Annotated in this window: 52 protein-coding genes and 1 tRNA gene (2 of these 53 cut by a window edge); 24 read left to right on the forward strand and 29 right to left on the reverse strand. The window is 69.2% G+C overall.

Annotation, left to right across the window (positions count from 1 at the left end):
• The 3 genes in view from ACIOVG_RS14795 to ACIOVG_RS14805 are tightly spaced (each overlapping or abutting the next) and all read right to left on the reverse strand, a layout consistent with a single transcriptional unit that may run on beyond the window.
• A protein-coding gene (locus ACIOVG_RS14795; RefSeq protein WP_400874965.1) for a type II secretion system F family protein crosses the window boundary here: on the reverse strand, nt 1–513 show its 5' portion. 426 nt of this gene lie to the left of the window's left edge; the window shows 513 of its 939 coding nt (coding positions 1–513); it begins with the start codon at nt 511–513; its stop codon lies off the left edge, out of view.
• Nucleotides 510–1,367, reverse strand: a complete 858-nt coding sequence (locus ACIOVG_RS14800) for a type II secretion system F family protein (RefSeq protein WP_400874968.1) — start codon at nt 1,365–1,367, stop codon at nt 510–512. The genes ACIOVG_RS14795 and ACIOVG_RS14800 overlap by 4 nt, the downstream gene beginning before the upstream one ends.
• Complete coding sequence (locus tag ACIOVG_RS14805; RefSeq protein WP_400874971.1) at nt 1,364–2,557, reverse strand: CpaF family protein; 1,194 nt, start codon at nt 2,555–2,557, stop codon at nt 1,364–1,366. The genes ACIOVG_RS14800 and ACIOVG_RS14805 overlap by 4 nt, the downstream gene beginning before the upstream one ends.
• 135 nt (nt 2,558–2,692) lie before the next feature.
• Between ACIOVG_RS14805 and ACIOVG_RS14810 the strand changes: the two genes are divergently transcribed.
• Nucleotides 2,693–2,774: transfer RNA gene (locus ACIOVG_RS14810), tRNA-Leu, on the forward strand.
• A 65-nt stretch (nt 2,775–2,839) separates the two neighbouring features.
• Complete coding sequence (locus ACIOVG_RS14815) at nt 2,840–3,613, forward strand: DedA family protein (protein ID WP_400874974.1); 774 nt, start codon at nt 2,840–2,842, stop codon at nt 3,611–3,613.
• 36 nt (nt 3,614–3,649) lie between these two features.
• Here ACIOVG_RS14815 and ACIOVG_RS14820 read toward each other — a convergent pair whose 3' ends face one another.
• On the reverse strand, nt 3,650–4,459 hold the full coding sequence (locus ACIOVG_RS14820) for a Ku protein (protein ID WP_400874976.1): 810 nt from the start codon (nt 4,457–4,459) through the stop codon (nt 3,650–3,652).
• Nucleotides 4,460–4,531: 72 nt separating this feature from the next.
• On the opposite strand from ACIOVG_RS14820, the gene ligD reads away from it, so the two are divergent.
• On the forward strand, nt 4,532–6,484 hold the full coding sequence (gene ligD, locus ACIOVG_RS14825; RefSeq protein WP_400874978.1) for a non-homologous end-joining DNA ligase: 1,953 nt from the start codon (nt 4,532–4,534) through the stop codon (nt 6,482–6,484).
• A 6-nt stretch (nt 6,485–6,490) separates the two neighbouring features.
• Here the strand turns inward: ligD and ACIOVG_RS14830 are convergent, their stop codons facing one another.
• Nucleotides 6,491–7,411: a cation diffusion facilitator family transporter gene (locus ACIOVG_RS14830; RefSeq protein ID WP_400874981.1), complete on the reverse strand. Its 921-nt coding sequence runs from the start codon at nt 7,409–7,411 to the stop codon at nt 6,491–6,493.
• Between the two features lie 148 nt (nt 7,412–7,559).
• Between ACIOVG_RS14830 and ACIOVG_RS14835 the strand changes: the two genes are divergently transcribed.
• On the forward strand, nt 7,560–7,760 hold the full coding sequence (locus ACIOVG_RS14835; protein ID WP_400874984.1) for a hypothetical protein: 201 nt from the start codon (nt 7,560–7,562) through the stop codon (nt 7,758–7,760).
• Here the strand turns inward: ACIOVG_RS14835 and ACIOVG_RS14840 are convergent.
• Genes ACIOVG_RS14840 through murI form a run of 4 tightly spaced genes read right to left on the reverse strand, consistent with a single transcriptional unit; the run spans nt 7,741 to nt 10,573 of the window.
• Entirely contained in the window at nt 7,741–8,313 is a 573-nt protein-coding gene (locus ACIOVG_RS14840) for a dihydrofolate reductase family protein (RefSeq protein ID WP_400874987.1), read from the reverse strand. The two genes, ACIOVG_RS14835 and ACIOVG_RS14840, sit on opposite strands and share 20 nt — an antisense overlap.
• A gap of 60 nt (nt 8,314–8,373) precedes the next feature.
• Nucleotides 8,374–8,967, reverse strand: coding sequence for an RdgB/HAM1 family non-canonical purine NTP pyrophosphatase (rdgB, locus tag ACIOVG_RS14845; RefSeq protein WP_400876409.1), 594 nt, complete (start codon nt 8,965–8,967; stop codon nt 8,374–8,376).
• Complete coding sequence (gene rph / locus ACIOVG_RS14850; protein ID WP_400874990.1) at nt 8,967–9,704, reverse strand: ribonuclease PH; 738 nt, start codon at nt 9,702–9,704, stop codon at nt 8,967–8,969. Before rph ends, rdgB begins: the two co-directional genes overlap by 1 nt.
• 32 nt (nt 9,705–9,736) lie before the next feature.
• Nucleotides 9,737–10,573, reverse strand: a complete 837-nt coding sequence (gene murI, locus ACIOVG_RS14855) for a glutamate racemase (protein ID WP_400874993.1) — start codon at nt 10,571–10,573, stop codon at nt 9,737–9,739.
• A 63-nt stretch (nt 10,574–10,636) separates the two neighbouring features.
• On the opposite strand from murI, the gene ACIOVG_RS14860 reads away from it, so the two are divergent.
• The gene (locus tag ACIOVG_RS14860; RefSeq protein WP_400874996.1) at nt 10,637–11,962 is read left to right on the forward strand and encodes a nicotinate phosphoribosyltransferase; all 1,326 of its coding nucleotides are present in this window, start codon (nt 10,637–10,639) and stop codon (nt 11,960–11,962) included.
• A gap of 48 nt (nt 11,963–12,010) precedes the next feature.
• On the opposite strand, the gene ACIOVG_RS14865 is transcribed toward ACIOVG_RS14860, so the two are convergent.
• The 3 genes from ACIOVG_RS14865 to ACIOVG_RS14875 are packed head-to-tail and all read right to left on the reverse strand — an operon-like array spanning nt 12,011 to nt 15,697.
• Nucleotides 12,011–12,277 carry a DUF3039 domain-containing protein gene (locus ACIOVG_RS14865; protein ID WP_045253497.1) on the reverse strand — a complete coding sequence of 89 codons (267 nt, stop codon included), beginning with the start codon at nt 12,275–12,277 and terminating at the stop codon, nt 12,011–12,013.
• 40 nt (nt 12,278–12,317) lie between these two features.
• Nucleotides 12,318–13,883, reverse strand: a complete 1,566-nt coding sequence (locus ACIOVG_RS14870; RefSeq protein WP_400874999.1) for a hypothetical protein — start codon at nt 13,881–13,883, stop codon at nt 12,318–12,320.
• On the reverse strand, nt 13,859–15,697 hold the full coding sequence (locus tag ACIOVG_RS14875; RefSeq protein ID WP_400875002.1) for an ABC transporter ATP-binding protein: 1,839 nt from the start codon (nt 15,695–15,697) through the stop codon (nt 13,859–13,861). The genes ACIOVG_RS14870 and ACIOVG_RS14875 overlap by 25 nt, the downstream gene beginning before the upstream one ends.
• A 250-nt stretch (nt 15,698–15,947) precedes the next feature.
• On the opposite strand from ACIOVG_RS14875, the gene ACIOVG_RS14880 reads away from it, so the two are divergent.
• The 4 genes from ACIOVG_RS14880 (at nt 15,948) to ACIOVG_RS14895 (ending at nt 19,625) form a co-directional block, all read left to right on the forward strand.
• Nucleotides 15,948–16,640, forward strand: a complete 693-nt coding sequence (locus tag ACIOVG_RS14880) for an NTP transferase domain-containing protein (protein ID WP_400875005.1) — start codon at nt 15,948–15,950, stop codon at nt 16,638–16,640.
• Nucleotides 16,641–16,720: 80 nt separating this feature from the next.
• Entirely contained in the window at nt 16,721–17,725 is a 1,005-nt protein-coding gene (locus ACIOVG_RS14885; protein ID WP_400875008.1) for a hypothetical protein, read from the forward strand.
• Nucleotides 17,726–17,814: 89 nt separating this feature from the next.
• The gene (locus ACIOVG_RS14890) at nt 17,815–19,404 is read left to right on the forward strand and encodes an acyl-CoA carboxylase subunit beta (RefSeq protein ID WP_400875011.1); all 1,590 of its coding nucleotides are present in this window, start codon (nt 17,815–17,817) and stop codon (nt 19,402–19,404) included.
• The gene (locus ACIOVG_RS14895; protein ID WP_400875014.1) at nt 19,401–19,625 is read left to right on the forward strand and encodes an acyl-CoA carboxylase subunit epsilon; all 225 of its coding nucleotides are present in this window, start codon (nt 19,401–19,403) and stop codon (nt 19,623–19,625) included. Before ACIOVG_RS14890 ends, ACIOVG_RS14895 begins: the two co-directional genes overlap by 4 nt.
• 7 nt (nt 19,626–19,632) lie before the next feature.
• Here ACIOVG_RS14895 and ACIOVG_RS14900 read toward each other — a convergent pair whose 3' ends face one another.
• From ACIOVG_RS14900 to ACIOVG_RS14925, 6 genes are all read right to left on the reverse strand, one after another.
• Nucleotides 19,633–22,653: a glycoside hydrolase family 38 C-terminal domain-containing protein gene (locus ACIOVG_RS14900; RefSeq protein ID WP_400875017.1), complete on the reverse strand. Its 3,021-nt coding sequence runs from the start codon at nt 22,651–22,653 to the stop codon at nt 19,633–19,635.
• Nucleotides 22,654–22,764: 111 nt separating this feature from the next.
• Nucleotides 22,765–23,964: an ROK family protein gene (locus ACIOVG_RS14905; protein ID WP_400875020.1), complete on the reverse strand. Its 1,200-nt coding sequence runs from the start codon at nt 23,962–23,964 to the stop codon at nt 22,765–22,767.
• A 307-nt stretch (nt 23,965–24,271) separates the two neighbouring features.
• Complete coding sequence (locus ACIOVG_RS14910; RefSeq protein ID WP_400875023.1) at nt 24,272–25,282, reverse strand: hypothetical protein; 1,011 nt, start codon at nt 25,280–25,282, stop codon at nt 24,272–24,274.
• On the reverse strand, nt 25,279–26,508 hold the full coding sequence (locus ACIOVG_RS14915) for a sensor histidine kinase (protein ID WP_400875026.1): 1,230 nt from the start codon (nt 26,506–26,508) through the stop codon (nt 25,279–25,281). The genes ACIOVG_RS14910 and ACIOVG_RS14915 overlap by 4 nt, the downstream gene beginning before the upstream one ends.
• A complete protein-coding gene (locus tag ACIOVG_RS14920; RefSeq protein WP_400875029.1) occupies nt 26,498–27,157 on the reverse strand; it encodes a response regulator in 660 nt (219 codons plus the stop codon). The genes ACIOVG_RS14915 and ACIOVG_RS14920 overlap by 11 nt, the downstream gene beginning before the upstream one ends.
• A gap of 53 nt (nt 27,158–27,210) precedes the next feature.
• A complete protein-coding gene (locus ACIOVG_RS14925; RefSeq protein ID WP_400875032.1) occupies nt 27,211–28,446 on the reverse strand; it encodes a class I SAM-dependent RNA methyltransferase in 1,236 nt (411 codons plus the stop codon).
• A gap of 23 nt (nt 28,447–28,469) precedes the next feature.
• Between ACIOVG_RS14925 and ACIOVG_RS14930 the strand changes: the two genes are divergently transcribed.
• Nucleotides 28,470–29,126: a Maf family protein gene (locus ACIOVG_RS14930; RefSeq protein ID WP_400876412.1), complete on the forward strand. Its 657-nt coding sequence runs from the start codon at nt 28,470–28,472 to the stop codon at nt 29,124–29,126.
• Nucleotides 29,127–29,211: 85 nt separating this feature from the next.
• Complete coding sequence (locus tag ACIOVG_RS14935; RefSeq protein WP_400875035.1) at nt 29,212–30,978, forward strand: acetyl/propionyl/methylcrotonyl-CoA carboxylase subunit alpha; 1,767 nt, start codon at nt 29,212–29,214, stop codon at nt 30,976–30,978.
• 140 nt (nt 30,979–31,118) lie between these two features.
• On the opposite strand, the gene ACIOVG_RS14940 is transcribed toward ACIOVG_RS14935, so the two are convergent.
• Complete coding sequence (locus ACIOVG_RS14940) at nt 31,119–32,567, reverse strand: NAD(P)H-quinone dehydrogenase (RefSeq protein WP_400875038.1); 1,449 nt, start codon at nt 32,565–32,567, stop codon at nt 31,119–31,121.
• A gap of 48 nt (nt 32,568–32,615) precedes the next feature.
• On the opposite strand from ACIOVG_RS14940, the gene ACIOVG_RS14945 reads away from it, so the two are divergent.
• Genes ACIOVG_RS14945 through ACIOVG_RS14955 form a run of 3 tightly spaced genes read left to right on the forward strand, consistent with a single transcriptional unit; the run spans nt 32,616 to nt 35,435 of the window.
• Nucleotides 32,616–33,449: a purine-nucleoside phosphorylase gene (locus ACIOVG_RS14945; protein WP_400875041.1), complete on the forward strand. Its 834-nt coding sequence runs from the start codon at nt 32,616–32,618 to the stop codon at nt 33,447–33,449.
• Nucleotides 33,446–35,116, forward strand: a complete 1,671-nt coding sequence (locus ACIOVG_RS14950; protein ID WP_400875044.1) for a phospho-sugar mutase — start codon at nt 33,446–33,448, stop codon at nt 35,114–35,116. The genes ACIOVG_RS14945 and ACIOVG_RS14950 overlap by 4 nt, the downstream gene beginning before the upstream one ends.
• 55 nt (nt 35,117–35,171) lie before the next feature.
• A complete protein-coding gene (locus ACIOVG_RS14955; RefSeq protein WP_400875047.1) occupies nt 35,172–35,435 on the forward strand; it encodes an HPr family phosphocarrier protein in 264 nt (87 codons plus the stop codon).
• Between the two features lie 6 nt (nt 35,436–35,441).
• Here ACIOVG_RS14955 and ACIOVG_RS14960 read toward each other — a convergent pair whose 3' ends face one another.
• A complete protein-coding gene (locus ACIOVG_RS14960) occupies nt 35,442–37,364 on the reverse strand; it encodes a BglG family transcription antiterminator (protein WP_400875050.1) in 1,923 nt (640 codons plus the stop codon).
• Nucleotides 37,365–37,531: 167 nt separating this feature from the next.
• Between ACIOVG_RS14960 and ACIOVG_RS14965 the strand changes: the two genes are divergently transcribed.
• The 10 genes from ACIOVG_RS14965 (at nt 37,532) to ACIOVG_RS15010 (ending at nt 47,162) form a co-directional block, all read left to right on the forward strand.
• On the forward strand, nt 37,532–37,849 hold the full coding sequence (locus tag ACIOVG_RS14965) for a PTS sugar transporter subunit IIB (RefSeq protein WP_400875053.1): 318 nt from the start codon (nt 37,532–37,534) through the stop codon (nt 37,847–37,849).
• Nucleotides 37,846–38,133, forward strand: coding sequence for an HPr family phosphocarrier protein (locus tag ACIOVG_RS14970; RefSeq protein ID WP_400875056.1), 288 nt, complete (start codon nt 37,846–37,848; stop codon nt 38,131–38,133). The genes ACIOVG_RS14965 and ACIOVG_RS14970 overlap by 4 nt, the downstream gene beginning before the upstream one ends.
• On the forward strand, nt 38,130–39,815 hold the full coding sequence (gene ptsP, locus ACIOVG_RS14975) for a phosphoenolpyruvate--protein phosphotransferase (RefSeq protein ID WP_400875059.1): 1,686 nt from the start codon (nt 38,130–38,132) through the stop codon (nt 39,813–39,815). Before ACIOVG_RS14970 ends, ptsP begins: the two co-directional genes overlap by 4 nt.
• A complete protein-coding gene (locus ACIOVG_RS14980) occupies nt 39,812–41,440 on the forward strand; it encodes a PTS mannitol transporter subunit IICB (RefSeq protein WP_400875062.1) in 1,629 nt (542 codons plus the stop codon). The genes ptsP and ACIOVG_RS14980 overlap by 4 nt, the downstream gene beginning before the upstream one ends.
• 66 nt (nt 41,441–41,506) lie before the next feature.
• Nucleotides 41,507–41,938, forward strand: coding sequence for a PTS sugar transporter subunit IIA (locus tag ACIOVG_RS14985; RefSeq protein WP_400875065.1), 432 nt, complete (start codon nt 41,507–41,509; stop codon nt 41,936–41,938).
• Nucleotides 41,938–43,095, forward strand: coding sequence for a mannitol-1-phosphate 5-dehydrogenase (locus ACIOVG_RS14990; RefSeq protein ID WP_400875067.1), 1,158 nt, complete (start codon nt 41,938–41,940; stop codon nt 43,093–43,095). The genes ACIOVG_RS14985 and ACIOVG_RS14990 overlap by 1 nt, the downstream gene beginning before the upstream one ends.
• A gap of 106 nt (nt 43,096–43,201) precedes the next feature.
• Entirely contained in the window at nt 43,202–44,494 is a 1,293-nt protein-coding gene (locus ACIOVG_RS14995) for a flavin-containing monooxygenase (RefSeq protein WP_400875070.1), read from the forward strand.
• On the forward strand, nt 44,491–45,444 hold the full coding sequence (locus ACIOVG_RS15000; RefSeq protein ID WP_400875073.1) for a bile acid:sodium symporter family protein: 954 nt from the start codon (nt 44,491–44,493) through the stop codon (nt 45,442–45,444). The genes ACIOVG_RS14995 and ACIOVG_RS15000 overlap by 4 nt, the downstream gene beginning before the upstream one ends.
• Entirely contained in the window at nt 45,441–46,400 is a 960-nt protein-coding gene (locus ACIOVG_RS15005) for an NAD-dependent epimerase/dehydratase family protein (RefSeq protein ID WP_400875076.1), read from the forward strand. Before ACIOVG_RS15000 ends, ACIOVG_RS15005 begins: the two co-directional genes overlap by 4 nt.
• Nucleotides 46,401–46,409: 9 nt before the next feature.
• On the forward strand, nt 46,410–47,162 hold the full coding sequence (locus ACIOVG_RS15010) for an alpha/beta hydrolase (protein WP_400875078.1): 753 nt from the start codon (nt 46,410–46,412) through the stop codon (nt 47,160–47,162).
• A 42-nt stretch (nt 47,163–47,204) separates the two neighbouring features.
• Here ACIOVG_RS15010 and ACIOVG_RS15015 read toward each other — a convergent pair whose 3' ends face one another.
• From ACIOVG_RS15015 to ACIOVG_RS15055, 9 genes are all read right to left on the reverse strand, one after another.
• On the reverse strand, nt 47,205–48,065 hold the full coding sequence (locus tag ACIOVG_RS15015; RefSeq protein ID WP_400875080.1) for a carbohydrate kinase family protein: 861 nt from the start codon (nt 48,063–48,065) through the stop codon (nt 47,205–47,207).
• Between the two features lie 28 nt (nt 48,066–48,093).
• Nucleotides 48,094–49,209, reverse strand: coding sequence for a polysaccharide deacetylase family protein (locus ACIOVG_RS15020; protein ID WP_400875083.1), 1,116 nt, complete (start codon nt 49,207–49,209; stop codon nt 48,094–48,096).
• Nucleotides 49,210–49,215: 6 nt separating this feature from the next.
• Nucleotides 49,216–50,331 (reverse strand): adenosine deaminase, encoded by a 1,116-nt coding sequence (locus ACIOVG_RS15025; RefSeq protein WP_400875086.1) that lies wholly within the window; start codon nt 50,329–50,331, stop codon nt 49,216–49,218.
• Nucleotides 50,332–50,372: 41 nt separating this feature from the next.
• Entirely contained in the window at nt 50,373–51,683 is a 1,311-nt protein-coding gene (locus ACIOVG_RS15030) for a thymidine phosphorylase (protein WP_400875089.1), read from the reverse strand.
• Nucleotides 51,684–51,737: 54 nt separating this feature from the next.
• A complete protein-coding gene (locus tag ACIOVG_RS15035; RefSeq protein WP_050722786.1) occupies nt 51,738–52,136 on the reverse strand; it encodes a cytidine deaminase in 399 nt (132 codons plus the stop codon).
• A gap of 28 nt (nt 52,137–52,164) precedes the next feature.
• Complete coding sequence (locus ACIOVG_RS15040) at nt 52,165–53,448, reverse strand: ABC transporter permease (RefSeq protein ID WP_400876415.1); 1,284 nt, start codon at nt 53,446–53,448, stop codon at nt 52,165–52,167.
• Nucleotides 53,448–54,767: an ABC transporter permease gene (locus tag ACIOVG_RS15045; RefSeq protein WP_400875092.1), complete on the reverse strand. Its 1,320-nt coding sequence runs from the start codon at nt 54,765–54,767 to the stop codon at nt 53,448–53,450. The genes ACIOVG_RS15040 and ACIOVG_RS15045 overlap by 1 nt, the downstream gene beginning before the upstream one ends.
• Entirely contained in the window at nt 54,764–56,278 is a 1,515-nt protein-coding gene (locus tag ACIOVG_RS15050) for an ABC transporter ATP-binding protein (RefSeq protein ID WP_400875095.1), read from the reverse strand. Before ACIOVG_RS15050 ends, ACIOVG_RS15045 begins: the two co-directional genes overlap by 4 nt.
• Nucleotides 56,279–56,387: 109 nt before the next feature.
• A protein-coding gene (locus tag ACIOVG_RS15055) for a BMP family protein (RefSeq protein WP_400875098.1) crosses the window boundary here: on the reverse strand, nt 56,388–56,680 show its 3' end. The gene runs 820 nt beyond the window's last position; only the last 293 of its 1,113 coding nucleotides appear in the window; its start codon lies off the right edge, out of view; it ends in the stop codon at nt 56,388–56,390.

Here is a 56,680-nt window from a genome sequence, read left to right on the forward strand (position 1 = left end):
CAGCTCCTCCGTCAGCCGAGCACGACGTGAGGCGACGTGTGCCGAGAGCTGCATGTCGTACGCGACGCCGGCGAGCGCTCCGGCCAGCAGAGGCATCACCGCGATCGGGGCGGTCATCCGGTCGGCGAGCACGAGGACGATCAGCACGATCGCTCCCAGTGCGATCCCCGCCAGCATCCAGCCGAGCTGTCTGCCGCGGAAAGCGGACGGGTCGATCGGCGAGCCCGCCTGCGCGAGCCGCTGTCGGAGCGCATCGCCACCGCCGACCAGACGCTCGAACGCGCCCTGTGCCCGTTGCCAGAGCGTGCGACCACCGACCGGCAGCACGCCCGCGGTCGGGAGGATGCCACGCGGCAGGTCCTCGTCAGCGACCACATCGCGGACGTAGGGGGCGATGCGCACCGCGAGCGACGGCGCCCGCCACCGTGGCAGCGCCGACAGCAGAGCCAACACACCCCCACCGAACGCTCCGCCGAGCAGCACCGCGTTCGCGACTGCCGTGACGCCGTTCATCCGAACCACCGCCGCGGCTCGGGCAGTCGGCCGATGCGGATCATGATGCGGAACGCCACCACCGACACGACGGCCCCGATGCAGATGACGAGCACCCCCTCCGGCGTGCCGTACGCAGAGGCACCTTCCGGGCGCATCACGAGCAGCCCCAGGATGACCCACGGCGCCACCGCCCCCAGCACGGCGGCACCCCGGATCCACGACTGACGCGCCTCCACCTCACCGCGTAGCGCGGCATCGGCGCGCACCGATGCCGACAGCGCCCGCAGCACCGTGGTGAGTTCCGTCCCACCGACCTGGCGTGCCATCCGCAGGGTCTCCACGATGCGGTCGCCGATCGGATCGGCGAGAGCGACCTTGAGTCGATCGAGACTCGCCTCGAATCGGCCCGTCGCCTGCAGATCGCGAGCGAACACAGCGAAAGCGGGCCTCAGCAGCACGGGCGCGGAGGTGCCGAGCCCCGCCACCGCGTCCGGCAGCGACAACCCCACCCTGATCGAGGCGACGAGCAGATCGCACACGTCGGGCCAGAGCTGTCGCCGGAGCCGCCGCAGACGGACCCGCCGCGCTCGCAGGTACAGCACCGGCGCTGCGGCCCCGGCGACGCCCGCGAGCAGCGCGAGGACCGGGAGGGCCGTGAGCAACCACACCACCGAGGCGGCGACCGATGCCCCAGCGACGATCGCGCTCACGACGGCGCGCCGCCCGAGTGCGGCGAGCCCGGCCTCCTCCTGCAGACGCGTGAGGCGACCGCTCCGCGGGGCTGTGTCCACGCGCTCCCGCGGCGGCCACATCCAGGGCGAGATGCCCAGGAGCACGCCGGCGGCGAGAAGAGCACCGAGCAGCAGCGTCACGACATGACCCCGGAACGCCGCAGCGCCGCAGAGCGCCGTTCGATGGCGACCGCGGCCTGCGCAGCCGGATAGACCGATCGGGTGACGATGCGCCCGTCTCTGACTTCACCGGTCGGCGCGATCACCTCCTGCACACGGCGGTGCCCAGCCGCATCCCGCTCGCAGTGCACCACGAGTCCGACCGCCGCGGCGAGCGTGGGCGCGACGAACGCGCGATCGATGTTGCGTCCCGCCAACAGGGGCAGGATCGTCAGCTTCTCGAGCGCCTCTGCCGCCGAGTTCGCGTGCACCGTCCCCGCTCCCGGCACGCCTGTGTTGAGCGCGAGGATCAGGTCGAGGGCTTCCGCATCTCGCACCTCGCCGACCACCAGCCGGTCCGGCCGCATGCGCAGAGCCTCCTTCACCAGTCGGCGCAGTGTGATCTCGCCTGTGCCCTCCAGGCTCGCCTGCCGCCCCTGCAAGGCGACCACATCCGGACCGGTGACAGCGAGCTCGAACGTCTCCTCGACCGTGATGATGCGCTGGCGGTCGGCGCACGAGTCCAGGAGCGCACCGAGCAGCGTGGTCTTGCCGGCATGCGTGGCGCCGGACACGATCACGCTCACCCCGTCACGCATCGCCGTCCGCAGCAGCGTCGCCAGCGACCGCGGCATCGATCCTTGCGCGGTGAGCGCGTCCAGCGAGCGGTACTTCGGCAGGAACTTCCTGATGTTCACGGCCCAGGAGCCCCGCACGACGTCGGCGATCGCGACGTGCAGGCGCGATCCGTCCGGAAGCGAGGCATCGACGAACGGCTGACTGATGTCGACGCGGCGGCCGGTCGACTGCAGCATCCGCTCCACGAGGTCGCGCATCGTCGCTTCCGTCAGGCGCAGCTCGATCCGCTCCGCGACCCCACCGCGGGCGACGTGCACGTGCGCGGGGCCGTTCAGCCAGATCTCCTCGATCTCGGGATCGTCGAGCAGCGGCTGCAGTGCGCCGAAGCCGCTCACCGACGCGAGCACATCCCGCACGCAGGACGCCTCGTCGTCGATCAGCGGTTCGCCGCGCGAGAGCGCCAGATCGTTGTGGCGACGCACCTCCGCGACCGCGACGCGACGCACAGCCTCAGGATCGACCGAAGGATCGCTGCTCTCCGCGCGCAACCGCAGTCGGACGCGCTCGGCGACGATGACGGAGGGCTGATTCACCCGTGCATCCTCGCAAGAATCCCGCCCCCGGCTCCGAAGTTATCCACATGCGGCAGATGACGCGCGCGACGGCGCGCAACTGCGGGCTGATCCCCAGAATGTCGTTTCCTCCGATCAGTAGACTGATTCCACCGCGCGGGAGTGGTGAAATTGGCAGACACGCAGGATTTAGGTTCCTGTGCCCTAGGGCGTGTGGGTTCAAGTCCCACCTTCCGCACTGATCGATCGCACCGTACGCGCTCGACCTCTTGACCGCCGCACACATCTCACGACGGGAAACCCATGCACCACGCCGCTCTCATCCCCTGGCTCGACCCCGCGATGATCATCGGCAACGCCGGCCCCTGGGCTCTGCTCGTGGTGTGCTTCATCGTGTTCGCCGAGACGGGGCTGCTGGTCGGATTCCTGCTGCCGGGCGACACACTGCTCGTGATCGCCGGGCTGCTGTCGCACCCGATCGCCGGATCGGAGCACGGCGTCTTCGGCATCAACGTGTGGTTCGTGGCGCTGTTGATCGGTCTCTCGGCCTTCATCGGTGGAGAAGTCGGCTACGTCATCGGCCACAAGGGCGGTCCCGCCGTCTTCGAGCGCAAGGAATCCGGGCTGTTCAGCAAGAAGAACGTCGAGCGCACGAACGCGTTCTTCGAGCGCTTCGGCGGCATCACGGTCATCCTGGCCCGCTTCGTGCCGATCGTGCGCACCTTCGCCCCCGTCGCCGCGGGCGTCGGCCACATGCCGTGGCGCCGGTACACGCTCTACAACCTCATCGGAGCGATCCTCTGGGGCTTCGGTCTGACGATGTTCGGCTATGCCATCGGGTTCATCCCCCCGGTCGCCCACTTCGTCGAGAGCTACATCGACCTGATCCTGCTCGCCGCTGTCGGCGGCACGGCGCTGGTCACCCTGTGGCACTACCTGTCCGAGCGCCACAAGGCCAAGAAGGCCGCTGCCGCCGGTGAAGATGTCGTCACCGACGCCACCGAGGCAGAGGAGCTCGTGCTCGACGCCGAGGTGTTCGACCGCGCTCCCGACCTCGACGGCGACGGCAAGCACTGATCGCCGCCGGGTCCTCGTCGCGACGAGGCCCGGGGATCAGCCGGCGTTCTGCGCCCGCTGCTCCTTCGACTTCGCCACGCTCGCGCGCAGTGCTTCCATGAGGTCGATGACCTCGCCGCTCTGGGCGTCCGAGTCCTTCTCGCCGAAGGTGTCGGAGACGTCGAACGTGTCGCCCGCCTCGATCTTGGCGTCGATGAGTGTGCGCAGCTCCTTCTGGTACTCGTCGACGAACTCCTCCGCGTCGAAGTCCGACGAGTAGCTCTCCACGAGGGATGCCGACAGCTCCAGTTCCTTCTTCGAGATGCGCACGTCCTCATCCAATGCCGGGAACTCCGCCTCGCGCACCTCGTCGGCCCACAGCAGCGTCTGCAGCACCAGCACCTTGCCGCGCACCCGCAGCGCGGCAAGCCGGGTCTTCTGCCGCAGCGTGAACCGCACGATCGCGGTGCGGTCGGTCTGCTCGAGCGTCTTGCGCAGCAACACGTACGCCTTGGGCGACTTCGAGTCGGGCTCGAGGTAGTACGGCTTGTCGAGCGTGAGCAGATCGACCTGATCCGACGGCACGAACTCGACCACGTCGATCTCACGGCTCTTCTCCGCGGGCAGAGCCGCCAGATCGTCCTTGGTGAGCACGACGGTCTGGCCCTCGTCGACATAGGCCTTGTCGATGTCCGCGAAGGCGACGGTCTCTCCGCACACCTCGCACGTGCGCTGGTACCGGATGCGTCCGCCGTCCTTCTCGTGCACCTGATGCAGCGACACGTCGTGGTCCTCGGTGGCGGAGTACACCTTCACCGGCACGTTGACGAGCCCGAATGTCAGCGCGCCCTTCCAGATCGTCCTCATGTGACAAGTAGACACCAGCCGCGCCCACGGCGGCTAGCCCCGGCCGACGCTCCGCGCCGCTAGCCTGGCGTCATGGCGACCGACGGGCAGATCGTGCAGATCGACGGCCGTCGCCTGCGCATCACCAACCTCGACAAGGTCGTCTACCCCGAGACGGGTACCACCAAGGGCGAGATCATCGCCTACTACTCGACGATCGCCCCGCAGCTCCTGCCCCTGCTCGCCGGGCGCCCCGTCACACGCAAGCGCTGGGTGGAGGGTGTGGGCACGACGGATGCCCCCGCCGACGCGTTCTTCACGAAACAGCTCGAGCGCGGAGCTCCCGAGTGGATTCCGCGCCAGGAGATCCAGCACTCCGACGGCGCCAAGGAGTACCCGCTCGTGCAGGATGTGCCGACGCTCGTGTGGCTCGCTCAGGTCGCCGCGATCGAGCTGCATGTGCCGCAGTGGAGATTCACCGCCGAGGGGCTGCCGGGCCGGCCCGACCGCCTCGTGCTCGACCTCGATCCCGGGCCAGGCGTCGATCTGGCGCAGTGCGCGGCGGTCGCCCGCATCGCCCGCGGCATCCTCACCGGAATGGGCCTGGACCCGCTGCCGGTGACGAGCGGATCCAAGGGCATCCACCTCTACGCGGCACTGCCCGGTGAGCAGACCAGCGACGAGATCTCCGCCGTCGTGAAGGAGCTCGCCCGGCTCATCGAGAACGAGCACCCCGACCTGGCGACCGCGACGATGTCGAAGGCGGTGCGGGGCGGCCGCGTGTTTTTGGACTGGAGTCAGAACAACGGCAAGAAGACCACCATCTCACCGTACTCGCTGCGGGGCCGCGCACGACCCTGGGTCGCTGCTCCCCGCACGTGGGAAGAGCTCGACGACCCCGATCTCGCCCAGCTCGACCTCGACGCCGTGCTCGCGCGCGCCGAGGCCGGCATCGATCCGCTGGTCAGCCTGCGCGGCACGGCTCTCCCCGCGGCGCCCGTCGCGCCCCGTCATCCACACCGCCACCCCCGAGCATCAGCGGCGCCAGCAGCGGCAGCGGCGTCCGATGCGCAGAAGCCCACACTGTCGCCGATGCTCGCCGAGAACGGCACCCCGGCTCTCGCCCGGAGCCTGAGCACCCCGTCGTGGGTGGAGGTGAAGTGGGATGGCATCCGCGCCGTCGGCACCTGGTCGAACGGGCGGATGCTGCTGCATGCCCGCAGCGGCATCGACATCACGGCGCGGTATCCCGAGCTCACCGCGGACGGCGCACCGTTCCTGCCCGCTTCGGATGCGGTCGTCGACGGGGAGATCGTCGCGTTCGACGGTCACGGTCGGCCGAGCTTCTCGTCGCTGCAGAACCGGATGCACCTGACGCGTCCGCGGGAGATCGAGCGTGAGGTCGTGCGCACACCGATCGTGTACCTGCTCTTCGATCTGCTCCGCCTCGACGGTCACGACCTCACCGACATGCCGCTCCGAGAGCGGCGCACGCTGCTGCACGACCTGGCCGAAGGCCTCGAAGCCCCGGTGCAGGTCCCTCCGGTCTTCGATGACGTCGACGACGCTCTCGCCGCGAGCAGGGAGTTCGGACTCGAAGGCGTCGTGGCCAAGGATCCGTCCTCGCGGTACCGTCCGGGGCAGCGCTCCCCATCGTGGCTCAAGCTGAAGCACACGCTCATGCAGGAAGCGGTGATCGTCGGGATCCGCCCCGGCAAGGGCGACCGCGAGAGCACTCTCGGTTCGCTCCTCCTGGCGGTCCCCGATACGGCGGGCGGAGCACTGCGCTACGTCGGACGCGTGGGCACCGGATTCACCGAGCGCGCGCTTCGCGACCTGCTGATGCGCCTGGAGCCGCTGCGGGTCGACTCGGCTCCGCTGGACGGGGTCCCGGCGCTCGACGCCTCGGATGCGCTCTGGGTGCGGCCGGAACTGGTCGGCGAGGTGGAGTTCGCGAACTGGACACCCGATGGCGTGCTGCGTCACGCGCGCTGGCGAGGCCTTCGCCCCGACAAGCTTCCGGGAGACGTGGTGCGCGAATCCTGAGAGCGGTCAGGCGTGATGCGGTTCGCAGTCCGACTGCTCGGCCGGCTCGATCTGGAACGTGGAGTGCTCCACGTCGAAGTGCTCGGCGAGGCACGACTGCAGGTCGGAGAGCAGCTTCGCCGAACGCCCGTCCGCCAGATACGCCGGATCGACGCTGACGTGCGCGCTGAACACGGGCGCGCCGCGCGTGAGCTGCCACACGTGCACGTCATGCACACCGGTGACGCCTTCGTAGTCCAGCAGGTGCTGTCGGATGTCGCTCACCGCCGTGCCCTTCGGCGCGGACTCCGAGAGCACCGAGAACACCTCGCGGAGCAGCGAGATGGCCCGCGGGATGATCATCAACGCGATGAACATCGAGGCGATGGCATCCGCCGGCATCCATCCGGTCGCGACGATCACGATGGCCGCCACGATCACAGCGGCCGAGCCGATCAGGTCGCCCATGACCTCCAGATACGCGCCGCGTACGTTGATGCTGGTGCGCTGTGCGCGGCTCAGCAGCCACATCGAGACACCGTTCGCGAGGAGCCCGACCACAGCGACCGCGAGCATCAGCGGACCGGCGACCTCGACGTCGCTCGGGTTCACCAGACGACCGATCGCTTCCACGCCGACCCACCCGGCGAGGAGGATCAGGATCACGGCGTTGATCAGCGCCCCGAACACCTCGGCGCGCTGGTATCCGAACGTGCGGCGGTCGTCGGCCGGACGCGCCGCGACCGCCGCCGCGATGAGCGCGATGACGAGAGCGGAGGCGTCGGTGAACATGTGCGCGGCATCGGCCAGCAGCGCGAGCGAGCCGGTCAGGATCGCGCCGACGACCTGTACGACCATGATGGTCGCGGTCAGGCAGAGCGAGATCGTCAGCAGGCGGCGATGGCCTGCCGAACGGATGCCGCCGGCAGCGGGAGCGTGATCGTGCATTTCTTCAGGCTAGACCGGGAATCCCTGTCGAGAGGCTGATTTCCGCTAGTCGGGAAGGGTAACGAGAACCAGTCTCAGCAGTAGGGCGAGCCGCTTTGCCGCGCGGTCCGAAGTTGACCTCGCGCCGTCGAGAGGACAGGGTGAGCGGATGAGCAACTTCAGCGATGACCTCAAGAGCTGGGCCGCCCGACATGCCTCCGCGTCCGCGGACGAGCAGGTGCTGCACGCCTATGCAGCGGAGAACCCCGCGCCCGAGGGCCAGGAGTGGTTCATCTCCGGGCAGACGACGAAGGGCGATGAGCCGACGTATCAGTTCGACCTTCGGCCGGTCACGGACGCGAGTAGCTGAGCACGGCGCAGCCGTTGTCGAAGGAGCGGACCTCCTCCAGCGCGAACAGCGTCGGCGCGAAGCCGTGGCGGGTCATCGGGATGCCGGAGCCGGCGATGACCGGGTACTTCTTCACGATCAGACGATCGATCTCGTCGAGCAGCACGCCGGCGAGACCCGCACCTCCGGCGAGATAGATGCCGAGGCCGCTCTCCGCCTTGAGCTCCCGCACGCGGCGCACCGGATCCGTGCGGACGATCTCGACATTCGGCTCGCCGGGATCGGCCAGGGTCGTGCTGCACACGAGGGTGCGCAGCTGTGCGTACGGATCCGTGATGCCGAACCGCAGTGCCGGCTCGTAGGTGCGACGTCCCATGATCACCGTGTCGAACCGCGTGACGGGGGCGTCCGCTCCTCCGCGCGCCGCCCGCACGTGCGTGGGCTGGACGTCGGCGAGCTCGGTGCCGAGCGTCTCCTCGAACGCCGGCGTGAGCGGGTAGAAGTCGACTTCATCCTCGGGCCCGGCGATGAAGCCGTCGAGCGTGACTCCGATGTAATAGGTGAGCTCTCGCATGCCACACACGATAACCACTACGCATGAAGTACGTCAAGCGTAGTGGTTAGGGTTCGAACCTCAGAGTGTGGCAAGCAGCGGCAGGAGCGCCGCGAAAGCCCGGGCGCGATGCGACTGCGCCTGCTTCTCCTCTGCGGTGAAGTCTCCGACCGTGCGCTCGTCGCCCGCGTCCTGGCCGTCCGGGATGAAGATCGGGTCGTAACCGAAACCGCCGCCCCCGGACGCCGTGTGCGCGAGGCGTCCCGGCCAGTCACCGACGACGACGTGCTCCTGCCCCTCGGGCGTGACGAGAGCGATCGTCGAGGTGAAGTGCGCCGTGCGATGGGGATCGTCGATGTCGCGCAGCTGGTCGAGCAGCAGCGCGAGGTTCGCCGCCGCGTCCTTGCGTTGTCCCGCCCAGTACGCCGAGAAGACCCCGGGAGAACCGCCGAGGACGTCGACGCAGATCCCGGAGTCGTCGGCCAGCGCCGCCAGGCCCGTGTGGGCGGATGCGGCACGCGCCTTCAGGAGTGCGTTGTCCGCGAAGGTGACACCGTCCTCGACCGGCTCAGGGCCGTCATAGGCGACGACCTCCAGGTCAGGACGCGCCTGCGCCACGATCTGCTGGAACTCCGCGACCTTGTGCGGATTGTGCGTCGCGAGGACGACCTTCATCACTCGCCCGCCAGCGCCGCCGTCTGCAGGTCCTTCAGCGTCGCGCAGCCGGCGACGCCGAGGTCGAGCAGGGCATCCAGCTCGCGCTTGTCGAACGGCGCACCCTCCGCCGTCCCTTGCACCTCGACGAACAGGCCACGGCCCGTCACGACGACGTTCATGTCGGTCTCCGCGCGCACGTCCTCGACGTATGCGAGATCGAGCATGGGCTCACCGTCGATGATGCCGACCGAGACCGCGGCGACCGAGTCGAGCAGCGGAGTGGAGTTCTTGCCGATGAACTTCTTGGCCCGACCCCACTCGATGGCGTCGGCGAGCGCGACGTACGCGCCGGTGATCGCCGCGGTGCGGGTGCCTCCGTCGGCCTGCAGCACGTCGCAGTCGATGACGATGGTGTTCTCGCCCAGGGCCTTGGTGTCGACGACCGCACGCAGGGCGCGACCGATCAGGCGCGAGATCTCATGCGTACGGCCGCCGATGCGTCCTTTGACGCTCTCACGGTCGTTACGGCTGTTCGTGGCCCGCGGGAGCATGGCGTACTCCGCGGTCACCCATCCCTTACCCTTGCCCGTCAGCCAGCGCGGAACGCCGTTGGTGAAGGATGCCGTGCACAGCACCTTCGTGCCGCCGAAGCTGATCAGAGCCGATCCCTCGGCCTGTGCGCTCCATCCGCGCTCGATGGTGATCTCGCGGAGCTGGTCGGTGGAACGGCCGTCGGCGCGGACGATATCGGTCATGGGCTTCTTTCGGGTAGAGGTGTCGGGCCGCGTCAGTACGGCTCGGAGAGGGATTCGGGAAGGGTGATGACGCCGGTCTGCACGAGCTGCACGTCGCGGACCTCGCGGCCCATCAGACGATTGGCGAGTGCGGTGAACTCCGTGGCGGAGTCGCCCGTCGCCTCGTATACGTACGTCGCGGTCGCGTCTGGCGGGGCGAGGAGATCGCCGCGGACCAGTTGGCGGTACACGTCGCCCGCCGTCTCGTCGTCGCTGGAGACGAGGGTCACGCCCTCGCCCATCACGTAGCTGATGGCGCCGCGCAGGAACGGATAGTGCGTGCAGCCGAGCACGAGTGTGTCGACCCCCGCATCGCGCAACGGAGCCAGATACTCCTCGGCGACCGCGAGCACCTCTGGCGTCCCGGTGATGCCCGCTTCGACGAACTCGACGAAGCGCGGGCAGGCGGCGGTGAAGACCTCGAGTCGCTCGTTCACCTCGAGCATGTCCTGGTAGGCGCGCGAGCCGATCGTGCCGATCGTGCCGATGACGCCCACCCGCCCGTTGCGGGTCGTCGAGACCGCGCGCCGCACGGCCGGGCCGATGACCTCCACCACGGGGATGTCGTAGCGCTCTCTGGCATCGCGCAGCATCGCCGACGACGCCGTGTTGCAGGCGATCACGAGCATCTTGACGCCCTGATCGACCAGGGTGTCCAGCACTTCGAGCGAGTAGCGGCGCACATCGGCGATCGGCTTCGGCCCGTACGGAGAATGCGCCGTGTCGCCGATGTAGACGAACGATTCGCGGGGCAGCTGGGCGCGAATGGCACGTGCCACCGTGAGCCCGCCGACACCGGAGTCGAAGATCCCGATCGGCGCGTCGTTCATGACTCCCCAGCCTACCCGCGTCGAAGCCGCCTCGCGCATCACCGCGCTCACTAAGCTGAGCGCATGACCTCGTCGACGGCGCTGCTCACCGACCGCTATGAGCTGACGATGCTCGCTGCCTCGCTGCGCGACGGGACGGCCTCACGCCCCAGCGTGTTCGAGCTGTTCTCCCGACGGCTGTCCGGAGGACGCCGATTCGGAGTGGTCGCCGGAACCGGGCGTCTGCTCAGCCTCGTGCGGGACTTCCGCTTCGGCGACGACGAGCTGCGCTTCCTCCGCGACAACCGGATCGTCGACGCTCCCGCGGTGAAGTACCTCGAGGAGTACCGGTTCACGGGCTCGATCCGTGGCTACCGCGAGGGCGAGCTGTACTTCCCCGGCTCCCCCATCCTCACGGTCGAGGGCACCTTCGCCGACGCCGTGGTCCTCGAGACGCTCGCGCTGAGCGTGCTCAACCACGACTCGGCCGTGGCCACCGCGGCGTCGCGAATGAGCATCGCCGCGGGCGAGCGTCCGCTCGCCGAGATGGGTTCGCGCCGCGCCGCCGAGCACTCCGCCGTCGCGGCCGCCCGCGCCGCCTATATCGCCGGGTTCGGCGCCACCAGCAACCTCGAGGCCGGGCGGCGCTGGGGCATCCCGACGATGGGCACGGCCGCGCACTCCTGGACGCTGCTGCACGACACCGAGGAGCAGGCGTTCCGCGCGCAGGTCGACAGCCTCGGCGCCGGAACGACCCTGCTCGTGGACACCTACGACATCCGTACCGGCGTCGAGACCGCGATCCGCGTGGCGGGAACCGGGCTCGGCGGCGTGCGCATCGACTCGGGCGACCTGCCGATCGTGGCGGCCGAGGTGCGCGCCCAGCTCGACGAGCTCGGGGCGACCGAGACGCGCATCACCGTGACCAGCGACCTCGACGAGTACGCCATCGCCGCCCTCGCGGCCTCCCCCGTGGACGCGTACGGCGTCGGCACCTCCGTCGTCACCGGTTCCGGCTATCCGACCGCGAGCATGGTCTACAAGCTCGTCGCGCGTCAGGACTCCGACGGCTCCTGGGTCGGCGTCGCGAAGGCGTCAGCCGACAAGGCATCGCACGGCGGGCGCAAGGCGGCGTTCCGCACGATCGAGGACGGCGTAGCGGTGAGCGAGACGGTGCTGGTCGCCGACGGATTCGAGAACCTCGATTCGCCTGCCGGGCGCACGGACGGTCGCCCCCTGCAGGTCACCTTCGCGGAGGGCGGCGACATCGACACGGCTCACGAGGGCCAGGAGGGTACGTCGTCGGCACGCGCCCATCACCTGCGGGTGCGCGAGGAACTGCCGGTACGGGCACTCGCGCTCAGCAAGTCGGACCCCGCGATCCCCACGGTGTACGTCGACGTCGCCTGAGAGGTCGTCGAGGCGCACCACTGCGACGGCGCGTGACGGGCGACCCCGTCAGCGCACCATCGACTCGTAGATCTCCTTGCACGTCGGGCAGATGGGGAACTTCTCGGGATCGCGCCCGGGAGTCCACTTCTTCCCGCAGAGTGCACGCACCGGCTTGCCGGTGATCGCGGACTCGAGGATCTTGTCCTTCTTCACGTAATGCGAGAAGCGCTCATGGTCGCCCGGTTCGAGGTTCTCCTCGCGGAGGAGCTCTTCCAGTTCGCGATCAAGCGTTGCCACGCCGCCCTGATCGGGGCTGTCCAGCGGAGTACTCATCCCGTGAGTCTAGCCGCGTCAGGGTCGGTGTGGGCGGCCGTCATGCGGTCTCGACGAACTCCATGAGACGTTCGCCGCTGCGCTCGAAGATCCGACCGCCGATCGTGGCTCCGATCGCGAGCACGATGACACCGCTCGCGATGCCCACCCAGAACGCCACCGGCGCGTAGGTCACATCGTCGGCGATCGTCGCGACGAACAGCCAGATCGTCGGAGCGCTGAACAGGATGGCGCCGAGGAACGCCGCCGCCGGCCCGTAGGCACCGCGCGACGTCGGTCGCTGCGGCTGCTGGAACGGGCTGTCACCCGGGCGGGACACGGCGTAGGGGGCGACGACCGAGACGATGCTCGAGATGCCGAGAGCCGAGAACAGCAGGCTCGCCGCGAGCCCGATCAACGGCAGGAGCAGTCGCACATCGCCGATCAACACCAGAGACAGCGGAATGGCGACGGCGAGCACCGGGACAGCGACGAGGACCACCGGCACGAGCCGTCCGAGCCGGTCCGGGATCCCCCGCACCCCGCTGGCGACGTGCGTCCACAGCGCCGTCGAGTCGTAGGCGACATCGTTGTGCGGCAGCCACCCGAAGAACAGCGCCATCACGGGCACGGGGATCAGCGCCGCGATCTCGAGCGGGACTCCGGCCACCAGGAGCGGGAACACCGTCAGCACTCCCGCGACGGGCACGACGATGATGTTCATGATGTAGCGACGGTCGCGCAGCCAGTAGACGAGGCTGCGCGCGGCGATCGCGCCGAACGCGTTGGACGGCAGCAGGCCGAACCAGCCGAGACCGCTGCGTTCGCGTGCGGCGGCCGGTCGTTCGGTCGTCGTGAGGAGTCGCCGGACCAACCAGGCCCAGACCCCCCACAGCGCGACGACGGTGACCACGGCGATGACTCCGCTGATCCACGCCACCGCGGTGTCGCCGGCCGCGATAGCGAACAGGAATCCGGGGGACGCACCGAGCGGCGTGAATCCGAACACCGTGGTGAGGGTCTCGAGAGAGCCGGGCACATGCCCGTCCCACCGCATCGAGGCGAAGAAGACCGCGACGGGGAACGCGATGATGATCAGGGCGAGCGCGAACAGCGCCGTGAGCTCCCGGGAACGCCGCTCCGGGAGGAACAGAGCGTTGATGGCCATGCCGATCCGGGCGGTCAGGACGGTGCTGAGCAGGCCGACGACCGTCATGAGCACGGCGAGCGGCCACGGCGCGCCGAGCGTGATCGCCACGGCGCAGACGCTCGCGTACACCGCCAGCAGCGCCAGGCTCGGCACACTCACGAAGGCGGCCACGGTGAGCACCCACGGCATCTTGCGCTCGTCGACGCCGAACACCGCGAATCTCCGCGGGTCGAGCTGATCGACGGCCCCCACCAGGATCGGGCCCACGAGGAAACCGAGGATGATCGCCACACCACCGAGCACGGTCACCGTGCGTGCGACGGGGGCAGGAGCGCCGGACAACGAGTGCACGGCGATGCAGACCGCGAGGGTCACGGCGATGAGGCCGACCAGAGTGACGAGCGTGCGTCCTCGACGGTCCCCGCGCAGCGATCCGATCAGGAGCGCGAGTCTCAGTCGGAGAACATGTGCAACCACTCGAGACCCTCCACTTCTCCGATACCACCCGAGAGCTCGACGAATCGGGCCTCGAGAGTCTGACCGGCGCGGACCTCGTCGATGGTCCCCTCGGCGAGGACCTCACCTCCGACGATGATGGCGACCCGCGAGCACACCCGCTCGACCAGATCCATGCCGTGGCTGGACAGGATCACCGTGCCACCGTGCGAGACGTAGGCACGAAGGATGTCGAGGATCACGGCGGAGGACACGGGATCGACGGACTCGAACGGCTCGTCGAGCACGAGGACGCGCGGCGAGTGGATCATCGCACCCGCGAGCATGAGCTTCTTGGTCATGCCTGCCGAGTAGTCGGAGACCACGCGGCTGAGCGCCTCCTGCAGATCGAACGCCCGCGCCAGGTCGGCCGTGCGCTTCTCGATCACGCTCGGGGCGAGACCGCGCAGCAGGCCGTAGTAGTAGAGGAGTTGACGACCGGTGAGTCGGTCGAAGGTGCGCAGGCGATCGGGCAGCACCCCCATGACGCGCTTCGCGGCCAGGGGCTGCGACGCCTGGTCGATGCCGCAGATCGCCACGGTGCCCGCATCCGCGCGCAGAAGCCCGGCCACGATCGACAGCGTCGTGGTCTTGCCCGCGCCGTTCGGGCCGACGATTCCGTAGAACGACCCCGCAGGAACGGTCAGGTCGATACCGTCCACAGCGTGGTTGTCGCCGAAGTGCTTCACGAGTCCGCGGATGCTGATCGCGGCGGTGTCGGAGGCCTCATGCACCTCGGCGACCACACGCGCGGTGGCGCTCGCTCCGGTGTCTGTGATCTCACGCTGCTGATCCGCTGCGCTGTCCACCGCGGTGTCGCCCTCATCGGCGGCGGCGTCGTCATCGGCGGCGGCGTGGACGTCCTGGATGATCGAATCGACGACCGGGACCTCACCGGCAGGGTCAGCGACCTCGGTGGCGGGCGCCGCCTCCTCCTCCGCGACCACGACAGCGGATACCGTTTCGGCGGCAGGTGCCGGTGCCGGTGCCTCGATGTTCACCGTCTCGACCGACGCGTCCGGCAGCTGCACGGGGGCGATCACGGTCTCGGCATCTTCGGCAGCGTTCGCCGCCGCCTTGGACGCTGCGGACTTCGCGGCTGCAGCCTTCGCGGCCGCCGTCTTCGCCGCCGCCGTGCGCGCAGCGGCGGTACGGGCAGCCGACTTCGTCTCGGCCGTCTTCGCCGCCGCTGCCTTGGCCGCCGCGGTCTTCGCTGCGGTCGACTTCGCTGCGGTGGCCTTGGCCGGAGTGGTCCTGGCTGCCGCGGTCTTCGCGGCAGTGGTCTTGGCCGCGGTGGTCTTGGCCGCGGTGGTCTTGGCCGGTGTCTTCGCCGCTGTCGGCTTCGCGGTCGCGGCCTTGGCACGCGAAGACGCGGGCGTGGTCGCTCCGCCACGGGCGGCGGTGTTCCGTGCTGCCGCTGCGCGCGCCGCGGCCGTGGTCTTCTTGGCGGGCGTCGTCGTCGGCTCGGGCTCCCCGGCCGTCGCATCCTTCGACGTCACGGGCTCGATCACGACCTCCGCGTTCGCGGCGGCCTTGTCCGCGGCCGACTTCGCCGCCGTACGCGCCGCTGTGGCGGTGGCGGGCCGCTTCGTGGTGGTCGGCCGTTTCGCGGTGGTCGTCTTCTTGGCCGCGGCCGTCTTCGCCGCCGGCTTCCCCGTCGTGGGGGCACGCTTCACGGACGGCTTCTTGGCTGCAGCGGCGCCCGCTCCCGCGGTCGTCCGCTTCGCAGTCGCCTTCGCGGGAGGGGTCTCGGGGTCGTCCACCTGGTCGGTGCGGTCGTCAGGGGAGGAAGTCACTGTTCTACGGTATCAATGAGCTGTGGCGAGCCTGTGGTTCCGCGCAACATTCAGAGGAATCAGCGGCGACTCCTCCCGAAAACAGGGCGTTCGTGCGATTCTGTGTGTTGAGTGTGTACTCGGTCACGAAATGGCAACGGGGCCTCTCTGCCCCGTGGCTTCCCAGGCTGAATCGCTACCATGAAACTCGGCACGAAGAAGTGTCTGATCGGTGAACCGATCCTTAACACACCTTCTTTTAGGAGCTCTCGTGACTCTTCAGACCGTCATCCTCGCAGCCGGCATGGGCTCGCGCCTCGGTCGCGCGCTGCCGAAGCCGCTCACCGAGCTGAGCGACGGGCGCACGATCATGCGTCAGCAGCACGACAACATCCTGGCCGCATTCGGCTCCGATGCCCGCATCACCACGGTCGTCGGCTACCGCGCCGAGACGATCATCGATGCCTTCCCGACCGCGAACTACGTGCACAACGAGCGCTACGACGAGACCAACACGTCGAAGAGCCTGCTGCGTGCCCTCGGCGCGACCGGCAAGGGCGGCGTGCTCTGGATGAACGGCGACGTGGTGTTCGACCCGATGATCCTCGGCCGCGCTGCGGCCTTCATCGAGCGCGACCAGTCGTTCGTCACGGTCAACACCTCCAAGGTGAGCGATGAAGAGGTGAAGTACACGGTCACGGCCGAAGGCTTCATCAACGAGCTGTCGAAGACCGTCAAGGGCGGACTCGGCGAGGCCGTGGGCATCAACTACATCGCGGCCGCGCACAAGAAGGCGTTCATGCGTCAGCTGCAGCGCGTCGAGGACCAGGACTACTTCGAGCGCGGACTCGAGCTCGCGATCGCCGAAGACGGCCTGCTCCTCGAGCCGATGGACGTCTCCGACCTGTACGCGGTCGAGGTCGACTTCGCCGAAGATCTGGAGCGCGCGAACCTCTTCGTCTGATCCACGTGCTTCCGGGAGCCGCACCCTTTCGAGGGTGCGGCTCCCTGCGTTTTCGCGGTCTGACTTCATAGGATCAGGACATGGGCCCCAAGGTGCACAAGATCCACTCCCTCCCGGATGACTCCCCGTGGGACAAGGGGGTGCCACCGGTGGGTTCCCCCGAGCATCCGCTGATGGTGCGCGGCCTCGACCGTGTGCTGTCGATCCAACGTCCGCTCGTGCTCGCGCACATCCGCAGCATCCGTCTGCGCAACCCGCAGGCGAGCCCGGCGGAGATCGTGCGCATCCTCGAGCGCCGCTACCTCGCGGCCGTGACCGCCGGAGGCGCAGCCGTCGGTGCCACCGCCGTCGTCCCGGGCATCGGCACGGGCATCACGCTGGCGCTCTCCGGCGTCGAGACCGTGGGATTCGTGGAGTCCACGGCTCTCTTCGCGCAGTCCGTCGCGGAGGTGCACGGCATCGCGATCGCCAACCCCGATCGGGCTCGGGCGCTCGTGATGACGCTGATGCTCGGCAAGGAAGGGGTCGACCTGGTCGGCCAGCTCGCCGGCCAGGTGGCCGGCCACGGCGGCAGCCGATCCACCTACTGGGGCGAGATCGTCACCAAGTCGCTCCCCCGCGCGGCGGTCGGTCCGCTCGTCGACCAGCTCAAGAGCATGTTCGTCAAGCAGTTCGCCGCCCGTGGTGGCGCGTCGTTCCTCGGCAAGGCGCTCCCGTTCGGAGTGGGCGCGGCAGTCGGCGGTGCCGGCAACCACATCCTCGGACGCCGAGTGCTGACGACCTCTCATCGCGCATTCGGCGCAGCCCCCATCGATCTCCCTCTCGAGCTGGAACCCGTGCCCGGCGCCGAGAAGGTCGAGATGCGGATGCTCCGCGGCGCGCGCTTCGCCGGCAGCGCCGTGGCCGGTGCGGCGGGCACGGCAGCGCGAGGGATCGGATGGGCCGGCCACAAAGTGGGAGAACTGGCCACGCGACGCGGCCGCGGCGCCGGTGCCGAGCTCACCGAACGCACTGACGAGCTGCACGGCGATCACGAGCTCCCCTCCGGGATCGGCGCGGACACCGCGATCGACGGCCCGCGCTGATCCGCCTCGTGCGGGTCACCAAAGGATCGGGCGACCCGTTGTGCCGAGCATCCAACAGACCACGCCGAAGCGGCGCTAGGGTGGAATCCGTGACGGACAAGCCCGACCTCTTTACCACCGCCGGCAAGATCGCGGATCTGCGCGCTCGCTACACCGAGGCCGTCGTCGACGCCGAGGAGAAGGCGAAGGCGAAGCAGCACGCCAAGGGCAAGATGACCGCCCGCGAGCGCATCGAACTGCTCGTCGACCCCGGCAGCTTCGTCGAGTTCGACGAGTATGTGCGCCACCGCACCACCGCGTTCGGCATGGATCGCTCCCGCCCCTACGGCGACTCGGTCGTCACCGGTGTCGGCACGATCCACGGACGCACGGTCGCCGTGTACTCGCAGGACTTCTCGACGTTCGGCGGCTCGCTCGGCGAGGTCGCCGGAGAGAAGATCATCAAGATCATGGAGTTCGCCCTCGACGGCGGCATGCCCTGCATCGGCATCCTCGACTCGGGCGGCGCGCGCATCCAGGAAGGCGTCGTCGCGCTCGGCAAGTACGGCGAGATCTTCCGCCTGAACACCCGGGCATCCGGCGTGATCCCGCAGATCTCGATCATCATGGGTCCCGCAGCCGGAGGAGCGGTGTACTCCCCCGCCCTCACGGACTTCGTCATCATGGTCGACAAGACGAGCCAGATGTTCGTGACAGGTCCCGACGTCATCAAGACCGTCACGGGTGAGGACGTCGGCATGGAGGAGCTCGGCGGCGCCTACACGCACAACACGCGCTCCGGTGTCGCCCACTACCTCGCCGAGGACGAGGACGACGCGATCGACTACGCGCGCACCCTCCTCGGGTTCCTGCCCGACAACAACATGGCGGAGCTGCCCTCGTACGAGAGCGCGTTCGAGTTCGAGACGACGGATGCCGATCGCACCCTCAACACGATCGTCCCCGACTCGGCGAACCAGCCCTACGACATCCACACCGTCATCGAGCACGTCGTCGACGACGGCGACTTCCTCGAGGTGCAGCCGCTGTTCGCTCCGAACATCGTGATCGGCTTCGGTCGCGTCGAGGGCCGCTCTGTGGGCATCATCGCCAACCAGCCGTCACAGATGGCGGGTACCCTGAACATCGAGGCCGGTGAGAAGGCCAGCCGCTTCGTGCGGTTCTGCGACGCCTTCTCGATCCCCATCGTCACGCTCGTCGACGTCCCCGGCTATCTGCCGGGCACCGACCAGGAGTGGACCGGCGTCATCCGTCGTGGCGCGAAGCTGCTGTACGCCTACGCCGAGGCCACCGTGCCGCTCGTGACGGTCATCCTGCGCAAGGCCTACGGCGGCGCCTACATCGTGATGGGCTCCAAGCAGCTCGGAGCCGACGTCAACCTCGCCTGGCCCACCGCCGAGATCGCAGTGATGGGCGGCCAGGGTGCGGTCAACATCCTCTACCGCGGTGAGATCAAGAAGGCGGAGGAGGCCGGCGAGGACGTCGCTGCCGTCCGCACCCGCCTGGCGAACGAGTACACGTACAACGTGGCCTCTCCGTTCCTCGCCGCCGAACGCGGAGAGCTGGACGGGATCATCGAGCCGGCCAACACCCGCGTCTCCATCGCCAAGGCGCTGCGTGCACTCCGCGGCAAGCGCTCGTCGCTGCCCCCGAAGAAGCACGGGAACATCCCGCTGTGAGCGCTCCCCTCGACGAGCAGCCCCCGGCGCTCCAGATCACGCGTGGCAGCGCCACCGAAGAGGAGCTCGCCGCCCTCATCGCGGTCGTCACCGATGCGTACTCGCATGAGACGGAGGACGCGGTGGCCGAGGAGCCGCATGTCTCGGCCTGGACGCGGACGCAGCGGTCGCTGCGCACGCCGCTGCGCCGCGACATCCCATGGGGACGCTTCTCCGGCTGAGGATGCCTCAGAGCCGCGGCGCGGTGAACCGCAGGGTCACGAGCTGGAACGCACGCAGGTCCAGCCGGATCCCGCCCGGCGTCGACTCCCGCACCGCGGTGGTGGCGATCTCCCGCTCGATCAGGTCGGTCTCGATGACCTGATCGAACGAGAACGCGGGCGTCACCGTCACCGATGCCCGGCCTCCGTGCGCTTCGTAGAGCCGCACGATCACATCGCCGCTACGGTCCTCCGCGAGCTTCACGGCTTCGATGACGACAGCGTCCGACGACACCTCGATCAGCGGAGCGACCGGCCCCGCTCCCCTGACCGCACGCAGCGGCAGGTTGAGGCGATACCCCTCCTGCACCGCATCCGCGATCGAGGAGCCGGGGCGCACGCTCACCCGGAACGTGTGCTCGCCCTGGTCCGCCTCAGGGTCCGGGTACAGCGGCGCCCGCAGCAGAGAGAGTCGCACCGTGGTCGCCGTGCCGCCACCGGCACGGGGCACGCGCGTGATGTCGTGCCCGTACGTCGAATCGTTCGCGATCGCCACTCCGAACCCCGGTTCTCCCACGTGCACCCACCGATGCGCCACGGTCTCGAACCGCGCCACATCCCAGGAAGTGTTGACATGCGTGGGACGGTGCACATGGCCGAACTGGATCTCGGACGTCGCCCTGTCCGTGTGCACGTCGAGCGGGAAGGCCAGCTTGAGGAGCTTCTGGCGCTCGTGCCAGTCGACGGTCGTGTCGATGTCGAGGGCATGGCCCTCGGCGGTCAGCGTCAGAGCCTGCGTGATCCGCGAACCCCCCAGCTCGCGGACCACGCAGACGATCGCCGCCGACGCGTGCGGGACGATGTCGATCGAGACCACGTCCGTCACGTCGACGACGTGACGCCGGTAGTGCTCGTCGATGTCCCAGGCATCCCACTGCGTCGGCGTATCGCGATGCAGCTGCAAGAGGTTCCCCCGCTCTCCGGCCGCGATCGCCTGCCTCCCGGTCGCGCGGACGACGAGTGACGTCACCAGGCCCGCGTCGTCGATCGAGACCGTGAGGTGCTCGTTCTCCAACACGAAGCCGTCCGTCGTCCGCGTGACCCCCGCAGAGGCCCCAGACCTCTGCGCGGCGGCGATCCCCATCGCCACCGCTCCCTCCCTTGCGTAGGGCCCCGCGTTGGCGACGAGCTCGGAGTCGCCCGAACCGGCCACGATCGCCAAGGACCCTGCGATGATGCGCTCCGTCGAGGCGAGCACCTCGGCGTAGCGACGTTCCGCTTCCCGGTGGACCCAGCCGATCGAGCTGCCGGGGAGGATGTCATGGAACTGCTGCAGCAGCACGGTCTCCCAGGCCTCCTGCAGTTCCTCGTACGGGTACGCAGCACCCCGCAGCGCTGCCGCCGTCGCCCACAGTTCGGCCTCTCGGAGCGCGTGCTCGCTGCGCCGGTTGCCGTGCTTGGTGCGCGCCTGCGAGGTGTAGGTGCCACGGTGGAACTCGAGGTACATCTCGCCGGTCCATACCGGCGGCTCGCCGTACTCGGCCTCCGCCGTCTCGAAGAAGCGGCGCGGCGAGGAGTGCGTGACCGTCGGCGAGCCCTCCAGAGAGCGCAGGCGCGCTGCCGCCGCCAGCATCTCCCGGTTGGGACCGCCGCCGCCGTCCCCGTAGCCGAACGGCACCAGCGAGGTGTTCGCCGCGCCCTTCTCGGCGTACTGACGCTCCGCCCTAGCCAGTTCCGCACCGGTGAGCTGCGCGTTGTAGGTGTCGACCGGCGGGAAGTGCGTGAAGATCCGCGTGCCGTCCATCCCCTCCCAGTGGAAGGTGTGATGCGGCATCACGTTCGTCTCGTTCCACGACATCTTCTGCGTCAGCATCCACCGGGACCCGGCTGCTCTGGCGATCTGCGGGAGCGCCGCCGAGTATCCGAACGAGTCCGGCAGCCACACGTCGAGCGGCTCGACGCCGAACTCCTCGAGGAAGAAGAGCTTGCCCCGCAGGAACTGGCGTGCGAGTGCCTCCCCTCCTGGCATGTTCGTGTCGGATTCCACCCACATCCCCCCTGCCGGGTGGAAGCGACCGGCCGCGACCGCGGCGCGGATCCGTTCGAACAGCTCCGGCTGGAAGCGCTTCATCCACGCGTACTGCTGCGCCGAGGAGGCGGCGAAGGAGAACTCGGCGTCCTCCTGCTGCAGCGAGAGGACGTTGGAGAAGGTGCGGGCGACCTTGCGCTGGGTCTCGCGGACCGGCCACAACCACGCGGAGTCGATGTGCGCATGGCCGACGGCGTGGACCGAGTGGGCGGAGCCGGATGCCGGTCGCGCCAGCACGTCGGCCAGCGCGGCCCGCGCGGCCTGCGCCGTTCCGGCGATGTCCTCGGGATCGGCCACGTCGATCATGCGCTCGAGCGCGCGGAGGATCTCCGCATGGCGGGGGGACGACGGCGACAGCTCGCCCAGCAGACTCCGCAGCACTGCGACGTCCTGCACGAGTTCCCAGACCGTCAGATCCCTGACCACCACGTCCGCACGCCGGAAGACGTAGAGCGGCTCGTCGCCCGCGGTCTCCCATTCGCCCAGGGGCGTCGGCTGGAAGTCGCGGAACCCGTCTGCCACGTCGGGATTGGCTGCCGCTTCGAGATAGAGGTCGATCGGATCACCCGGAGCCCCGTCCAACGGCACATGCGCGTTGCGAGGCTCGACGGCCTTGACGATGGTGCCGTCCGGTCGATAGACGGTGCCCTCGGACTGGAACCCCGGCTCCGCGACGCCGAAACCCAGATCGAAGACGAGCTCGGCCCGCTGTCCGGGAGCCACCTCCGGGACGATTCCACGCACGCGCACCCACAGAGTGCTCCAGGCCCGCCCCCAGCGTGTGCCGACGACGAACGGCGCATACTCCTGAGCCACTGCGTCGTGGAAGGGCACGGGCTCTCCCGGCGCTGCCCAGGCCGCGAGGTCCAGCGGGATCGAACGGGCCTGCACCGCGGGCTGCAGTCGCTCGAGCTCGAAGCGGCGGATGCGCGCCAGGACGAGTTCGGAGTTGTCGTGCATCACACGCTTCCGGTCGGCGGGAGGGGATGAGAAATAATACATCGATTGGACTTATCGATGTCAAGGCTTTTCTTCCCTCGGCCCCGCCCCTCACGAAGCGGCACCGTGCGATCAGACCTCCAGGAGCAGATCCGAGGTGCGCGGAGACAGCACGGAATCCAGGACGACGCACGCGGCCCCGATCGCACCGACGTCGTCTCCGACGACGCTCCCGTCGACGGGCAGCGTGTGCACGGCCCGCGTCGCGCTGAGTCGCTCGAGGCGCGGGGGGATCTCCTGCAGGTACACCGGCGCGAGCCGCGACCAGAACGGCCCGCCCAGCACGACCCTGTCCACGTCGAGCATGTTGGTAAGCGCCGCGACGAGCACGGTCATGTGCGCCGCGGCCTGTCGCAGCACCCGCTGGGCGGCCACATCGCCCGATGCGGCCCGCTCGCACAGCTGCGTGAAGCGTGCGTCGACGGCCTCGGCGTCGTTGACCTCGCGATCGTCGGGGAAGACACCCGCGCCTTCGGCCTGCTCCACGATCGCCTGCGGAGTGCACATCACCTCGACGCAGCCCCGATAGCCGCACGCGCACACCGGGCCATCGGGATCCACGATGATGTGTCCGACCTCGCCGAGGTTCCGAGAGCTCCCCCGCACGACTTCACCGTCGCGCGCCAGAGCGGCACCGATCCCCGTACCGAGATAGATCAGCACGAACGAGTCATCCGGCGGTCCGTGCCTTGTCCACAGCTCGCCCACCGCGGCGGCCGTCGTGTCCTTCTCCAACGTGACATCGAAACCCGTGGCCTCGGCGAGCACCGCTCGCAGCGGCACACGATGCCATCCGGGGAGCTTGGGAGGATCGATCACGGTCCCGCGCTCCGCATCCAGGGGCCCTGGCGCTGCGACGCCGACGCCCGCGATCAGACTCCGGTCGACACCGGACGCGTCGATGAGCGATCCGATCGTCGCCGCCATGGCGTCGACGATGTGCCGCGGATCGGCCGCAGGTGTGCGCGTCGTGATGCGCCGCACCACGGCACCGGTGAGATCGAGCAACACGAACGTCATCACCGCGGGATCGAGGTGCACGCCGACCGAGTACCGGCTCTCCGCGATCATGCGCAACGTGACGCGAGGCTTGCCCGGACCGTTGATCGTGCGACCGGCCTCGGCGATGAGACCGTCGGCGAGGAGACGACGGGTGATGTTCGTGACCGTCTGCGCGGACAGCCGAGTGGCCTCCACGAGCTCGGTCCTGCTCAGCCCGGTACCGGACTGACGTATCGCTTCCAGGATCACCGACTGGTTGAAGTCGCCCATCCGTGGAAGGTTCGTCCCGCGACGCATTCCCATCGTCCAATCTTCCCTCATCGCGACCCGAAACGTGTCCCCCAAAATACCTACAGACAACCTTTGATCGACCGAGGAGACTAATGGAGACGCTTCGCGTTCGGCTGTTCTCTCTATCCCAGGGTAGATAGACGTAGAACGGCCACCAGCGGTCGGTTTTCGGGTAACTGGCCGCATGGCGAGGGGTGGGCGGCTTCGCCGCCCCTCGCCCACTCTCTGTCCTCGACTTCGACCACCTCCCTCGGCCGAAGCCGAGGGGGCGTGCGCCGTACGACGTTCAGCCGGCGGCGGCCTCTCGCGAGATCTCATGCCACAGGTCGACCTCGTCGTCGTCCCGCGACGATCCGGAGCTCGCACGCCCCACGACCGTCACCGCGATCCGCTCGTCGTTGGAGGAGCGGATGATCAACCGCCCCGCCTTCGCCGTGCGCAGGACCACCGCGAGTTCGTCCCTGATCTCCGCACGACGGTCCTCGTCGATGCCCTCGAGACCGCCCTCGTCGAAGACCGTCACGATCACACCTCGTCGCCGGGCATCCTCGATCGCATCACGCACCGCGTCGTTGAGCAGATCCGCACCGCGCAGCTCGTCGCGCAACCGGCCTTCGGCGAGACGCGCCTCGAGCCGTTCTTCGACGGTGAGACTGCCTCGCGAGGCCACGACGCGGCTGAGCACCGGACCGGCCACGGCGAGCGCGAACTGCGTGCGCAGCCTTCTCTCGCGCTGACGCACCAGCTGCGTCGCGTGCCAGGCCGAGACTGCCTGCTGGATCTCCGCGAGCCGAGCGGTGTCGCGGATCGCTTTGTCCCAGAAGAGGACGAGCAGCTGAGCGACCACCACCCACATGATCGAGCCGACCAGCCCGAGATTCAGCGCCACGCCGAAGCCCAGGTACCCCGCGGAAGTGGCCACGAGCACGGCGACCGTCAACCATCCGATCAGGAATCGGCGCCGCACGACGCAGACGATGCCGAACAGACCGAGCCCTCCGATGTACCAGGTCGCGAACGGCGCGGTGCGCGACGTGTCGTCCAGGGACAGGGTCACCAGCGGCGGCACCAGGACGCACGCCAGCAGCGACAGCAAGGCCGCCCACAGCGGCATCCGCACCGACGATGCCGAGTCCCACAGGATCGCGATGAGCACGACGACCAGATACGCGGCGATCGCCAGCACCATCAGCACCGGCGCCGTCGGCTGCACCGTCCACCAGATCGAGCGCGCGACGAAGTACATGGCGAACCCGACGGCAAGTGAGGTGGCGACGCTGCGCACCGTGCGGTTCATGAGCGCTCCCAGCCGAGAGTGACGGTCGTGCCCTGCGGGCCGGAGACGATGTCAGCCGTGCCGGCGACGCCGGCCATGCGTGCGACGATCGAGGCGCTGATGCCCAGACGATCGGGGCCGATCGTGTCGATGTCGAAACCAGGACCGGTGTCGGAGATCGCCACGATGATCCCCTCGTCGCCGCGTCCCGTCGCGATGATGTGGAGCCCGCGCCCCTGCGCATGCGCCACCGCGTTGCCGATGGCCTGTCGAGCTGCCAGGACGAGAGCGCGCGCCACCCGTCCGGGGATGAGCCCGATGCCTCCGCGCTCCTCCACGATCGCATCTGCGCCGAGCTCCGACAACGCCCGGCGCAGCTCGATCACGATCTGCGAGATGCCGACGGGCTCGTCGCTGCCCTCCTGCGCCACGGCTGCCTCGGTGTTGGCCAGGCGGGTCAGCGCCTCGCGTGCCATCGCGACCGCGAGCTCACGGGCGCGCTCGCTCTCCGCCCTCTCCGCGGCGATGAGTGCGGCCAGGACGCTGTCGTGCATCAGCGCGGACATCGCCACACGCTCCTCTTCGGCTGCCGCGGCAGCCGCAGCCGAGGCGTACGACGCGACAGCACGCCCTCGCGCATCATCGACGCCGGCCGCGACGGAGCGGAACATCCATCCGAGCGCGACGATCACGATGCCCAGGATCAGTGTGAACGAGACGTCGAAGGCGGTCGTGATCCAGAAGTCGCGGGAGAAGCTCCCCTGCACGAGTCGCACGTATCCGTAGATGAACGGCAGCCCGGCCGCCCACGCGATCTGGAGGCGGATCGGGAAGGCGAGCATGGCCGCGACGACGCAGACATTGACCAGGAAGAAGATCCACGGCTGATCGCCCGCTCCACCCGGCGGGACGACGATCGGCCAGGCGACGAGCGCGAGCACGTAGGAGACCGCGAAGGATCCGGCGGCGATGGAGACCCACCGGCCGAGGATGCAGGCGACGAGCATCGCCGCCAGCGGGATGAAGACGACCAGGAGCACGATGATCTGCGGCACATCGCCCCGGGAGAACGAGCCGACCGCGGCGACGAAAGCCTGCGCGCCGAGCGTCGCGGACCCGATCGCGACCACGGTCGCCAGGATCCGCTCCATCCGCTTCCCGGTGAAGCGCTCGAACTCGGTCTCCGCGGTGCCGGGAGAAGGGATCTTGCTCCAGGCCTCGCGGATGTCGAGGGCGTCAGTGGCCACTCGGATCTCCGTCTGTCTCGACGATCCCGTCCTCCATCGCGCGGCGCAGCAGGTCGACCTTGGTCGGGGCGGGCCGCCCCACGTCGACGTACTTGACGCGGATACGGGTGATGTTCTCCTTGGCGGTGGAATAGGCGACGCCGAGACGCTCGGCCACCGCCTTGAGCGGGAGCCCGGTGGCGTAGAGGCGCAGGACCTCGCGCTCGCGCGTGGAGAGCTGGGCGTCGCCGAAGTCACGGTCGCCGTCGACGGCGCTCGCCCACTCGACGTTGTTCAGCGCTTCGCCCTGAGCCACGGTCCGGATCGCATCGAGCACGTCGTCGAGTGCCGACGACTTGCTGACGACCCCGGCGGCTCCGGCGGAGAGGGCTTCGCGGACAGCGGCCGGACGGTCGGCCACGCTGTGGATCACGACGCTCGCGCCGTCCGCGACAAGCGAGGTGACGTTCTCGATGACCGTACTGCCGTCGCCGAGAGTGAGGTCGAGCACCACGACCTCCGCAGGCGGCGCCCCCGAGCTCTTGCGCCAATCCAGATACGAGCTGACGGAGCTCCCGGAGAAGACGACGGTCTGCGAGTCGCGCGCGAACGCGGCCTCAAGGCCGAGGCGAACGGACTCGTGATCATCGATGAGGGCGACCGTACTCATCCACCCAGCCTAGTGAGTCGACGATGCCGGGCGAGGATCCCCGCCGCTGCGCGTCACCGGGTGAGCAGGGCGACGACCTCGAAGTGATGCGAATGCGGGAACAGGTCGAAGGAGCGCAGCGTCGTCACGTTCCAGCCCAGACCACGGAAGGTGCCCAGATCGCGCGCCAGGGCGACCGGATCGCACGCGACGTACGCGATCGCCTCGGGCTCGAGCGCGTGCACGCCCTCGACCACAGCTCGCCCCGCACCGGCACGGGGCGGATCGAGGACCACGGCTCCTGCTCCCGTGCGGGCGGCTGCCCCCTGGAGGAAGCGATCCACGCGAGCGGTCACCGCTGTGGCCTTTAACGGAGCGAGGTTCGCCGCCGCATGCTGGGTCGCGCGCTTGCTGGACTCGACCGTGACGATGTCGGTCGCGCCGAGATCCGCCAGAGTCGCCGCGAACAGGCCGACCCCGCCGTAGAGGTCGTAGTGGGTGCGGTCGGGATCGACGTGTCCGTCGAGAACGCCGTAGACCGCGCCGTCGAGGACGGAGGCCGCGCGCGGGTGCACCTGCCAGAAGCCGTTGACGTCGACCTCGAATCGACGGTCGCCGACCTGCTCGTGCACGACCTCGGGTTCGGGCCGACGCCCACCGCGATGCACGGGACGGGCGCCGTCCTCATGGCGGATGACGCGCACCTCGCCGTCGGCCGGCTCCACAAGATCGATGCGACCCGCAGCCCCACCGCGCAGTGCGAGCGCCGCCTCCGCCACCGCGGGACGGGCGAGCGGATGCGAGCGGACGGGGATCACGCGATGACTCCTGGCCGCGAACGGACCGACCCGACCGGCATCGTCGACGTGCAGCGTGACGCGCGTGCGCCACCCCAGACCATCGCCGGATTCGACGGCCTCGACCTCGGGAGCCTCCAGGCCTCCTCCGGCGAAGCGGTCGAACGCCTCCGAGAGCACCTGACGCTTGAGCGTGCGCTGATGGGCCAGTTCGATGTGGCCGAGATCCGCACCACCGGGACGCTCCGCAGGGTCCCGCGAGATGTCGGCCTCCGGCCAGATGTGCGCACGTCGGTGCGGAGAGGCATCGAGGATCTCGATGGCCTCGGCGCGCCAGAAGCTCCGGTTGTCCGCCCCGTCGTCCTGCGGGTCGATCAGTCGAGCACGGACGCGCTCGCCCGGGATGGCGTCGGAGACGAACACGACACGTCCCTCATGGCGGGCGACGAAGGTCCCGCCGTGCGCGATCCCGGTGATGTCGAGCTCGAGCACGTCGGCAGAGGAGGAAGTCATCCTTCGAGGATACGGTGGTGCACATGCGCGTCTGCCTCGCCTCCACCTCCCCCGCCCGTCTGATGCTGCTGCGACAGGCGGGGATCGACCCCCTGACCATCTCGCCCGACGTCGATGAGGACGCCGTCGCGGCGGCCGCCACCGAGGCCGCGGGAGCGGAACTGCCACCGGCCGAGCTGGTGCTGCTGCTCGCACGGGCCAAGGCGAAGGACGTGGCACTCCGCATCACAACGGAGGACCCGGCGTTCGACGGCATCGTCATCGGCGGCGACTCGATGTTCGCGCTGAACGGCCGCGTCTACGGCAAACCGCACACGGCGGCGGAGGCCACGCGGCGCTGGCACGAGATGCGCGGCGCGACCGGCATCCTGCACTCCGGCCACTCCGTGTTCCGCATCGCTCCCGGAGCCGCCCCGGTCGAGGTCACGGCGACAGCGGAGGCGGCGGTGACCTTCGCCGACGACATCACCGACGCGGAGATCGCCGCCTATGTCGCCTCCGGCGAGCCGCTGTACGTGGCGGGGGCCTTCACGGTCGACAGTCTCGGCGGTGCGTTCATCACCCGCGTCGACGGCGATCCGTCCACGGTGGTGGGGATGTCGCTCTCGACCATCCGCCGCATGGCCGCGGAGCTCGGAGTGACCTGGACCGATCTCTGGAACATCCCGCAGACCGACTGACTCGTAGACTCTGCGCGACGTTTCGGCGTCTTTCTTGTGGAGAGTCGTCAATTGGTTCGTTGCGCTTCTCGCTAGGCTGGCAACCATGCCTGCTATCGCCAAGGTGCTCATCGCCAACCGCGGCGAGATCGCCGTACGCATCATCCGTGCCGCTCGTGACTCCGGGATCGCTTCGGTCGCCGTCTACGCCGATCAGGATCGCGACGCGCTGCACACGCGGCTCGCCGACGAGGCCTATTCCCTCGGCGGAGCCACCAGCGCCGAGACCTACCTCCAGATCGAGAAGATCCTCTCCGTCGCCCGTCGTGCCGGAGCCGACGCCGTGCACCCGGGGTACGGCTTCCTCGCCGAGAACGCCGAGTTCGCTCGCGCGATCATCGGTGCGGGGATGACCTGGATCGGACCGTCCCCCGAGGCCATCGAGGCCCTGGGCGACAAGGTGACCGCGCGTCACGTCGCCGAGAAGGTCGGCGCCCCTCTCGCCCCCGGAACCCCCGGCCCCGTCTCCGGTGCCGACGAGGTCGTGGCGTTCGCCGAGGAGTTCGGTCTGCCGATCGCGATCAAGGCCGCCTACGGCGGCGGCGGCCGCGGCCTCAAGGTCGCGCGCGAGCTCGACGAGGTCGCCGAGCTGTTCGAGTCCGCCACCCGTGAGGCCGTCGCGGCGTTCGGCCGTGGCGAGTGCTTCGTGGAGAAGTACCTCGACAAGCCGCGCCACGTCGAGACGCAGTGCCTTGCCGATGCCGCCGGCAACGTCGTGGTGATCTCGACGCGCGACTGCTCGCTGCAGCGCCGTCACCAGAAGCTGGTCGAGGAGGCGCCCGCGCCCTTCCTCACCGAGGAGCAGAACAGCCTGCTCTACTCGGCGTCCAAGGCCATCCTCAAGGAGGTCGGCTACGTCGGTGCCGGCACGTGCGAGTTCCTGATCGGCGCCGACGGCACCGTGTCGTTCCTCGAGGTGAACACGCGCCTGCAGGTCGAGCACCCGGTCTCGGAAGAGGTCACCGGCATCGACCTGGTGCGCGAGCAGTTCCGCATCGCCGCCGGAGGCACGATCGACTACGCCGACCCGGAGCCGCAGGGACACTCCATCGAGTTCCGCATCAACGGCGAGGACCCCGGCCGCGGGTTCCTCCCCCAGCCCGGTCCCGTGAACGTCTTCAAGACCTTCGGAGGTCCCGGCATCCGCCTCGACTCCGGTGTCACCGCCGGCGACGCGGTCTCCGGCGCGTTCGACTCGCTGCTGGCGAAGATCATCGTCACGGGCAAGAACCGCGAAGAAGCGCTGGAGCGGTCCCGCCGCGCACTCGACGAGTTCGAGGTCGCCGGCCTGCCCACCGTCCTCCCCTTCCACCGCAAGGTCGTCCGCGACCCCGCATTCACGGCGGAAGACGGCACTTTCGGCATCTTCACCCGTTGGATCGAGACCGAGTTCGACAACGACATCCCCGCGTGGGACGGCGAGCTCGAGCCGACACCCGCCTCGGACGGACGCCACACGGTCGTCGTCGAGGTCGCGGGCAAGCGGCTCGAGGTCAGCCTTCCCGACCGCGTCGCGGTCGCCGCCGGCACCGCGGGGCGCCCGGCTGTCGTACCGCCGTCGCGTCGCAGCCACGCGACCACCGTGAACGCCGGCGCCTCGGGCGATGCCGTGAAGTCTCCGATGCAGGCGACCGTCGTCAAGATCGCCGTCGAGGACGGACAGCAGGTCGTCAAGGGCGACCTGGTCGTGGTGCTCGAGGCGATGAAGATGGAACAGCCGCTGCAGGCGCACAAGGACGGCGTCGTCGGCAACATCAACGCGGCGGCCGGCACCACGGTCTCGGCGGGGCACCAGCTGCTCACGATCAGCTGACCCTTCGACAGGCTCAGGGACCCGAACGGCCCAGACCCTTCGACACGCTCAGGGACCCAGACCCTTCGACAGGCTCAGGGACCCGGCGACAGAAAAGGCGCCCCACCTCGGTGGGGCGCCTTTTCTGTCGGTGGTGCGTCTCAGGAGATGTACCCCAGGTGCATCGCACGGCTCGCGTCGGTGATGCTGCTCGACAGCGACGGGTACGCCGCGAAGACGCGCGAGACCTGATCGACCGTCAGCCGTCGCTCGACGGCGACGGCGATCGGGTAGATGAGCTCGGACGCCTTGGGGGCGACGATCACGCCTCCGATGACGGTGCCGGATCCCTTGCGGGCGATGATCTTGACGAAACCGTCCTTGATGCCCATCATCTTCGCCCGAGGATTGGCAGCCAGGGGCAGCTTGTAGACGAGCCCGTCCGCGACGCCGTCCTCGACGTCCTTCTCGGAGTAGCCGACGGTCGCGATCTCGGGGGCCGTGAAGATGTTCGAGGTGATCTTGATCAGCTCGAGCGGGATCACGATGTCGCCGAGCGCGTGGAACACCGCGGTACGTCCCTGCATGGACGCGACGGATGCCAGGGGGAAGAAGTTCGTGCAGTCGCCGACCGCGTACACGTTGGGAACGGAGGTCCGCGCCACCTTGTTCACCCTGACGTGCCCCGACTCGTCGAGCTCGACGCCGGCATCCTCCAGACCGATCCCGGCGGTGTTCGGGATCGAGCCGACCGCCATCAGGCAATGGCTTCCCTCGACGGTCCGTCCATCCGAGAGCGTCACGACGACGCCGTCCTTGTCGGCCTTGACCTTGTCGGCGCGGGACTTCGAGAGCACCTGCATCCCGCCGCGCTTGAAGACCTTCTCGAGCACGCTCGCCGCGTCCTTGTCCTCGCCGGGGAGCACCTGCTCGCGGCTGGAGATCAATGTCACCTTCGCGCCGAGGTTCATGTACGCGGAGGCGAACTCGGCTCCGGTGACACCGGAACCGACCACGATGAGATGCTCGGGGAGCGCCTTCATGTCGTAAAGCTGCGTCCAGGTGAGGATGCGCTTTCCGTCGGGCTTGGCGGAATCGAGCTCGCGGGGCGACGCCCCCACGGCCACGATGATCGTGTCGGCCTCGATGCGGTCGAAGTCGGTTCCGCCCTGCCCCGTCGACACGACGATCGCCGTCGGGCCCTCGAGCCGGCCGTGGCCGGAGAGGATCCGCACACCGGCCTCGAGAAGCGTGGCACGCATGTCCTCGGACTGCTGACCGGCGAGCGCGACCAGGCGCTTGTTCACCGCGGCGAGGTTGATGGCGATCTCGGGCTTGAGCGGCTTGCCGTCCTCACCCTTGGCGTAGAAGTTCACACCGAGGTCGCTCGCCTCAGAGATCGCGACGGCCGCATCCGCCGTGGCGATCAGACTCTTGGACGGCACGACGTCGGTCAGGACGGCGGATCCTCCGACGCCGACGCGCTCGACCAGCGTCACCTCGGCTCCGAGCTGAGCGGCAGCCAGGGCCGCCTCGTAACCGCCGGGACCGCCGCCGAGGACGGCGACGCGCTGAGTGCGCTCGAAAGTGGTGGAAGACATGGAAACCATTCTCGCGCAATCCTGGCACCGGAGCCTGCCACTTCCTAGAGTGGATCCATGCCCGAGACACACAGCAACCCCCTCGATGACCCGTCCGCGAACCCGTTCGAGGTCGCCGCAACCGCCGCCGCCGACATCGCGCGGCTGACCGGCGTCGAGAAGCACGACATCGCCCTCACGCTCGGAAGCGGCTGGGGCAAGGCCGCGGACATCATCGGCGAGACGGTCGCCACGATCCCGGCGACCGAGGTCACCGGATTCTCCAAGCCCGCCCTCGAAGGTCACGTGGGCACCCTCCGCAGCATCCGCACGCCCGACGGGAAGAACGTGCTCGTCATCGGTGCGCGCACCCACTACTACGAGGACCATGGCGTGCGCCGCGTCGTCCACAGCGTCCGCACCGCCGCCGCGACCGGCGCCAAGATCATGGTGCTGACCAACGGCGCCGGGGGCATCCGCGAGACCTGGACGCCCGGTCAGCCGGTGCTGATCAGCGACCACATCAACCTCACGGCCGACTCCCCGCTCGAGGGCGCCACCTTCATCGACCTGACCGACCTGTACTCCTCGCGTCTGCGTGATATCGCCCGCAGCGTCGATCCCTCCCTCGACGAGGGCGTATACACGCAGTTCCGCGGCCCGCACTACGAGACTCCGGCCGAGGTGCAGATGGCGAAGATCATCGGCGGACACATCGTCGGGATGTCGACCGCCCTCGAGGCCATCGCCGCCCGCGAGGCCGGCATGGAGGTGCTGGGCTTCTCGCTCATCACCAACCTCGCCGCGGGCATCCAGAAGACGCCGCTGAGCCACGCCGAGGTGATCGAGGCCGGCCGTGACGCCGAACCGGTGATCTCCGCCCTGCTGGCCCGCGTGGTCGAGGCGCTGTGAGCGAGGAGCGGCTCGCGCAGGCGCGGGCGTGGCTGCGGCAGGACCCCGACCACGAGACCCGCGACGAGCTCGCCGGCCTCATCACCCGCGCCGCCGGCGGCGATGAGGCGGCGGGCGCCGACCTCGACGACCGTTTCAGGGCGCGGCTCGCCTTCGGCACCGCTGGTCTGCGTGGAGAGCTCGGCGCCGGCAGCAACCGCATGAACCGGGTGCTCGTCGCGCAGGCCGCGGCCGGCTTCGCCGCCTACCTCCGCGAGCGCTCCGGCGGAGCGACGCCGACGGTCGTGATCGGCTACGACGGTCGACGCAACTCGCGGGTCTTCGCGACGGACTCGGCCGAGATCTTCGCCGGCGCGGGGCTCCGGGCGATCCTGCTGCCCCGGCTCCTGCCGACCCCGGTACTGGCCTTCGCGGTGCGACACCTCGGCGCCGACGCGGGCGTGATGGTGACCGCGAGCCACAACCCTCCCAACGACAACGGCTACAAGGTCTACCTCGGCGGCGCAGACGACGGGTCGCAGATCGTGGCGCCGGCCGATGCCGAGATCGCCGCGCAGATCCAGCGGGTCGCCGACACGCTGCGGGTGCCTGCGCTCCCCCGCTCCACCGAGTACGAGATCGCGCCGGAGTCCGTGGTCGACGCGTACGTCGCAGCGACCGCGGCCGTGGCGCCGGCTCCGGCGGGTGCGGACGGCCTGCGCTGGGTCTACACGGCCATGCACGGCGTCGGCTGGGAGACGCTGTCGCGCATCCTGACCGCGGCCGGGTATCCGCAGCCGGCGGTCGTCGACCAGCAGCTGCGGCCCGATGCCCGGTTCCGCACGGTCGCGTTCCCCAATCCGGAAGAGCCGGGTGCGATGGATCTCTCCTTCGCACGGGCACGGCGGGCGAAGGCCGACTTCATCCTCGCCAACGACCCGGACGCGGACCGTCTGGCGGTCGCCGTCCCCGATGAGTCCGCGGCCGACGGCTGGCGGCGCCTGACAGGCAACGAGGTGGGGCTGCTGCTCGGCGCCCGGGCCGCGCGGGCGGCGGAAGGCACGCCGGGTGCGTCCCTCGCCTGCTCCCTGGTCTCCTCCCCCGGCCTCGGCGCGGTCGCCGCACACCACGGACTGGACTTCCACGAGACCCTGACGGGCTTCAAGTGGATCTCGCGTGCACCCGGCATCGTCTTCGGCTTCGAAGAAGCCCTGGGCTACCTGGTCAATCCCGAGACCGTGCGCGACAAGGACGGCATCTCCGCGGCCGTCGCGATCCTCGGTCTCGCCGCCGAGGCCCGGGGCCGCGGGCTCGGGCTCGCCGACCTGCTCACCGAGCTCGGGGACACGTACGGCCACTTCGCGAGCGGCCAGGTCTCGGTACGCGTCGAGGATCTCTCGATCATCGGCACCGTGATGCTCTCGTTGCGGTCGCTGCCGCCCACGCACATCGGCTCGCACGCGATCGCCTCGACGGAGGACCTCCTGCAGGCGGCACCCGGTCAGCCGGCCGGCGACGTGCTGCGCTACCGCATGGCCGACGGGTCACGCGTGATCGTGCGCCCGAGCGGAACCGAGCCGAAGCTCAAGGTGTACATCGACGCGAAGGCGGACTCCGCGGAGAACGCCCGCGAGGTCGTCGCCGCACTCGAAGCGGGCGTCCGCGTCCTTCTCGACGAGCGCTCCTGACGCCCGGGCCGTGGTCCGCTGGCACTCGCGAGCGGACCACGGCTAGCATCGGAGCATGCTGAGCCGTCACGTCACCATCACCGCGCACAACGGCGTGCACGCACGACCGGTCGCCGAACTGGTGCGTGTCGTGCAGGCTTACGGTGACGCAGTGACCCTTCGCACCGCGGACGGCGTGGTCGTCGACCTGAGCAGCGTGCTGGCCGTGATGGATCTGGCGCTGGCACCCGGAGATGCCGTCACGCTCGAGACGCGGGAGTCCGCGGATGCCGCCGCCATGCTCGACACGCTGAGCGAGGTCCTCGCTCCACGAGGGTGACGGCGATCAACCGTCGATCACCGCGACCAGCTCGTCCAGGAAGGTCTCGAAGCTTCCGGCTCTGCGCACGATCCGCTGCACGCTCTCGCGCTCGCTGAAGACCTCGACGAGCTGCTCGAACACGGTCTGGAACGCCGCGCGGTCGCTCTCGCTGAACGCGGCGAGCGCGACGACCTGCACGCGGCCGTCGCCCCAGGCGGCAGAGCCGTCGGCGACGCCGATCGCGATGGCGGTCCTGGTCGCCGTCATCTGCAGCGCATGAGGGACGGCGAGCGAGTCGGTGAACGCGGTCGATGACATCTGCTCCCGCGCGATCGTGTTCTCGATATAGTCCTCGCCGATCAGACCGGTGCGCACCAGCAGTCCGCCCAGGCGCCGGATGATCGCCTCCTCCCCCTCATCGGGAAGCGGTGACACGTACGCGTCGGCGTGGAAGTAGCGCGCCAGCTCGCCGCGCAGGCGGGTCAGGCGGCGTCCTCGCCGCACTCGCCCCGCCGCCGCCTGGATGCGGTCGACGTCGGAGTCCGTCAGGAAGGGCTGGATGCGCACGAAACGGTCGCCGGATGCCCCCGGCTCGATCGTGCTGAGCACGAGGTCGGTGTCGAAGGAGGCCCAGTCGGGGTCGACGTTGGTGATCACGCTGGTGACCTCGATCGCCGACCCGAGCGAGCGGTCGACGCTGGAACGCAGCAGCTCGTGCAGCTCGTAGTACCCGGGGCAGACGATGGTCGCGGTGAGGATCGACTCCGCCTTGCGGCTGCGCTCGAGACGCCCACCCACGTGCATCGCGATGTAGGCGATCTCGTCGTCATGGATGGGGGCGCCCAACCGGTCGTGCAGTCCGCTGGCGATGGAGACGGCGACCTCGAAGATCATCGGATACGACGTCTTGAGCGACCGGGTGAGCGGGTTGCGGGTGAGCGCGCTCTCCTCGGCCCTGCGCAGCAGGTTCTGCACGTGCAGCGCGAGGCGGAGTTGGAAGGTCTCGTCGACCAGATCGACCTGGTAGTCGTCGGCCGCGCGCTGCACCTCGGCGCGGACGGCGGCCTCGATCTCCGGGTCCACCCCGCTGCGGGCGACATCACCCGCGGCGTCCTCTCCCGGAGCCACGATGCGGGTGAGCACCAGCGAGGCGAGATGATCGCTGTCGCCGTCGCCGAGAGCCACGGCGAAGTGCTCGCCGGCCAGACGCGCGATCACGGCGCCGACCTGAGGGATCTCGGCGCGGGCACCGGACGGCGCGGATTCCAGTGCGTGCCCCGCGGCAACGCGCTCGGCGGCGATGGCGATGTGCAACAGCACATCCGAGATGGCGAGCTCGTTCACGTAGTAGCCGAGTTCGCCGAGTTCCCGCACCAGCGCGGACTTGAACGGTGCGACGGCGTGCGCGGCGACCGCGTTGCCGGCGAGCGCACGCCGGAAGGTCTCGGGGTGGAACGAGGCCGCATCCATCTCGTCGTGCGCCAGACGGCTGAGGAGTCGGCGCTGCGCGGTCTCGTTGCCGCGGAGCCGCACGATCTCGCGGTCCCGCTCGAGCGTGAGATCCGTGCCGTCGATGAGCGCGCGCACCCGGGCGAGGTCCGCTTCGAGCGTCGCCTCGCTCACATGCAGGTGGTCGGCCATCTCGAACACGTCGATGCCGGCCGGCGTGTCGAGCAGCGTGCGCACGAGCCCGTGCAGCCGATCACGAGGAGCCGACTCTCCGGTCTGACGCGCGCGGAGGGCGGCGCGGGCACCGGGGCCGGCGCGGTACCCGGCGGAACCGGACTCGACGGCATCCCCGTCGGCCGTCCGCGCGTTCAAGGCAGCCACGTAGGAGCGCACGCTGCGCGGCGTGACGCCGAGCAGATCGGCGAGGCTGCCGGCCGTCGCCCAGGACCGCTGACGGAGGAGAGTCGAGAGCAGCTGGTCCTGGCGCTGACGCGACATGATCCCTCCGACTCCTCCACGTGCTGACTGCACTGTCCTGACGTCTCTCCATGATGTCAGTTCGCCGAGGGACATGCGCGGAAAGCGATGTTCCGCGGGGGCGGAAAGGAACGTGTTGGTGACACACCTCGCCTCTTTCACAGACTGTTCTCAGGAAGGTGGCATCGATGAGGATCCTCGTAGTGTGCGGCGCCGGCGCGTCTAGCACGTTCGTCGCTCAGCGGCTCCGTCGCGCGGCTGCGGAGGTCGGCCTCGACTGGGACGCCTCCGCAGGCATGGAGAGCTCCGTCATCGACGGCGCGCACGACCTCGTGCTCGTCGGTCCGCACCTCGCGGATCGGCTCTCGGCCATCGAGGATGCGGCGGGCTGCCCGGTCGCCCTCCTTCCGCAGGATGTCTTCGCGGACCGCACCGGTGAGCGCACGCTCGCCATCGCCCGCGCGCTCGTCCCCGATGTCAGCAGCACCCCGAAAGGAACATCATGACCACCTCTCGCACCGTTCGCATCGGCTCATCGCACGGGCTGCACGCCCGCCCGGCGAAGCTGTTCGCGCAGGCGGCGAAGGATGCCGGCGTGCCCGTCACGATCGCCAAGGATTCCGGCAAACCCGTCAACGCGTCCAGCATCCTGGGTGTCATCGCCCTCGCGATCGAGTACGGCGACTACGTCACCCTCACCGTCGACGGCGAGGGAACCGACGCCGAGAACGTGATCGACACCCTCACCGAGCTGCTCACCACCGACCACGACCAGGACGCCGCCGGATGAGCACTCTGCGTGGAGTAGGGATCGGTCTCGGCGTCGCCCAGGGAACCGTCGTCCGCATGACCGAGGCGCTGCCGGCACCGGACCAGACGCCGAGCACGCGCGGGGCCGAGGCAGAGCGGACCAGGGTGCGGGATGCCGTGGCCGTGGTCGCCAAGGAACTGAACGAGCGCGGCGCCGCTGCCGGTGGCTCGGCGCAGGACGTGCTCGAGGCCCAGGCCATGATCGCCGAGGACCCGACCCTGCAGGACGAGGTCGACACCCGCCTCGACGCCGGCGCCACGGCGGAATGGGCGGTGCACGACGCGTTCGCCGGATTCCGCGCGACGCTGGAGGCGGTCGGCGGCTACCTCGGCGAGCGCGCGGCCGACCTCGACGACATCGCCCAGCGCGTGCTGGCGCACCTCTGCGGCGTGGATGCTCCCGGCATCCCGAATCCCGGGCACCCCTTCGTGCTGGTCGCCCGCGATCTGGCTCCCGCCGACACCGCGCTGCTCGACCTCGACCAGGTGCTCGCGCTCATCACGACGGACGGCGGCCCGACCTCGCACACCGCGATCCTCGCCCGAGAGAAGGGCATCGTCGCGATCGTCGGCGCGGTCGACGCCACGGCGCTGACCAACGGCCAGACCGTCATCGTCGATGCCGCTGCCGGGCTCGTCACCGCCGATCCCTCCCAGGAGGAGAAGGATCGCGCCGCACAGCGCGCCGCGGAACGGCGATCAGCGGATGCGGCCCCCCTGACCCCCGGCGCCCTCGCCGACGGCACGCCGATCGCGCTGCTGGCGAATCTGGGGAAACCTGCAGACGCATCCGATGCCGTCGAACGTGGGGCCGAGGGCGTCGGGCTGTTCCGCACCGAGTTCCTGTTCCTCTCCGCCACGCAGGCGCCGACGATCGCACAGCAGCGCGAGTCGTACCGCGAGCTGCTGGCGGCGTTCCCCGGCAAGAAGGTCGTCGTGCGGATGCTCGACGCCGGGGCGGACAAGCCACTCGCGTTCCTCAACGACGCACACGAGGAGAACCCCGCGCTGGGCCTCCGCGGGCTCCGCGCTCTTCGTGCCAGCGAGGACATCCTCCGCGAACAGCTGACCGCACTCGCCGAGGCGGAGGCGCTGACCGAGGCCGATCTCTGGGTCATGGCTCCGATGGTCACGACGGTCGAGGAGACCGCGTACTTCACCGCCCTCGCCCGCGAGTACGGGCTCAAGACCGCAGGAGTCATGGTCGAGGTCCCGGCGAGCGCGCTGCTCGCCGACCGGGTGCTCGCACACGCAGACTTCGCCTCGATCGGCACGAACGACCTGACCCAGTACACGATGGCGGCCGACCGGTTGCTCGGCTCGGTCGCCGGGTTCCAGGACCCGTGGCATCCGGCCGTGCTGCGCCTGGTGCGCGAGGTCGGCGCTGCCGGCGCGCGTCTCGGCAAGCCGATCGGGATCTGCGGCGAGGCCGCTGCGGACCCGCTGCTGGCTGTCGTGCTCACAGGCCTGGGTGCGACGAGCCTGTCGATGGCGCCGTCCGCGCTGGCGGACGTGCGCCACACCCTCTCCGAACGCACCCTCGACGAGGCCCGCAACCTCGCCGAGATCGCACTGGCGGCGGATGACGCCGCCAGTGCACGCAGCGCCGTGGCGGAAGCCACCGCGTCCCTCCCCTCACATCAGAAAGAGACGACATCATGACGACGACGTCACCCGCCGCCCGGAAGCCGGGCGGGCTCCGAACAGGCGTGCAGCGCTTCGGCACGTTCCTGTCCGGCATGATCATGCCCAACATCGCGGCGTTCATCGCGTGGGGCTTCATCACCATGCTGTTCATCCCGAAGGGCTTCTTCGGGGCGGAGAGCCCGTTCCCCGGTTGGCACTGGGCCGGCGTCGCCGAGATCATCGGCGGCGGTGGCGACTCGGCCATCATCGGCTGGCAGGGCGCCATGACGACGGTGGCCGAGACCGCGGACGGGAACATCCTGGCCTACGTCGGCCTGGTCGGTCCGATGGTCACCTATCTGCTGCCGCTGCTGATCGCCAACACCGCCGGCCGTATGGTCTACGGCGAACGCGGCGGCGTCGTGGCGACGATCGCCACGGTGGGCGTCATCGTCGGCACGAACATCCCGATGTTCCTCGGCGCGATGATCATGGGGCCGCTGGCCGCGTGGATCACGAAGCAGATGGACAAGCTGTGGGACGGCAAGATCCGCCCCGGCTTCGAGATGCTCGTGAACAACTTCTCTGCCGGAATTCTCGGCATGCTCCTCGCCATCGCCGGCTTCTTCGCCTTCGGTCCTGTCATGCTCGGAATCAGCGCGGTGCTGGGTTCGGCCGTGGACTGGCTGGTGTCGCTGCAGCTGCTCCCGGTCGTGTCGATCATCGTCGAGCCGGCGAAGGTCCTGTTCCTGAACAACGCCATCAACCACGGCGTGTTCACCCCGCTCGGCATCGAGCAGGCCACCGAGACCGGCAAGTCGATCCTGTTCCTCATCGAGGCGAACCCCGGCCCGGGCCTCGGCCTGCTCCTCGCGTTCACGTTCTTCGGCGTCGGAGCGGCGAAGGCCTCCGCACCGGGTGCCGCGATCATCCAGTTCCTGGGTGGTATCCACGAGATCTACTTCCCGTACGCGCTCAGCAAGCCGACCACGATCCTCGCGCTGATCGCGGGTGGCGCAGCCGGTGTGACGACGAACATGGTCCTCGGTGGCGGTCTGGCATTCCCGGCCGCACCGGGAAGCATCATCGCCGTGACCGCGGCCGCGATCGGCCCTGGTGTCGGCAACCTGCTGACGGTCTACCTCTCGGTGATCATCGCCGCCGTCGTGACGTTCCTCATCACGGGCGTCATCCTGCGGGCCTCGCGCAAGCGTGACCTCGAGGCCGAGGGCGACGCCTTCGGCGCTGCGATCGCGCAGACCGAGGCGAACAAGGGCAAGTCCTCGGCCGCCATGGACGCGCTGCGCACCTCCAGCGGTGCCGCCGCCGCGACGGGTGCCGCGGGCAGCGTGGTCACCGACCGTCGCATCGCGAACATCGTGTTCGCCTGCGACGCCGGCATGGGCTCCTCCGCCATGGGTGCGAGCGTGCTGCGCAACAAGTTCAAGAAGGCCGAGATCGACGGGGTCACGGTCACCAACCAGGCGATCGCGAACCTCGACGGCACCGCCGACCTCGTGATCACGCAGCAGCAGCTCACCGACCGTGCGAAGGCGCAGTCGCCGAATTCGATCCACGTGTCGGTCGACAACTTCATGAACTCTCCGAAGTACGAAGAGGTCGTCGAGATGGTGCGCGCACAGCGCGATTCCGACGCGTGACAGACCAGGCGGGGCGGGTGCCACGGCATCCGCCCCGCCTCATCATTCCCAGAAAGGCAACACACCATGAGCGTTCTCACCCTCGGCCAGGTCCGCATCCACGCGGGCAGCGCCACGCAGGATCAGGCTCTGCAGGAAGCCACAGACATCCTGATCTCGGCCGGCGCCGTCACCCCCGCCTACGTCGACGCGATGCGTCAGCGCGAGGAGACCGTGTCGACCTACATGGGCAACGGCCTGGCCATCCCCCACGGCACGAACGAGACCAAGGACGCGATCCTCGCCTCCGCTCTCTCGGTCGTCCGCTACGACGGCGGCGTGGACTGGGCGGGCGAGCCCGCGACATTCGTCATCGGCATCGCCGGACGTGGCGACGAGCACCTCGAGATCCTCTCGCAGATCGCGATCCTGTTCTCGGATGACGACGACGTCGCGAAGCTCAACGCCGCGCAGACTCCGGAAGAACTCTTCGCCCTGCTGTCGGCGGTGAACGACTGATGAAGGCGGTCCACTTCGGCGCCGGCAACATCGGGCGCGGGTTCGTCGGCCTGCTGCTGCACGAGGGCGGGTACGAGGTCGTGTTCTCCGACGTCGCCGACGCCCTGGTGGATGCCATCAACGAGGCCGACTCCTATACCGTGCACGAGGCGGGTCCCGGTGGCGTGGACCACGTGGTGACCGGGTTCCGCGCGGTCAACAGCCGCACCGATCCCGACGACGTGGCCTCCGAGATCGCGACGGCCGATGTCGTGACCACCGCCGTCGGTCCGACCGTGCTGCGCTTCGTCGCGCCCGCCATCGTCGCAGGCCTCGCCCGGCGCACCGCCGGTGCGGCCCCGTTGCAGGTCATGGCCTGCGAGAACGCGATCGGCGCGACCGATCTGCTGCGCGCCGAGATCGAGATCGCCGCGGGTGTCGATGCCGAGGAGCTGCTGGCACGTGCCGTGTTCGCGAACACCGCGGTGGACCGCATCGTCCCGGCTCAGGCGCCCGGAGCGGGGGTCGACGTCACTGTGGAGCCGTACTTCGAGTGGGCGATCGAGTCCGGCGCTTTCGGCGGCGCGCTGCCGAGCATCCCCGGCGCGCACTTCGTCGAGAACCTGGCCCCCTACATCGAGCGCAAGCTCTTCACGGTGAACACCGGGCATGCCGCTGCGGCGTACTTCGGTGCGCAGCGCGGGATCGAGCGGATCTCCGACGCCCTCGCCGACGACACGGTCGCCGCGAACGTCACCGCAGCCCTCGAGGAGACCTCCGCTGTGCTGGTCGCCACGCACGGGCTCGACGCTGCCGAGTTGGCCGCGTACCGTGCCACGATCCTGGAGCGCTTCCGCAACCCGGCTCTCGTCGACACCGTGCAGCGCGTCGGGCGTCAGCCGTTGCGCAAGATCTCACGCCACGAGCGCTTCGTCGGTCCCGCCGCGATGGCCGCGGAGCACGGTCTCTCCGCTCGCGCCCTGGTGGCCGCGATCGCGGCCGCCCTCGCGTTCGATGATGCCGAGGACGAGCAGTCGGTGGAACTGCAGCAGCTGCTGCGCACGGAGGACGCCGTGACCTTCACCACCCGCACGACCGGGCTCGACCCCGAGCATCCGCTCTTCCCGTCGATCCGCGACGCCGTGCAGACGCGTCAGGAGCACATCGGCGTCGGCTGACGCGCCACGCTCTGCCGCGCCCCCGCCCAGCCGATACGATCGGTGGGCGGGGGCGCATCGCGTGAGGCGCCGGGAATTCACGAGCACAGCGACGTGCGGGAGCAACATGAACACATACGCCGTCATCGGCGCGGGTCCTTCGGGTCTCGCCGCGGCCAGGGCACTGCAGAAGCGCGGTATCGATGTCGACGGCTACGAGGCTTCGCATGACGTCGGCGGCCTCTGGGACATCACGAATCCGCGCAGCACGATGTACGAGTCCGCGCACCTGATCTCCTCGCGCACGACCACCGAGTTCGCCGACTTCCCGATGCGCTCCGCGGTCGACTACCCCGGCCATCGCGTGCTGCACGAGTACTTCCGCGACTACGCCGAGCACTTCGATCTGCGGCCGCTCTTCCGGTTCGACACGCGGGTGACCCGCCTCGAACCGCGCGACGGCGGCTGGGACCTCACAGCAGTGGGTCCGGACGGCGAACAGACGCGCTGGTACACCGGTGTGGTGCTCGCGAACGGCACGCTCGCGGAGCCGAACATTCCGTCGTTCCCCGGCACCTTCACCGGCGAGCTCCTGCACACCAGCGCCTACAAGTCCCCCTCCCAGCTCACCGGCAAGCGCGTGCTGCTGATCGGTGCAGGCAACTCCGGCTGCGACATCGCCGTCGACGCCGTGCATCACGCCGCCTCGATCGACATGAGCGTGCGCCGCGGCTACTACTTCGTGCCCCGGTACCTGTTCGGCAAGCCCAGCGACACCCTGAACCAGGGCAAGCCCTTGCCAGCCCGCATCAAGCAGGCGGTGGACAGTCGTGTGCTGCGCGCCTTCACCGGCGATCCGGTGCGGTTCGGCTTCCCGAGGCCCGACTACCGGATCTACGAGTCCCACCCGATCGTGAACACCCTGATCCTGAATCATCTCGGACAGGGAGACCTACGGATCCGGGCGGACGTGGAGCGGTTCGACGGCGACACGGTGCACTTCCGCGACGGCACCTCCGACGACTACGACCTGGTGCTCCTCGCCACCGGATACACCCTCGACTACCCGTTCGTCGACCGCGCTCACCTGCAATGGCAGGGCGCCGCGCCCCGCCTGTTCCTGAACATGTTCCCCGCCTCGTTCAACGGCCTCTACGTGATGGGCATGATCGAGGCATCGGGCATCGGATGGCAGGGCCGCTACGAGCAGGCGGACCTGCTGGCCGCCTACCTGGACGCCGTCGAACGGGATCCGGCATCCGCCGAGCGCTTCCGTAGGCGTGTGACCGGCGCGCCCTGGCCGGACCTCACCGGCGGCTACCACTACCTCGGGCTCGACCGCATGGCCTACTACGTGAACAAGGACGCGTACCGCGGCGCGGTCAGACGGGAGAAGCAGGAGCTGGAGGCCAGGGCATGAACGTCGACGACGTGGTGCTCAGCTTCACGCCCGGCACGCTGACGATCCTGAACGTGGTGTTGGGCCTGATCATGTTCGGCATCGCGCTGGACACCTCCCCCTCGGACTTCAAGGTCGTCGCGAAGCATCCGAAGCCGTTCGTGATCGCGATCCTCGCGCAGCTGCTGCTGCTTCCGGTCGCCACCTTCCTGCTCACCCTCGTGCTCCCGGTGTCGCCCTCGATGGCTCTCGGCATGATCCTCGTCGCCTGCTGTCCGCCCGGGAACATCTCGCAGGTGCTCACGCACCGATCCGGCGGCAACGTGGCGCTGTCCGTCTCGCTGACCGCCGTCGGCAACCTGGTCTACATCGTCGCGATGCCCCTGAGCATCACGTTCTGGGGTTCCCTGCATCCGACCGCACGCGAGCTGCTGCGCGAGGTCGCGCTGGATCCGTGGAAGATGCTGCTGGAGATCCTGCTCATCGTCGGCCTGCCGTTCGCGCTCGGGCTGGTGATCCGCGCGAAGCTGCCCGCACTCACGCGCCGCGTGCAGCCGTACGTCAAGTGGTTCAGCCTGATCGCACTGCTCGCCTTCATCCTGGCGGCGCTGATCGGCAACTGGGCCGTGTTCCTCCAGGTGCTCGGCGTCATCGTCCTCGTGGTGACCGTGCACGATGCGGTGGCACTCGCGCTCGGCTACGGCACGGCCGTGGTCGGCGGTCTGGGCACGCGGGAGCGCAAGGCCATGACCTTCGAGGTCGGCATCCGCAACGCCGGCCTCGGGCTGGGTCTGGTCTTCCTGTTCTTCGACGGCCTCGGCGGCATGGCGATCGTCGCGGGCTGGTGGGGCATCTGGGACATCGTCGCCGGTCTCATCCTGGCGGGGCTCTGGGCACGGCACACCAAGAAGCGCACCGGCTCGACATCCGGCGACGCGACCGGGCGCGCCGCGATGGAGACCGCCCGATGACACGCGTGCTGATCACCGGCGGCGGCGGCTTCCTCGGCACGCACGTCGCCGCCGCGCTGGCTGCTCGCGACGACGTCGAGCTGATCGTCTCGGCCGACCTGCGCATCGGAACACCTCGGGCGGGTGTCGTGGATGTCGTCGTCGACGTCACGGATCCTGACACGCTCGCTCCCCTGCTGCGCACCCACCGCATCGACGCCGTCGTGCACCTCGCGGCGATCGTCGATCCTGGCCGCGATGTCGACCGGGAGTACCGGGTGGACGTCACCGGCACCGCGCACGTGCTCGCGGCGTGCGTCGAGACCGGGGTGCGCAGGATCGTGGTCTCCAGCTCGGGCGCCGCCTACGGCTATCACCGGGACAACCCGGAGTGGATCGACGAGGATCAGCCGCTGCGCGGCAACGACGCTTTCCCGTACTCCCGACACAAGCGGCTCGTCGAGGAGATGCTGGCCGAGTACCGCGAGTCGCATCCCGCGCTGGAGCAGGTGGTCTTCCGCATCGGCACGATCCTCGGACCGACCGTGCAGAACCAGATCACCGCCCTCTGGGACGGTCGGCGCATCCTGCGCATCACCGGGTCCGACTCCCCCTTCGTCTTCGTCTGGGTCGACGATGTGGCCGCCGCGATGGCTCGCGCCGCGACCGACGGTCCTGCGGGGATCTTCAACGTCGCGGGCGACGGGCGCATGACCGTCGCCGAGATCGCCGACCGACTGGGCAAACCGACGCTCACGATCCCCGCCGGCGTGCTGTCCGCCGCCCTCCGCATCGGGCGGGCGCTGCGAGTCACCGTTCACGGCCCCGAGAAGGTCCCGTTCCTGCGCTACCGGCCGGTGCTGGCGAATCGGCGTCTGAGAGAGCGGTTCGGATACACGCCTGCGCTGACGAGCCGTCAGGCGTTCGAGGCCTATCTGGATGCGCACCCCGGCGTCGTCACAACGCCGACCACATAATCTGGAACCATGCAGAAGAAGCGCGGTCGCCGGGCACTGGGTTGGATCCTCGGAAGCATCGCCGTCGTGCTGGTGCTCGGTATCGGCGGCATCCTCGTGTGGAGTCAGGTCGGCGTGATGGCTGCGGAGCCGGAACCGCTCGCGACGGTGCGGGAGAACCCCGACATCACGGTCACGGATGCCGCTGAGGGCATCGTGCTGGCGCCGGCAGACGGAGACTCCGAGGTCGGGGTCGTGTTCATCCCCGGCGCGAAGGTCGATCCGTGGGCGTATGCAGCGATCCTGCAGGGTCTCGCAGAAGACGGAATGACCGTGGTGATCACGCGCCCGTGGCTGAACCTGGCGTTCTTCGACCTGCGGGGCCTCGATTCCTTCACGTCCGCCGCGCCCGACATCGACACCTGGGCGGTCGGCGGCCACTCCCTCGGCGGTGTGCGCGCGTGCCAGCTCGCCGGCGACGCGGATGCCCTGCTGCTGTTCGGCTCCTACTGCGCCACCGACGTGTCCGACACCGACCTCGCCGTGCTCAGCATCGCCGGCTCAGAGGACGGCCTGTCGACCCCGGAGAAGATCGCCGACGCGCGCCACCTGCTTCCGGCCGACGCCGAGCTCGTCGAGATCCCCGGTGCCTCGCACGCGTCGTTCGGAGACTACGGTCCGCAGGCCGGTGACGGCACGCCCACGATCTCCGACGAGGAGATGCACCAGACCGTGACCGCTCTCGTCGACACGTTCGTTCAGGAGTCCCTCGTCGGCCGCTGACGCGGCTTGGTCTCGCGCCGTTCCCCGGTCGAGCGACACGCCTCAGCCGAGGACCGGATCGAGCAGCGGATGCAGGTGTCTGCTGCCGAGCACGAGGGATGCCGCCCGCGCACCGGCCTCGAGCGACTCCGGTACCGGATGCCCTGACAGTCGCGCATCGAGCACGCCGGCGAAGAACGCATCGCCTGCGCCGTTGGTGTCGACGACCTCGACGGGGACGGCGGCGACGCGATGCTCGACCCCGCGCGCGTCGACCGCGACCGCTCCTTCCCCGCCGAGGGTGCACACCGCGAGAGTCGCGCCCGCATCGATGCGGTCATGCAGGAAGGCCAGGGGGTCATCGAGCCGGTCGGCGTTGCAGAAGACCACATCGGCGGCAGCGAGGAAAGGCCGGTGGAACTCCGCCGTGCCGTCGTAGTCATGCACGTCCACCCAGATCGGACGGCCGGTCGCCGTCGCCAGCGGCAGCAGCCTCAGCGGTTCGGCGGCGAGATCCAGCACGATCACCGCGGACGCGCTCATGGCCGCCCGCAGCGCTGCATCGCCGTCGTCCGACTGCGCCGCCGGTGACGAGAGGTAGAGCGAGACCCGGGCGCCCTGCGCGGTCATGAGGTTGAGGTGCCGCTCGGTCGACGCGCAGCCCGCCCACTGCACGCGGACGCCGGCCGCTTCCAGGGCCGCACGCACGCGACTGCCTGCGTCGTCGTCGCCGGCGGCGGCATAGAGCAGCGCCTCGCGTCCCCGTCCACGAAGGCTCAGCGCCTTGCCCGCACTCGTCCCCCCGACCGTCTCCCACGACGCCTCCGCGAACTGCATATGAGGCACGGGATCGGGAAGCCGGTCGAGGACGACGATCTGGTTCCACGATGCGGGGCCGGCGATGAACACGGAGGGGGCGGACATGGACACCATCCTGCCGTGTCCGTCGCTCTCAGCCGATGCGGGAGATCAGCGCATCCACGCCCATGCCGTAGTCGATGCGCACAACGGGCAGCGCGAGCTTGTCCGTGCCGATGCCGACGTAGCCCGGCTCGATCGTTCGCGCCATCTCGAACCCGGCCAGCGCGACGCCCTGCTTGGCGGTGTCGTTGAAGTGCCCGAACGGATAGGCGATGACCTCGCGCACGCCCAGTGCATCGCCGGAGTGGTTCAGGTCCTCGGCGATCTGCTCCGCCGTCCAGTTGACCATCCGCCCCTTGCCGTTGTCGCCCGCCTGATGCATGTCGTGGGTGTGGGAGCGACGCTGCACGTAGATGGACGGTGGCGGATCCTGACGATAGGCGGTGATCATGAACGAGGTCGCGAGCAGCTTGTGCTTCTCCACGACCGGGGCCGCCAGATCGAACCAGGTCTGATCCGCGTCGTCATCCGTGATGATCACCGACCGCGCAGGCAGAAAGAGGCGGCCGTCGATGAACGCGCTGAGCTCGTCCCACGTCGGCAGATAGAAACCTGTGGTCGCGATGTGCTCCATCTGCGCCTCGAAATCCCCGATGTACGCGTAGTTGCCGCGCAACCAGCCCTTCTCGCCATCCGGATTCGCGGTGAACTGGTGATACATCAGGATCGGGACCTGGGTCCCCTCCGCGAGATTCTCGTCCGGAGTCTTCCACGCGCCGAAGAGCTCGACCTGCTGATCCGTGCAGACGACCGGATCAGCGCCGTTCACCCGGGCGGCGGCATCGGCTGACGCCGCGGCCTCTGCGCTCGGATACCAGCCGGCGAACACGAGTCCGTCCTGGGCAGGGATCGGGAGACCCTGATATAGCGCGTTCTGCCACTGCAGCATCGGCACGTCCACGATGCCGTCCCCTGCGAACGAGACGGCGCAGGCGAGCGGGTCGTCGGCGTCCGCGACCAGTTGCTGCGCGGGAGTCAGCTCCGGTTCGACGGGCGTCGCGACGGCCGTCGGCGTCGGTGTCGCAGCCGCCGGCCCTCCCGGTGCGCGGTTCGCCAGGGCGAATGCGGCTGCTGCGGCACCCACGAGCACGACGGCGGTGCTGATGCCGATCACGACGCCGATGCGCCGCTTTCTCCCCCGAGCCATCGTGCGTCAGTCTGCGAAGCCCTCGGCGATCATCTCCACGAGCTCTTCCCGCTCCTCGACCGGGAGGAAGGCAGCGGAGGCCGCGTTGAACTGGAAGGCCTCGAGATCGTCGAGGTCGTACTCGAAGGCCTCGACGAGCAGCGCGAGTTCACGCGTGAGGGAGGTGCCGCTCATGGTGCGGTTGTCGACGTTCACCGTGACCGAGAAGCCGAGCTGATAGAGCAGATCGAAGGGGTGGTCGGCCAGAGTCTTTCCCCACGCCGCGATCGCGCCGGTCTGCAGGTTCGACGAGGGCGAGAGCTCGAGCGGGATCTCGCGATCGCGCACCCAGCGAGCGAGGTCGCCGAACTGCACCTGCACCTCGTCGCCCTCCTCTGTGACGACCTGCAGGTCCTCGGCGATCCGCACGCCGTGTCCCAGGCGCAGCGCGCGCCCGTCGATCAACGCGGAGCGGATGGATGCGAGGCCCGCCGCTTCGCCGGCATGGACGGTCACGGGGAAGAAGTTCTCGGCGAGATAGTCGAAGGCCGCACGGTGGTTCGACGGCGGGAATCCGTCCTCCGGCCCGGCGATGTCGAAGCCCACCACTCCACGTCCGCGGAAGGCGACCGCCAGTTCGGCGATCTCGCGTGCGCGGTCGGTCTGGCGCATGGCGGTGATCAGCTGACCGACGCGGATGCTGTGACCGTCACGGTCCGCGGCTTCCTCGCCCTCCTCGATGCCCTGCTGCACGGCCGCGACCGTCTGCTCGAGGGTCAGGCCGCGCGTGAGGTGCTGCTCCGGAGCCCAGCGGACCTCGCCGTAGATGACGCCGTCGGCAGCCAGATCCTGCACGAACTCGCGGGCGACGCGGGTCAGCCCCTCGGTCGTCTGCATCACCCCGATCGCGACGTCGAACGTCTTGAGGTAGTCGACCAGAGAGCCGGAATCGCTCTGGCTCGTGAACCAGCGTCCGAGTGCGGCCGCATCCTTCGCGGGAACCGCCAGCCCTTCCGCATCCGCGAGCTCGAGGATCGTCGCCGGTCGCAGGGCGCCGTCGAGGTGGTCGTGCAGCGACACCTTCGGCAGGCTTCGCAGGGACACGCCCTGGATCGTGACGTCGCCGTTCGGATCGATCGACATGGTGGTCCTCTCAGAAGTGGTGCAGGATCGGCAGCCTCAGCCTAGGCCGTGATGCGCTCACGCACGATCGGACCTGCCGCCGGGACGTCGTCTCCCGGTTCCTGATCCTGACGAAGGGCCCAGGCTCCTTCGAGAGCCTCCAGCGCGCGCGGGAAGCGCGCCTCATCGGCCGCCGACAGGGTGAACAGCGGCTGACCGGCCACCACGCGGTCGCCCGGCTTCGCGTGCAGGTCGATGCCCGCCTCGAAGATCACCGGGTCCTCGGCACGCGCGCGGCCGGCGCCGAGTCGCCACGCGGCGACGCCGAACGGGAGCGCGTCGAGCCGCGAGACCACGCCGTCGGAGGGCGCGGTGACGACATGGGTCTCGCGCGCCGTCGGAAGCACCGCGTCGGGGTCGCCGTCCTGCGCGCGGATCATGGCCTTCCACCCATCCATCGCGCGACCGTCATCGAGCGCGGCCTCCACGTCGGCGTCCGGCTGCCCGGCGAGCGCGAGCATCTCTCGCGCGAGGGCGACTGTCAGCTCGCGCACATCGGCGGGGCCACCGCCGGCGAGGATCTCGACCGATTCGCGCACCTCGTTCGCGTTGCCGATCGCGCGCCCCAGCGGCACGTTCATGTCGGTCAGCAGGGCCGTCGTGGCGACGCCGGAGTCGGTGCCGAGGGCGACCATGGTGCGCGCCAGTTCGCGCGCACGGTCGATGTCCTGCATGAAGGCTCCGGAGCCGAACTTGACGTCGAGCACCAGGGCGTCGGTGCCCTCGGCGATCTTCTTCGACATGATGCTGGAGGCGATCAGCGGGATCGCCTCCACGGTCCCGGTGACGTCGCGCAGTGCGTACAGCTTCTTATCGGCGGGCGCCAGGCCGGAGCCCGCGGCGCAGATGACCGCACCCACGTCGCTCTGCATCTGCGCGAACATCTCCTCGTTGCTGAGCGCCGCGCGCCAGCCGGGGATCGACTCGAGCTTGTCGAGCGTGCCGCCCGTGTGGCCGAGACCGCGTCCGGAGAGCTGCGGCACTGCGACGCCGAACACAGCGACGAGAGGGGCGAGCGGAAGGGTGATCTTGTCGCCGACACCGCCGGTGGAGTGCTTGTCGACGGTCTTCTTGCCGAGGGAGGCGAAGCTCATCCGCTCCCCCGAAGCGATCATCGCGTCGGTGAGCACGCGGATCTCATCGCGCTCCATCCCGCGCTGGAAGATCGCCATCGCGAACGAAGCCATCTGCGCATCCGAGACGTACCCCCGGGTGTAGGCGTCGACCATCCACCGCAGCGCGGGCTCGGCGACGACGCCGCCATCACGCTTGGAGCGGATGACGTCCACCGCGTCGTAGGGCTCAACGGTCATTTCGGTACTCCTCTGGTCCCTGTGCATCGACAGGCTCAGCGACCCGTTCGCGCATCATCGTGCGTCCTCGAGGTCGCGCGGCCCGAACGCGTCGGGCAGTACCTCGTCGATCGTGCGGATGCCGGAGACGGTCTCCAGCAGCATCCCCGGCATCGCGTGCTCGAACAGCAGCTGTCGGCAACGGCCGCACGGCATGATCGTCTGTCCGTCGTTGTTGACGCACACGAACGCGACCAGCTGGCCGCCGCCGGACATGTGGAGGTCGCCGACGAGTGCGCATTCGGCGCACAGCGTCACCCCGTACGAGGCGTTCTCGACGTTGCAGCCGGCCACGATGCGACCGTCACCCACGAGGGCGGCGGCTCCGACCTTGTACCGCGAGTAGGGCGCGTACGCCTTGGCCATCGCCTCGGTCGCGACCTGACGCAGTTCGTCCCAGTCGATGTCAGTCATCTACGATCGTTCCTTCTTCTCGACAGGCCTAGGACTTGATGTACGGCTTGCCATCGGCGGCAGGGGCCTTGATCTGTCCGGCGAACCCAGCCACCGCGAGCAGCGTCACGACGTAGGGCAGCATCAGCATGAACTCGCCGGGGATCGGCGTCTTCAGGATCGAGAGCAGGTTCTGGAGATTCGTCGCGAAACCGAACAGCAGGGCGGCGAGCGTCGCGCGGATCGGGTCCCAGCGGCCGAAGATCACCGCGGCGAGGGCGATGAATCCGAGGCCGGCAGTCATGTCCTTGCCGAACTGCGGCACGGAGACGAGAGTGAAGTACGCACCACCCATGCCGGCGATCGCACCGGCCAGCAGCACGTTCCAGAACCGGGTCGGGTTCACCTTGATGCCCACGGTGTCGGCCGCCTGCGGGTGCTCGCCCACGGCACGCAGCCGCAGCCCCCACCGGGTGCGATACAGGCCCCACGCCACGACGGCGACGGTGATGAACATCAGGTATCCGATGAACGTCTGGTTGAAGAGCACCGGCCCGATGATCGGGATGTCGCTCAGCAGCGGGATCTCGACGCGCGGGAAGCGCACGGGGGTGTTCAACGTCGCCTCGTTGGGTGCGAGCAGCGCGCCGTAGAGGAATCCGGTGAGACCGGTGACGAGCACGTTGAGCACGACACCGACGATGACCTGCTCGACGAGGTACTTGATCGCGAATGCGGCCAGCACGCTGGCGACCAGGACGCCGCCGATCATCGCCCCGACGAGACCGACGAAGGGGTTGCCGGTGATGCTGGACAGCAGCGCGGCCGAGAAGGCACCCAGGAGCAGCTGGCCCTCGATCGCGACGTTCACGACACCCGCACGCTCGCCGATCACACCGCCGAGCGCACCGAACACCAGAGGCACCGACAGCGATACCGCGCCGAACAGCAGGCTGGTCACGGGCACGAGTCCGCCGGCGGCCGCCCACACGAGGAACGCGAACACGGCGAGGACGCCGTAGGCGACGACCAGCCAGAGCGACGGCGGACGGAACGTCCACGCGCGGAGGAACGCTCCGACGGTGAGCACGACCAGGAGGCCGAGCACGACCCAGAACGTCGAGGCCGTCGGCAGCGCGACGTCGGGCAGCGCGAGTGCGGACGACTGGTCGGAGAGCCGGAAGGTGCTGATGCCGTCACGCGGTACGAACAGGAAGAGCAGGGCGAGGAGCACGGTGGCACCCGCCAGGACGATCGGCGCCTTGAGCTTCCGCTGCTTCACGGTCGCGAGCTGCACCGTGCCGTCAGCGGCCTGGGTCTGCACGAGGGACATCATGCCGCCACCGCCTTCTTCGCGGCTTTGGCTCTGAGCCTGGCAGCCTTCTCGATATCGGTCTTGGGAAGGAAGAACACCGTGCGCAGCAGAGGAGGCGCGGCGATGAACAGCACCACGAGTGACTGGACCACGAGGACGATGTCGACGGGGATGTCCTGCGCCTGCATCGAGAACGAGCCGGCCTTGAGCGCGCCGAACAGGATGCCGGCGGCGAAGGTGCCCCACGCACGACTGCGCCCGAGGAGCGCGACCGTGATCGCATCGAAGCCGATGCCGGCATCGATCGTCTCGGTGACACCCGTCGTGACCGCGCCCTGGAGCTGGTTCATGCCGGCGAGACCTGCCAGACCCCCGGCGAACAGCATCGCGTAGACGTAGATGCGCTGCACGCTGATGCCGGCGGCACGGGCCGCGTGCGGGTTCTCACCCACCGCGCGCATGCGCATGCCGAGCGCCGAGCGCTCGATGAGCCACCAGACGAACAGCGTCGCCACGATGACGATCACGAATCCGAGGTCGAGCAGCGGGAACTGCGGCCCCAGGAGCGTCGGGAACTGCGCGCTCTCCGGCGTGGCCGAGCCGAGCGCCTGGTTCGTGCCCGGCTTCTGCAGCAGGCCGGGGGTGCGGATCATCCACAGCAGCAGGTAGTACGCGATGTAGTTGAGCATGATCGTCAGGATCACCTCATGTGCGCCGGTGCGCGCCTTGATGAGTCCGGCGATGGCGCCCCAGAGCGCACCACCCGCGATGCCGGCGATCAGCGTCACCGGGATGTGCAGCCAGATCGGCAGGTCGAGCGAGAACGTCAGCAGGGCCGCGACCGCGACGCCGATGAGCATCTGACCGCGGGCACCGATGTTGAACAGTCCGACGCGGAACGCCAGCGCGACGCCGAGACCGGCGGCGATCAGCGGTGCGGCGAAGCCGAGCGTGTTGGTCAGCGGGCGGATCTGCGCCGCGAAGTCCGCGCCGCGGGCGTTGAAGATCGCACCGCGGAACAGCGCCTCGTAGCCGTTGTACACCGCGTTCCACGCCGCGACGAACGTGTCACCCGGCTGGGCGAAGAAGTAGCCGGAGGCCGCCTGCACGTCCTCGTTGGTCAGGGCGATGAGGACGCCGCCCACGATCAGCGCCAGCACGATCGCCAGGACGGTCGTGACGGCGTTGCCGCGGAGCATCTCCTTCAGGACCACGTTGCCGCGCGGAGGCGGCGGCACATCGGCCGGATCACGGGGAACCGTGCCGGTGCTCGTGGAGAGCTGCTCGGGCGGCAGCCCCTTGGTCACGTCTCCCGCGCCGGGTGTCGCTCCGCTCACGCGGCCACCTCCCCTTCGGCCGCTCCGGCCATCATGAGTCCGAGTGTCTCTCTGGGCGTGTCGCCGGGCACGATGCCGACGATCGCCCCGCGGTACATGACCGCGATCCGATCAGCGAGAGCGGCGACCTCGTCGAGCTCCGTGGAGACGACGATCACCGGGATGCCGGAGTCGCGCGTCTCGATGATCCGCTTGTGGATGAACTCGATCGAGCCGACATCCACGCCGCGGGTCGGCTGCGCGGCGACCAGCAGCCGCAGCTCGCGGCTCATCTCGCGCGCGATCACGACCTTCTGCTGGTTTCCGCCGGAGAGTGTTCCTGCGGGCGTGTGCGGCCCCTGGGTGCGGATGTCGTACTCCCGGATGCGCTCACGCGCGAACTCCTCCAGCGCCGCGCGGCGCAGTGTGCCTGCACGACTGAAGGCGGGGTCGTCGGAACGGTCGAGGATGAGGTTCTCGGCCACCGAGAACCCGGCGACCAGTCCGTCCTCCGTGCGGTCCTCCGGCACGAACCCGACTCCGGCGTCGAGGATGGCCCGCACGCTCTTGCCGACGAGCTCGTTGCCGTCGAGCACGATCGATCCCTCGACGCGCGCGGCGAGGCCGACGATGGCCTCGACGAGCTCGGTCTGTCCGTTGCCCTGCACGCCCGCGATGGCGAGCACCTCGCCCGGGCGCACGGCGAAGTCGATGCCGTCGACGACGATCGCCCCTGCGGGAGTGAGCACGCGCAGGTCCTTCACCTCGAGGCCGCCCTCGCCGATGCGCGGTGCGTCCTTGTGCACGGTGAGCTCGACGGCCCTGCCGACCATGAGCGACGCGAGCTCGGCGTTGGTGGCGGTCGGCGACGCCTCGCCGACGACACGGCCGAGCCGGACGATGGTGATCTTGTCCGCGACCTCGCGCACCTCACGCAGCTTGTGGGTGATGAACACGATCGCGGTGCCCTCATCGCGCAGCTGGCGCATGATCGCCATCAGCTCGTCCGTCTCCTGCGGCGTGAGCACGGCTGTGGGCTCGTCGAACACGAGCACCTTGGCGTCGCGCGAGAGCGCCTTGATGATCTCGACGCGCTGCTGGACCCCGACGGGGAGGTCGCCCACGAGCGCGTCCGGGTCGATGTCGAACCCGAAGCGGGCAGCCACCGACCGCACGTGCTCTCGCGCCTTCGCGATGTCGAGCGTGCCGAGGGCCTTGGTCTGCTCGTGACCGAGCATGACGTTCTCGGCCACGGTGAACACCGGGACGAGCATGAAGTGCTGGTGGACCATGCCGATCCCCGCAGCCATCGCGTCACCGGGACCGCGGAAGTGCTGCACCTCATCATCGAGGAGGATCTCACCCTCATCGGCCTGATACAGGCCGTAGAGGACGTTCATCAGCGTGGACTTGCCCGCGCCGTTCTCGCCGAGGAGCGCGTGGATCTCCCCCGGCTCGACCACCAGATCGATGTGGTCATTGGCCACGAGGCTACCGAATCGCTTGGTGATGCCGCGAAGTTCGAGCTTCATATCTGCACCTTATCCAGAAGAGTCATCCAGGAGAATCATCGTCCGTCCACGGCACGGGGCGAGTGGCAGAACTGCTCACCACTCGCCCCGCGCTTGGACCTGCGTCAGATCACGGCGAGTTCTTCGACTCCACCGTGATGTCACCGGCGATGATCTGCTTCTGCAGCTCGGCGATCTCGTCGAGCAGTCCGTCGGGCAGCTGCGACTCGAAGCTGCCGAAGCCGGAGAGCTTCACACCCTCGTTCTCGAGCGTGCCGATGTACGGAGCCGGGTCGAACTCGCCGGCGGCGGCCGAGACGGTCGCGTCGTGGACGGCCACGTCGATCGCCTTCATGATCGAGACGAGCGTGACGTCGGCCACGCTCGGGTCTGCGACGGCGAGGTCACTGTCGACGCCGAGCA

Source organism: Microbacterium sp. NPDC087591, assembly GCF_044743625.1.
Classification (GTDB): domain Bacteria; phylum Actinomycetota; class Actinomycetes; order Actinomycetales; family Microbacteriaceae; genus Microbacterium.

Excerpts from the sequence above, each read along its gene's own strand:
- ACIOVG_RS15040 (WP_400876415.1), bottom strand. The coding sequence starts at position 53,448 with ATGTCCCTCGTGCAGACCCAGGCCGCTGACGGCACGGTGCAGCTCGCG.
- ACIOVG_RS14985 (WP_400875065.1), top strand. The coding sequence starts at position 41,507 with ATGAGCGTTCTCACCCTCGGCCAGGTCCGCATCCACGCGGGCAGCGCC.
- ACIOVG_RS14995 (WP_400875070.1), top strand. The coding sequence starts at position 43,202 with ATGAACACATACGCCGTCATCGGCGCGGGTCCTTCGGGTCTCGCCGCG.
- ACIOVG_RS15010 (WP_400875078.1), top strand. The coding sequence starts at position 46,410 with ATGCAGAAGAAGCGCGGTCGCCGGGCACTGGGTTGGATCCTCGGAAGC.
- ptsP (WP_400875059.1), top strand. The coding sequence starts at position 38,130 with ATGAGCACTCTGCGTGGAGTAGGGATCGGTCTCGGCGTCGCCCAGGGA.
- ACIOVG_RS15035 (WP_050722786.1), bottom strand. The coding sequence starts at position 52,136 with ATGACTGACATCGACTGGGACGAACTGCGTCAGGTCGCGACCGAGGCG.
- ACIOVG_RS14885 (WP_400875008.1), top strand. The coding sequence starts at position 16,721 with ATGGGCCCCAAGGTGCACAAGATCCACTCCCTCCCGGATGACTCCCCG.
- ACIOVG_RS14910 (WP_400875023.1), bottom strand. The coding sequence starts at position 25,282 with ATGAACCGCACGGTGCGCAGCGTCGCCACCTCACTTGCCGTCGGGTTC.
- ACIOVG_RS14865 (WP_045253497.1), bottom strand. The coding sequence starts at position 12,277 with ATGAGTACTCCGCTGGACAGCCCCGATCAGGGCGGCGTGGCAACGCTT.
- ACIOVG_RS14905 (WP_400875020.1), bottom strand. The coding sequence starts at position 23,964 with ATGGGCGACTTCAACCAGTCGGTGATCCTGGAAGCGATACGTCAGTCC.
- ACIOVG_RS14945 (WP_400875041.1), top strand. The coding sequence starts at position 32,616 with ATGCCCGAGACACACAGCAACCCCCTCGATGACCCGTCCGCGAACCCG.
- ACIOVG_RS15025 (WP_400875086.1), bottom strand. The coding sequence starts at position 50,331 with ATGTCGATCGATCCGAACGGCGACGTCACGATCCAGGGCGTGTCCCTG.
- ACIOVG_RS14960 (WP_400875050.1), bottom strand. The coding sequence starts at position 37,364 with ATGTCGCGTCAGCGCCAGGACCAGCTGCTCTCGACTCTCCTCCGTCAG.
- ACIOVG_RS14820 (WP_400874976.1), bottom strand. The coding sequence starts at position 4,459 with ATGAGGACGATCTGGAAGGGCGCGCTGACATTCGGGCTCGTCAACGTG.
- ACIOVG_RS14840 (WP_400874987.1), bottom strand. The coding sequence starts at position 8,313 with ATGCGAGAGCTCACCTATTACATCGGAGTCACGCTCGACGGCTTCATC.
- ACIOVG_RS14815 (WP_400874974.1), top strand. The coding sequence starts at position 2,840 with ATGCACCACGCCGCTCTCATCCCCTGGCTCGACCCCGCGATGATCATC.
- rph (WP_400874990.1), bottom strand. The coding sequence starts at position 9,704 with ATGACCGATATCGTCCGCGCCGACGGCCGTTCCACCGACCAGCTCCGC.
- ACIOVG_RS14900 (WP_400875017.1), bottom strand. The coding sequence starts at position 22,653 with ATGCACGACAACTCCGAACTCGTCCTGGCGCGCATCCGCCGCTTCGAG.
- ACIOVG_RS14965 (WP_400875053.1), top strand. The coding sequence starts at position 37,532 with ATGAGGATCCTCGTAGTGTGCGGCGCCGGCGCGTCTAGCACGTTCGTC.
- ACIOVG_RS14920 (WP_400875029.1), bottom strand. The coding sequence starts at position 27,157 with ATGAGTACGGTCGCCCTCATCGATGATCACGAGTCCGTTCGCCTCGGC.
- ACIOVG_RS14935 (WP_400875035.1), top strand. The coding sequence starts at position 29,212 with ATGCCTGCTATCGCCAAGGTGCTCATCGCCAACCGCGGCGAGATCGCC.
- ACIOVG_RS14990 (WP_400875067.1), top strand. The coding sequence starts at position 41,938 with ATGAAGGCGGTCCACTTCGGCGCCGGCAACATCGGGCGCGGGTTCGTC.
- ACIOVG_RS14955 (WP_400875047.1), top strand. The coding sequence starts at position 35,172 with ATGCTGAGCCGTCACGTCACCATCACCGCGCACAACGGCGTGCACGCA.
- ACIOVG_RS14925 (WP_400875032.1), bottom strand. The coding sequence starts at position 28,446 with ATGACTTCCTCCTCTGCCGACGTGCTCGAGCTCGACATCACCGGGATC.
- ACIOVG_RS15030 (WP_400875089.1), bottom strand. The coding sequence starts at position 51,683 with ATGACCGTTGAGCCCTACGACGCGGTGGACGTCATCCGCTCCAAGCGT.
- ACIOVG_RS14835 (WP_400874984.1), top strand. The coding sequence starts at position 7,560 with ATGAGCAACTTCAGCGATGACCTCAAGAGCTGGGCCGCCCGACATGCC.
- ACIOVG_RS15000 (WP_400875073.1), top strand. The coding sequence starts at position 44,491 with ATGAACGTCGACGACGTGGTGCTCAGCTTCACGCCCGGCACGCTGACG.
- ACIOVG_RS14940 (WP_400875038.1), bottom strand. The coding sequence starts at position 32,567 with ATGGTTTCCATGTCTTCCACCACTTTCGAGCGCACTCAGCGCGTCGCC.
- ACIOVG_RS15050 (WP_400875095.1), bottom strand. The coding sequence starts at position 56,278 with ATGAAGCTCGAACTTCGCGGCATCACCAAGCGATTCGGTAGCCTCGTG.
- ACIOVG_RS15005 (WP_400875076.1), top strand. The coding sequence starts at position 45,441 with ATGACACGCGTGCTGATCACCGGCGGCGGCGGCTTCCTCGGCACGCAC.
- ACIOVG_RS14930 (WP_400876412.1), top strand. The coding sequence starts at position 28,470 with ATGCGCGTCTGCCTCGCCTCCACCTCCCCCGCCCGTCTGATGCTGCTG.
- ACIOVG_RS15015 (WP_400875080.1), bottom strand. The coding sequence starts at position 48,065 with ATGTCCGCCCCCTCCGTGTTCATCGCCGGCCCCGCATCGTGGAACCAG.
- rdgB (WP_400876409.1), bottom strand. The coding sequence starts at position 8,967 with ATGAAGGTCGTCCTCGCGACGCACAATCCGCACAAGGTCGCGGAGTTC.
- ligD (WP_400874978.1), top strand. The coding sequence starts at position 4,532 with ATGGCGACCGACGGGCAGATCGTGCAGATCGACGGCCGTCGCCTGCGC.
- ACIOVG_RS14830 (WP_400874981.1), bottom strand. The coding sequence starts at position 7,411 with ATGCACGATCACGCTCCCGCTGCCGGCGGCATCCGTTCGGCAGGCCAT.
- murI (WP_400874993.1), bottom strand. The coding sequence starts at position 10,573 with ATGAACGACGCGCCGATCGGGATCTTCGACTCCGGTGTCGGCGGGCTC.
- ACIOVG_RS14980 (WP_400875062.1), top strand. The coding sequence starts at position 39,812 with ATGACGACGACGTCACCCGCCGCCCGGAAGCCGGGCGGGCTCCGAACA.
- ACIOVG_RS14970 (WP_400875056.1), top strand. The coding sequence starts at position 37,846 with ATGACCACCTCTCGCACCGTTCGCATCGGCTCATCGCACGGGCTGCAC.
- ACIOVG_RS15020 (WP_400875083.1), bottom strand. The coding sequence starts at position 49,209 with ATGGCTCGGGGGAGAAAGCGGCGCATCGGCGTCGTGATCGGCATCAGC.
- ACIOVG_RS14860 (WP_400874996.1), top strand. The coding sequence starts at position 10,637 with ATGACCTCGTCGACGGCGCTGCTCACCGACCGCTATGAGCTGACGATG.